This window comes from Rathayibacter sp. AY1C9, assembly GCF_002932315.1.
In the GTDB taxonomy this organism is placed as follows: domain Bacteria; phylum Actinomycetota; class Actinomycetes; order Actinomycetales; family Microbacteriaceae; genus Rathayibacter.
This window is the reverse complement of record NZ_PSVZ01000001.1, coordinates 165,150-222,132: the sequence shown is the minus strand read 5'-3', so window position 1 is coordinate 222,132 and position 56,983 is coordinate 165,150. Positions and strand designations below refer to the sequence as shown.

Sequence of the window (56,983 nt, the reverse complement as noted above, 5' to 3'; positions counted from 1 at the left end):
TCTCCCCCGGGTCGCCCTGGCGCCCCGAGCGTCCGCGGAGCTGGTTGTCGATGCGGCGCGACTCGTGGCGCTCGGTGCCGAGCACGTAGAGGCCGCCGGCGGCCTGGACCTTCTCGGCCTCCTCGCCCACCTTCTCCTTGACGGCGGCGAAGACCTCGTCCCACGCGGCCTCGTACTCCTCCGGAGTCTCGGAGGGGTTCAGGCCCTTGGCCGTCATCTCGGAGACCGCGAGGAACTCGGCGTTGCCGCCGAGCATGATGTCGGTGCCTCGACCGGCCATGTTGGTCGCGACGGTGACGGCGCCGAGGCGGCCGGCCTGGGCGACGATGGCCGCCTCCCGCGCGTGGTTCTTGGCGTTCAGGACCTCGTGGCGCACGCCCTTCTTGGCGAGCAGGCGCGAGAGGTACTCGCTCTTCTCGACGCTGGTCGTGCCGACGAGGACCGGCTGCCCGGCCGCGTGGCGCTCCGCGATGTCCTCGACGACCTGGGCGAACTTGACCTGCTCGTTCTTGTAGACGAGGTCGGCGTTGTCGATGCGCTGCATCTTGCGGTTCGTCGGGATCGGGACGACGCCGAGCTTGTAGGTCGACATGAACTCGGCGGCCTCGGTCTCGGCCGTTCCGGTCATGCCGGAGAGCTTCGCGTAGAGGCGGAAGTAGTTCTGGAGCGTGACGGTGGCCAGGGTCTGGTTCTCGGCCTTGACCTGCACGCCCTCCTTCGCCTCGATGGCCTGGTGGATGCCCTCGTTGTAGCGGCGTCCGGCCAGGATGCGGCCGGTGTGCTCGTCGACGATCAGGACCTCGCCGTTCAGCACGACGTAGTCCTTGTCCTTCTTGAACAGCGCGCGCGCCTTGATGGCGTTGTTGAGGAACGAGATCAGCGGGGTGTTCGCCGACTCGTAGAGGTTGTCGATGCCGAGGTAGTCCTCGACCTTCTCGATGCCGGGCTCGAGGACGCCGACGGTGCGCTTCTTCTCGTCGACCTCGAAGTCCTCGCCCTCGTCGAGGCGCTTGGCGAGGTTGGCGAACTCCGCGAACCAGCGGTTCGCCTCGCCCGAGGCCGGTCCGGAGATGATCAGCGGGGTGCGGGCCTCGTCGATGAGGATCGAGTCGACCTCGTCGACGATGGCGTAGAAGTGGCCGCGCTGGACCATGTCCTGCGCCTGCCACGCCATGTTGTCGCGGAGGTAGTCGAAGCCGAACTCGTTGTTCGTGCCGTAGGTGATGTCGGCCGAGTACTGCTCGCGGCGCTGCTCCGGGGTCTGGCCCGAGAGGATCACTCCGGTCGTCATGCCGAGGGCGCGGAACACGCGCCCCATCAGCTCGGACTGGTACGACGCGAGGAAGTCGTTGACCGTGACGATGTGCACGCCGCGGCTGGCGATCGCGTTGAGGTAGGCCGGAAGGGTCGCGACGAGCGTCTTGCCCTCTCCGGTCTTCATCTCGGCGATGTTGCCCAGGTGCAGGGCGGCGCCGCCCATGAGCTGCACGTCGAAGTGGCGGAGGCCGAGCGTCCGGCGCGAGGCCTCGCGGACGGCGGCGAACGCCTCCGGCAGCAGGTCGTCGAGGGACTCGCCGTTCGAGTAGCGCTCGCGCAGCTCGACGGTCTCGTTCTTCAGCTCCTCGTCGCTGAGGTGCGTGAAGTCCTCTTCGAGGGCGTTGACGGCCTTCGCGTAGTTCTCGAGGCGGCGGATGACCCGCCCCTCCCCGACGCGAAGGACCTTTTCGAGGACAGAGGCCACGGGGTACTCCAAAAAAGTAGAAGACAGGAGTCGCGCGCCGGAGCGCGGACCGCGACCAGCCTAGCCGGGGCGGGCGGCGAGCGGTCGGGGCGACGCGTCCGCCCTGGGCGGACTCCCTGCCTGGGCCCGGGGTCGGATCTCAGCCGGCGGCCTGCTCGGCGAGCTCGTCGGCCTCGTCGCCGAGGCCGATCACGCCGTAGTCCCAGCCCTTGCGGCGGTAGACCACGCTCGGGCGGTTCGTGTCGGAGTCGATGAAGAGGTAGAAGTCGTGTCCGACCAGCTCCATGTAGTCGACGGCGTCGTCGACGGTCATCGAGACGGAGGCGAAGACCTTCTTGCGGATGACGACGGGGCAGTACGGCTCCTCGACCTCGTCCTCCACCGGCTCCGGCGCCTCCTGCACGGGGATGACGCCCGTGCTCAACTGCTCCAGCACCGCCGCGTCGGCCGGCTGGATGGCGACGACGCTGAAGTCGTCGGCGGCCGCGTCGCGGAGCGAGGTCGGCCGATGCTGGCCCCGATGGACCTTCTTCCGGTCCTTCGCGCGTCTCACCCGTTCGAGCAGCCGGCCGATGGCGACGTCGAACGCCGCGTACTTGTCGGCTCCGCTCGCCTCGGCCCGGACCACGGGCCCCTTGCCGATCAGCGTCAGCTCCACGCGGTCGCCGCCGGCCGAGCCCTTGCCCTCGGCGTGCCTGCTCGCCTTGATCTCGAGTGCGAGAGCACGATCGGCGAGGTGCGCCACCTTGTCCGACTTCTCCGTCGCGTACGCGCGGAAGCGATCGGTGATGTCGATGTTGCGTCCTGTGATGTCGATGTCCATGACAACCTCCCAGTCGAGTACGGCGTGCCGCCTTTCTCCGGGGCGGACCGTTCACGCCGTGCCCCCACCGTAGACCCCGGCCACCGGATCGTCACCGGGAGTTCGTCCGGATTCTGCTGCTACGTTCCCTCCTCGTTGCGCGGTGCCGGCCAGGGCCGCCGCGGCCCGGACCGTCCCGCCGGCCGCACGCACGGCGCGCCGGAGCTCGAGCAGGGTCGCGCCGGAGGTGACCACGTCGTCGACGAGGACCACCGGCGGCCACGACGAGAGCGGACGGCGGGCGCGGAACGCCCCGTCGAGGTTGCCGCGCCGCTCGATGCGGCCGAGCCCGACCTGGTCGCGGACCATCCGCGACCGCCGGAGAGGACGCGCCGCCCGCCCTCCCGCCGCGGCGACCAGCTGCGCGACGGGATCGGCGCCCCGCCGCACGCGGCCGAGCCAGGAGCCGGGCGGGACGACCAGGATCGCGGGGCTGCCGGCGAGCGCCGCGCCGAGGGCCGGACGCAACAGCGCGCCGAGCGGGGCGAGGCAGGCCGTGCGGCCCTCCTCCTTCAGCGCGACGACGAGGCGGCGCACCGTGCCCTCGTACGGGCCACCGGTGACGACGAGGAGCGGATCGTCCGGCGGCCCGACGACGCGGGTCAGCAGGCAGGCCGAGGCGGCCGCGTCGGCCGAGCAGTCCGGACAGGGCGCCCGGCTCGTCGGCTCTCCGCAGGCGGGGCACTCCAGCGGGAGGAGGACGGCGAGGGCGTCGAGCAGGTGATCGGAGAGCATGCCTCCACGTTCGCCGTCCGGGCCGCGGCGCGGGGGTGGATCCGTCGGATCGGGACGATCCGCCTGCCCGACGCGCCTGGGGAGGAGCATCCGGAGCGCTCCGTCGTCGACAGGGCTCCTCGCCGCCGACAGGACCGGTCAGGACCCCATGCCGGTCTGCGCCGCGAGCAGCCGGATGTCCGTCGCGGTCGTCTGCCAGGCCGAGCCCCGCTGCTGCCGGAGCTCCCCGCCCTCGGCGAGGATCCGGACCTGGGTCGAGGTGTTGCCCGCGGCGATCTGGACCGTGCCCGTCGTCGTGCCGAGCGCCGTGGCGCCTCCGCCGAGCAGGTTCATCGTGACGGCGTCCTCTCCCGTCGAGCCGCGGACGACCGACACCACGTCGAGCTCGTCCGTCCAGGCCGCGGCGACCGCGGTCCCCAGAGTCGAGCGGAGGACGACCGGCTCGCCGACCGCCACCGGGTCGCCGTCCCGGGAGCGGGTGATGCCGGCCACCAGCACCGTCGCCTGCTGCCCGTCCTGGGCGAGCGCCAGCATCCGGGTGCCGTCGCGCGACACGGCGATCGAGGCGAGCGACTCGACCTCGCTCCAGGCCGTCGCGACCTGCATCGAGCGCGAGCCGTCCGCGGAGTACGCCACCAGCTGCCCGGGCGAGGCCGACGGCACCGACCAGACGTACCCGAGCGGATCGATGGACGGCGCGACGAGGCCCGACCGCGCGTCGAGGAGGACGTCGGCACCGTCGGGCTCCACGAGGCTCACGCCCGCGGCGGTGAGCACGGCGGCCGATGCGTCCGAGTCGGCCCCGCGCTGCTCGCCGAGGACCGCGGCCCGCGGCTGCAGCGCCTCGATCCGATCCGAGATCCCGAGGCCGGCCAGCCCGGAGGAGCCGAGGAATCCGAAAGCGTCGTCGGTCAGCACGAGCGGCCGGGTGTCGACGCGGGGCGAGGTCGGCAGGCCGGTGACCTCGGAGGGGACGTCGATCGGGTTCTGCTCGACCGAGAGCGCGACTCCGGTGACGTTCGAGACGTTCGCGAGGCTCCGGTTCAGCTGCAGGGCCATCAGCCGCCACTGCGCCGGATCGGCCTCGAGAGCGGCCGGGTTCAGGTCGACCACGGCGCGCTGCGACTCGACCGGGACGGTCTCGGCCGCCAGCGTCGTCCCGGTCGGGAAGGCCGACACGACGGCGGCGGAGTCCCGCAGCCACGGCGTGGGGCCGCGCAGCAGCTCGGTGACGATCGTGGTGCTGGTGGAGCTGTCGGCGCGCGAGGCGAACCAGCGCAGGTCCGGCACGAGGTACTGGTATGCGGGGTCGAAGAAGTAGAGCGCGTGCGTCGAGAAGACCTGCTCGAAGGTGGTGCGGTCGATCACCACGCCGCTCGGCGGCGCGCTGATGCGCCACTCGCCGTTCTCCTGGACGAAGCCGTAGTCGAGGGTCAGGCCGGCCGTGGTGGCGACGTCGGTGTAGACGCCGGTCGCGTCGACCTCGGCGACGGGCGTGATCGTCAGCGAGAGCGTGGATCCCGACTGCGGCGAGGCGGAGCGCTGGCCCTCGTCGACCGTCACGTGCTCGCCCGGCGTCCAGTCGGCTCCGGTGGAGAGGAACTCGCGGGCGATCTTGTAGTTGTTCTGCGGGCTAGACGCGGCGTCGATGAAGCCGGTCAGGATGTCGCGCTGCGACGCACCGACGGCGGGTCCCGACGGGAGGAAGTCGTACTGGAGGTCCTGCGGCGCGGTGTCGGGCCGTCCGACTCCGACGTCGCCGTCCCGCGGGATGCCGGCGCACCCGGCCAGCCCGAGCGCGAGCAGCGCGGCGGCCGCGACGGCGCGGAGGACGCCGCGCCTCACGGGAGCACCCCCGCGGCCCCGACCGGAGGAGCCTGCAGCGGCGGGAGGACGATCGGGCCGCTGTAGGCCTGCTCGCCCGCGTCGACCGGGGGCAGCGGGAGCGGCGAGGCCTCGATCCGCTCGCCGCGGTGGCGGGGCACGGTCAGGCGGAAGCAGGCGCCGCGATCGGGCACTGACCAGACCTGCAGCCAGCCGTGGTGCAGGGCGGTGTCCTCCTGCGCGATGGAGAGGCCGAGGCCGGTGCCGCCGAGCGTGCGGCGGCGGGACGGGTCGGCGCGCCAGAAGCGGTCGAAGACGCGCACCACCTCCTCGCTGCTCATGCCGTGCCCGTAGTCGCGCACCGCGAGGGCGACCGCGCTGGCGTTACTGTCGACGGTGACGACGACCTCGCGGCCGTCGCCGTGCTCGATCGCGTTGCCCAGCAGGTTGCGGACGATCCGGCGGATGCGGCGCGGATCGAGGTCGGCGTCGAAGTAGCCGCCCGGGGCGGAGAGAGTGAGCCGGGAGCCGTTCGCCTCCGCGATCCCGCGCATCGCCTCGATCTCGTCGCCGGCCAGCTTCACCAGGTTGACCGGCTCGAGCTCGAGCTCGGCCGATCCCGCGTCGTGGCGGGAGATCTCGAGCAGGTCGGCGAGGAGGCTCTCGAAGCGGTCGATCTGGCTGTGCAGCAGCTCGACCGTGCGCTCGGCGACCGGGGCGAAGTCCTCGCGCTGGTCGTACAGCACGTCCCCGGCCAGCTTCATCGTCGTCAGCGGCGTCCGGAGCTCGTGCGAGACGTCCGAGACGAAGCGCTGCTGGACCTGGCTGAGCGTCGCGAGCTCGCTGATCCGGTCCTGCAGGCTGTCGGCCATGCCGTTGAAGGACCGGGCGAGGGTCGCGATCACGTCCTGGCCCCGCTCGGGGATCCGCACGTCGAAGTCGCCGGCGGCGAGGCGCTGGCTCGTCTCGGCCGCGACCCGGACCGGGGCGACGACGATCCGCACGACGACCCAGCTGACCGCTCCGATCAGCAGGATGAGCAGGATCCCCGCCACGTTGAGCACCTGCTGCACGAACTGGAGCGTGCGCTCCGCGTCCGCGAGGGAGTAGCCGATGTACAGCTCGTAGCGCCCGGCCGAGCTCGGCAGCTCGAGGGTCGAGCCGACGAGGATGCCGGGCTGCTGCTGACCGGAGGCGTCGAGCGTCACCGACTGCCAGTACTGCCCGTCGGAGCCCGCCTGCACCCGCTCGCGCAGCGCGTCGCTGATCACGCCGTTCTGCAGCTCGCGGTTGTAGATGTCCTGAGGCGCCAGCGAGGACGCCTCCTGGTCGGGCGAGCGCACGACGGCGATCAGCGCGGAGGAGGAGGCGTCCCGGACGGCGGTGCGCACCGAGCTCATCACCTCCTCCATGTCCTGGCGGGTGGAGACGGTGGCGGCGTCGAGGTATCCCTGCGCGGCCCGGGTCGCGCGCGACGTGTCGCCCGTGACCTGCGTCAGCCGTGACTGGAACAGGTTGTCGCTGATGCTGTACGAGAGGTAGACGCCGGTCGAGCCGATGGCGATGCCGCTGAGCAGGACCGTGATCGCGACCGCGCGGAACTGCAGCGACGTGCGCCACACCCCGAGCACGCGGCGGGGCCACCGGCGCACGTCGGGAGCGGCGAGGCGGGGCACGGTCAGCCCGGGAGGACGGCGCCGGCGCGGTAGCCGACGCCGCGCACGGTCATCACGATGCGGGGGTCGTCCGGGTCCTTCTCGACCTTGGCGCGCAGGCGCTGGACGTGCACGTTCACGAGGCGGGTGTCGGCCTTGTAATGGTAGCCCCAGACCTGCTCGAGCAGCATCTCGCGGGTGAAGACCTGCTGGGGCTTGGAGGCGAGGGCGAGGAGGAGGTCGAACTCGAGCGGGGTCAGGCCGATGCGCGTCTCGCCGCGGCGGACCTCGTGGCCGGCGACGTCGAGGCTCAGGTCCCCGACCTGCAGCACCGCGTTCGCGGCGGCGGTGGCGGGACGCAGGCGCGTCCTGATCCGCGCGACGAGCTCCTTGGGGTCGAACGGCTTGACCATGTAGTCGTCGGCGCCGGACTCGAGGCCCTGCACGACGTCGGAGGTGTCGGACTTGGCCGTCAGCATGATGACGGGGACTCCGGACTCGGCGCGGATCGCGCGGCACACCTCGATCCCGTCGATCCCGGGCAGCATCAGGTCGAGCAGGACCAGGTCCGGCCGGGCCCGCCGGAAGGCCTCGAGGGCGCCGGAGCCGTCCGCGCAGAAGGAGACGTCGTACCCGTCGGCGCGCAGGACGATGCCGATCATCTCGGCCAGGGCGGCGTCGTCGTCGACCACCAGAATGCGCGCGCTCATCGGTCTGCTCTTCCTCGTCTCGGGTCGCGCCCGCCCACGGCGCGCACGGTGACCCGACCCAGGCTAACCGACGCACCTCTCCGTGGGCGGGGAGCGGGCTCTGCGGGCGAAGGGGGTCCGCTCGGGGGAGGACCCCGCCCGCACGCCTATGACAGCATGGAGGGGATGACCGACGCAGCTCAGTGGCCCCCGCCCGCAGGGCGTCCGGACGACGCGGCCGTCCCGGCGCAGGACGGCGACCGGCGCAGGCCGCTGCCCGCTCCCGTCGCCCCGGCCTGGTCGCCCGCGCCGCCGAGCGCAGGCCCCGTACCACCCGGTCCCGCCGGGGGCTCCTGGTCGCCCGCCGGCGCCGGCCCCTGGTCGCCCGGACGCCCAGCGCCCGGCTGGACTCCCCCGCCCAAGCCCGGTCTCGTGCCGCTGCGCCCGCTCGGCTTCGGCACCCTGCTCGGCGCCCCGTTCCAGGTCCTCCGCCGCAGCCCCCGCACGACCCTGGGCGTCGCCCTGCTGGTGCAGGGCCTCGGGTCGGTGCTCGCCCTGGCGGTCTACGGCCTGATCGCGGTGCTCGCCGTCGGGCGCATCTCGCAGGCGGAGTCCGCCGACCGCGACGCCGTCGGCGCGGGCTCCCTCGCGGTCGTGGTCCTGGCCGCCCTCATCCCCCTCGCCGTCTCGCTCGCCAGCGGCGCCCTCGTGCAGGGCGTGGTCGTGCTCGAGGTCACCCGCGGCGTCCTCGGCGAGCGGGCGACCTTCCGACAGCTGCTCGCCCGGCTGCGGGGCCGCTTCTGGGCGCTGATCGGCTGGACGGTCCTGCAGGGCGTCGGCTACCTCCTCCTGGTGCTCCTCGCCGTGGCGCTCGCCGTGCCGCTGTTCGTCATCGGAGCGATGGACGGGACGTCGAGCGCGATCGTCGGCGGGATCCTGGTGCTCGTCGGCTCCGGCCTGGTCGCCCTCGCGCTGGGGGTCTGGCTGTCGACGAAGCTCGCCCTGGTGCCGAGCCTGATCGTCGTCGAGCGGCTGCCGCTGCGCCGTGCGGTGGCGCGCTCCTGGCGGCTGGTGGCGGGCGGCTTCTGGCGCACCTTCGGCGCGCTCGCGCTGATGACCGTGATCATCCAGGTCGCCGGCCAGATCGTGGCCACGCCGTTCAGCCTGCTCATCCCGATCGCCGGCGCCCTGATCGCCCCGACCGACCCGGACGCGCAGCTCGTCACCTCGCTCGTGGTGACGATCGCCTCCGTCGCCGTGGGCTTCGTGATCGGCGCCGTCGGCACCGTGCTCCAGTCGGCCGTGACGGGCCTGGTCTACCTCGACCGACGGATGCGCCGCGAGGGCTTCGACCTGGTGCTGATGCGCCACGTCGAGGAGCGCGCGGCGGGCCGCCCCTCCCCCGATCCCTTCCCCGTGCCGGAGCGCCCGTGATCCTCGCCGCGGCACCTCTCGAGCCCGACGCGGAGCAGGCGCGCCGACTCCTCCTCGAGGAGCTCGCCGACCCGCGCTACCGGGCGGCCGAGCCGACCCTCTTCGACCGGGTGGTGCAGGCGGTGCGCGACTGGTTCGCCTCCCTCACGCTGCAGGGCGACGGCCCGCCGGTGCCGATCGCCGCCGTGATCGGCGTGCTGGTGCTGGTGGCGCTCGTGGTCGCCGCGCTCGTCATCGCGGGACGGCCCCGCGCCGGTCGCCGCAGCACCGTCACGGGAGCGGTGCTCGCCGACGACGACACCCGCTCGGCCGCGACCCTCCGCTCGCTCGCCGAGGCCGCGGCCGCCCGCGGGGACTGGGACGAGGCGCTCGTCGAGCGCTTCCGCGCCCTGGTGCGCTCCCTCGACGAGCGGACCGTCCTGCGGGTCTCGCCCGGCACGACCGCGCTCGGCCTGGCGTCGCGCGCCTCTGCGGCCTTCCCCTCCTCCGCCGCCGCGCTGCGCCGCACGGCCGACGACTTCGACCGCGTGCGCTACCTCGGGCAGCCCTGCGGCCCGGCCGAGTACGAGCGGGTCGCGGCTCTGGACCGCGAGCTCGCCGCGGCCTCGCCGGTCCTGGACGCCCTGGCGGCGCCCCGGTGAGCGCCGACACGGTCTCCAGCCCGACCCTCGGCGCGCTGCTGCGCCGCGGACGGGTGTGGGTGCTCCTGCTCGTGATCGTCGCGGTCGGCACTCTGCTGCTCACCGTCGCGACCGGGACCCGGGTGGCCGCCCCGGACCTCGACGTCGACAGCGCGACCCCGGACGGCGCCCGCGCGCTCGCCCAGGTGCTGCGCGATCAGGGCGTCGAGGTCGTCCGCGCCGACGACCTGGACTCCGCTCTCGCCGCCTCCTCCCCGGACGCGACACTGCTCGTCGACGACCCGGACGTGGCCCTCGACGAGGCCCAGTACCGCCGGCTCGCCCGCGCCTCGGCCTCGCTCGTCCTGGTGACCCCGGGAGGAGCCGCGCTCGACGCCCTGCTGCCGGACGTCCGCTTCGCCGGCTCCCCGGCCGGCGACGGCCCCTTCCGCGCCGAGTGCCCGCTCCCGGCGGCCGAGCGCGCCGGGACGCTCCCCGCGGGAGGGAGCACGTACCGGATCCTCGACGACGGCGACGCGGTCGGCTGCTTCCCCTCAGGCGACGACGGCTTCCTGCTCGTGAGCACCGGGTTCCCGCAGGGCGCCGACGTCACCGCGATCGGCGACGCCGACCTCCTCCGCAACGGCACCATCGGCCAGGACGGCCGCGCCGCTCTCGCACTCGGACTGCTCGGCGGTGAGGACCGGCTGGTCTGGTACCGCGCCGGAGCCGCCGACTCGGCGAGCACCACCCCTGCACCCGCCGATCTCGCCCCCGGCTGGGTGACTCCGGCTCTCCTGCTGCTGGTGGCCGTGTTCGTCGCCTCCGCCGTCTGGCGCGGCCGCCGGCTCGGCCCGCTCGCGGTCGAGCCGCTGCCGGTCGTCGTGCATGCGAGCGAGACGGCCCGCGGCCGCGCGCGGCTCTACGCGCGCGGAGCCCTCCGGCCCCGCGCCCTCGACGCACTGCGCATCGGCACCCTCCGGCGGACGGCCGCGCTCCTGGGACTCGCTCCGGCGACCGGGGTCGACGAGATCGTCGCCGTCGCCGCCGAGCGCCTCGGCCGCGATCAGGCCGCGCTGCGCCGTCTGCTCGTCGACGACCTGCCGGGCGACGACGCCGCCCTCGTCGCCGCCTCCGACGAGCTCCTCCGCTTCGAGAGCGCGCTCCGCGCCGCCCTCTCCCCGACGACCGCCCGACGACCGGAAGGCCCCTCCCGATGAGCGAAACCACCCCCTCCGCCCGCGACGGAGCGCCGGTCTCCGACGACGACCTGCGCGCCGAGCTCGACCGGGTCCGCTCCGAGGTCGGCCGCGCGGTCGTCGGCCAGGACGGCGCCGTCTCCGGGCTCCTGATCGCCCTCCTCGCGGGCGGCCACGTCCTGCTCGAGGGCGTCCCCGGAGTCGCGAAGACGCTGCTCGTGCGCGCCCTGTCCGTCTCGCTCGGCCTCGACACCCGCCGGGTGCAGTTCACGCCGGACCTGATGCCCGGCGACATCACCGGCTCCCTCGTCTACGACGCCTCCACCTCCGGCTTCGCCTTCCGCGAGGGCCCGGTCTTCACGAACCTCCTGCTGGCGGACGAGATCAACCGCACGCCGCCGAAGACCCAGGCCGCGCTCCTCGAGGCGATGGAGGAGCGCCAGGTCAGCGTCGACGGGCGCACCCTGCCTCTGCCGGACCCGTTCCTCGTCGCCGCCACCCAGAACCCGGTGGAGTACGAGGGGACCTACGTGCTCCCGGAGGCCCAGCTGGACCGGTTCCTGCTCAAGCTCGTGCTCGACATCCCGCCGCGCGACGTCGAGGTGGAGGTGCTCTCGCGCCACGCCGCGGGCTTCGACCCGCGCGATCTCGACGCCGCGGGCGTGCGCCCCGTGCTCGACGCCGCTCGTCTGCGCGCCGCCCAGGCGTCGGCCCGGCGCGTCGGAGCCGGCCCCGACGTCCTCGGCTACATCGTCGACCTCGCCCGAGCCACCCGCGAGAGCCCGAGCGTCAAGCTCGGCACCAGCCCCCGCGGCTCGACCGCCCTGCTCGCGGCGTCCCGCGCCTGGGCCTGGCTCAACGGCTACGGCTCGATCACCCCCGACCACGTGCAGGCGATGGTCCTGCCCGTGCTGCGCCACCGCATCCAGCTGGAGCCGGAGGCGGAGCTCGAGGGCGTCCGCACCGAGGCCGTCCTGGGCGGGATCCTGCAGCAGGTCCGCGTCCCGGTCTGAGCCGTGCACCTCACCGGACGCAGCGTCCTCGTCCTCCTCGTCGGCCTGGTGCCGGTCGTCCTCCTGGGCGGCCGCCCCGAGGTCGCCTTCGCCGTGCTCGGCCTCTGGCTCCTGGCCTGGGCGGTCCTCGTCGGGATCGACGTCGCGGTCGCGGGCTCGCCCCGGGCCGTCGTGCTCGAGCGGCGGGTGCCGGACCGGGTGCGGCTCGGCGAGCGGACCGAGGCGACCCTTCTGGTCACGAGCACCGGCCGCAGGAGGATCACGGGGGTCCTCCGCGACGCCTGGGAGCCCTCGGCCGGCGCCCTCGAGACCCGGTCGTCCCTGCGTCTGCCGCCGGGCGAGCGCCGCGCGGTGACCACGGTCCTGGAGCCGCTCCGCCGCGGCGAGCGCCGGGCACTCCACGTCACCATCCGCTCCCGCGGGCCGCTCGGGATGGCCGGCCGCCAGGCGACGCGGGCCGCGCCGGCCGTCGTCCGGGTGCTGCCCGCCTTCCGCTCCCGCCGCCACCTGCCCTCGCGCCTGGCGCGGCTGCGTGAGCTGGAGGGGCGGACCAGCGTGATGATCCGCGGCCAGGGGACCGAGTTCGACAGCCTGCGCGAGTACGTCCGCGGCGACGACGTCCGCTCGCTCGACTGGCGGGCGACCGCGCGGCGCCGGGAGCCGGTCGTCCGCACCTGGCGCCCGGAGCGCGACCGGCGCGTGATCGTCGTGCTCGACACGGGCCGCACGTCCGCCGCACGGATCGAGGACGAGCCGCGCCTGGACACGGCGATCGAGGCGTCGCTCCTCCTGGCGGCCCTCGCGGCCTCGGCCGGCGACCGGGTCGACGTGCTCGCGTTCGACCGCACCCGGCGAGCCCGCGTGCACGGCGCCACCGGCACGGAGGTGCTGACCCGCGTCGTGGACGCCCTCGCCCCCGTGCAGCCCCAGCTCATCGAGACCGACTGGGCGGCGGTCCCCGCGCAGGTGCGCACCCTGGCCTCCCAGCGCTCGCTGGTGGTGCTCCTCACCGCGCTCGACTCGGTCGGCTCGGCGGAGGGGCTCCTCGCGGTGCTCCCGCAGCTCACCCGCGTGCACACGGTCGTGGTCGCCTGCGCGCTCGACCCCGAGCTGCAGCGGATGGCGGAGGACCGGAGCGACCGGGCCGCGGTCTACTCCGCCGCCGCCGCGGAGCGCTCGCTCGCGGACGTCGACCGGCTCTCGGCCGCCGTCCGCCGTCTCGGCGGGGACGTCGTGCTCGGCAGCCCCTCCGCTCTCCCGCCGGCGCTCGCGGACCGCTACCTCGCCCTCAAGGCGGCCGGACGGCTCTGACCTGCGAGAGGGGCCGTCCTCGGTCCCGGGAGCGCTGATCGACGGCCCCGCTCCGACGGCCGCGCTCGTCCGGCTCGGCTCAGCCGGCCGCGATGCTCCGCGACCCGGCCTCGAACCGGTCGAGGTCGCCCGTCTCCCCCGCCCGCACCGCGCGCCCGCCGACGACGATCATGTAGAAGAGGAACGCGCCGAGGGCGAGCGCCCCGATCCCGATCTTGAGCCACCAGGGCCAGGGTGCCGGAGTGACGAACCCCTCGATCACGCCCGAGACGAGCAGCACGAAGACCAGGCCGATCGCCACCGTGAACAGGCTCCGCGCGTCCTCGGCGAGCGCCTGGCCGCGGGTGCGCGCGCCGGGAGCGATCCAGGCCCAGAAGATCCGCAGGCCCGCGGCCGCGGCGACGAACACGGCCGTCAGCTCGAGCTGTCCGTGCGGCGCGATGTACAGGAAGAACGTGTCGCCCTCCCCCACATGGAACATCACCGCGATCGACGTGCCGAGGTTCTGCGCGTTCTGCAGCAGGATGTACGGCACGTAGACGCCGACGATCCCGAAGGCCACGCACTGCGCCGCGATCCAGGCGTTGTTGGTCCAGACCTGCCCGGCGAACGAGGCGGCGGGGTTCTCGGAGTAGTAGTCGATGAAGTCGCCTCGGGCGAAGCGCCGCAGCTCCTCGTCGTCGCCCAGCGCGGCGAGCAGGCGCGGGTCGCCGAGGATCCAGAGCGCGTAGAGCGTCGCCACCACCGCGGTCGCGAGGGCGACGGCGAGCGTCAGCCAGCGCAGCCGGTGCAGAGCGGCCGGGAGCGAGAGGACGACGAAGCGGGAGACCGCGGCGAGCGGCTCGTCTCGCGTGCCGGTCAGGCGTCCCCGAGCCCGCGAGAGCGAGACGGCGAGCCGAGTGCCGACGGCTGTCGATCCGGCGGTGGAGGAGATCGTGGCGAGGTCCGCGGATGCCGCCTGGTAGCGCTCGATCAGCTCATCCGCCTCGGCTCCGGTCAGGCGGCGCCTGCGCGAGAGCTCGTCGAGGCGGGTCCACTGCGCAGCGCGGGCGGCCGAGAGAGCGTCGATGTCCATCTCCTGACAGGATAGCCAGGCACGCCGCCGAGGCCGAGCATCCGGGAGGAGCACCGTGGAGGAGCAGCGCACCGAGTTCGACGACGCCGACCTGGTCACCGGCGAGGCGATCGCGCTCGAGGTGCCCGTCACCTCGTTCGTGCTCCGCGCGGTCGGCGCGATCATCGACCTGATCGCGGAGCTCCTGCTCGCGCTGGGCCTGTTCCTGCTGGTCTCCTCCCTCTCCGGGGACGGCGGCCTGGACCCCGCCGCCTCGGCCGCCGTGGCGATCGCGGCCCTCGTCATCGCCGTGGTGATCGTGCCGGTCACCGTCGAGACGGCCAGTCGCGGCCGCTCGCTCGGGAAGCTCACCGTCGGCGCTCGCGTCGTCCGCGACGACGGCGGTTCCATCGGCTTCCGGCACGCCCTCGTGCGCGGCCTCACCGGCGTCCTCGAGATCCTGATGACCTTCGGCGGGCTCGCCGCGGTCGTCGGCCTCCTCTCGCGCCGATCGCGCCGTCTCGGCGACGTCCTCGCGGGCACGCACAGCCAGCTCGAGCGCGTTCCCCGCGCGGAGCCGCTGGTCGTCGAGATCCCGGAGCCGCTGCGGGGCTGGGCCGTCACGGCGGACACCGCGCGCCTCCCCGACGCACTGGCGCGCCGACTGGCGCAGTTCCTCCGTCAGCGCCACGGCATGACGGAGCCCTCGCGCTCGCAGCTCGCCGCCGCGCTGGCCGACGAGACCGCGGTCCACGTCTCCCCGCTGCCCGCCGCGCCCGCGGAGGACTTCCTCCTCGCCGTGGCCGCACTCCGCCGGGCGCGGGAGGAGCGCGCCCTGCTCCTGTCCGACCAGCGCCTCGAGCGGCTGGCCCCCGTGCTCTCGAGCACGCCGCGCGGCTTCCCCGAGCGGCCCTGACGCGCGCGGCAGCGGCTTAGGCGTGCCCCGCGCCGTAGCGGACGGTCTCCCAGCCGCGCGGGACGAGGAGCCGCCGGTCGTGCTCGGCGCAGAGGTCGTAGCCGTGCGGATCCGGCGCAGGACTCAGCGGCCCGACCGCCACCAGCGAGTCGCGGTAGTCGTAGGTCAGCGTGACGACGGCCTGCGCGCGGCAGCCCGTCCGCGAGCAGTGCCGTCCGGTCATCGCCGCCCACAGTAGCAATAGGCTGGAGCCATGCCCCGTGCTCGTCGTTCCGCCGCTCGCCCGACGAGCGGGTCGCGCGGAGGCTCCCGCGACCGGCACGGCCGCGGCGCACGAGGGCCGATCACCGGTCCGCACCTCCCCCTGCTGCAGACCCGCTCCGACTTCTTCGAGGCGACGATCGGCTCGGCCTTCGACTACCTCCGCGGCACCTGGCCGGAGGAGCTCGCCGGCATCCGCGTCGACGTCGCGGCGACTCCCGACGTCGACCCCGACCGGCTGCAGGGCACGGGCATCGCGCGGTGGCGCGTCGACCACGCCGCGCGCCGCATCACGCTCTACCGCGTGCCGATCGAGCGCCTGGCGAAGCTGCACCGCCGCGACGAGTGGCACCAGCGCATGCTGATCGAGAGCTACGTGTTCCGCGCCGTCGCGGAGCTGCTCGGCCGCGATCCGTGGGACATCTCCCCGGACCGCTACCGGCACCCCTGATGCGCCGGCAGCTCTGAGGCGCCGGCACCGCCGAGGCGCCGCCGCCCCGCGTCTCAGTGCGAGTAGACCGTGATCGGCGAGGAGAGCGGTCCCGGCGGGACGATCGTGTACGAGGCGATCCGCCCGTCGCGCGCGATCGAGACCGAGGCCTGCACCGGCTGGGTGCTGCTGACGACCGCGCCGTCGCCGTCCAGCGGGGTCGCGAGAGCCGCGAACGGGCCGAGCTCGAGCGTGCGGGTGCCGCCCGGGGCCTCGATCTCGACCGAGGCGGTCGAGTCGCTGCCGTTGACCAGGTGCAGTCGCGCGTCGCCCTCGCCCGTGCCGGCGACGCCGAAGGGCGTCGTGGTCGCGGTGCCGGAGGCGAACCAGGCGAAGTCCGTGCCGGCCGAGCCGGTCGAGGTCGTCCGCCCCGCCGCGACGATCGGCTGATCGGCCCGCAGGACGATGCGGTAGGAGCCGTCCGCCAGGCCCGTGAGCGGGACCTCGCCGACGAGGCCGGCGGGGACGACGACCTGGGTGGAGGCGCCCGACCCGCTCGGGTCCTCGTTGGTGACCTCGACCGAGACCGTGCTGTCGGCGTCGCCGGGGGTGAGGATGCGCAGCACGGGGCTGCCCGCGCCGCCGCTGCCGTCGTCGCTCGCGGTCTCGGCCGGAGGCGACGTGACGGTGAAGCCGGCGATCACGGCGAGCGTGTCCGGGCCGGCGGAGGGGCCGGTGGTCTCGACGCCCTCCGGGGTGAGGCCGGAGATGGCGCTGCTCTGCATGCTCGCGGCGACCTCGCCGCCCCGGGCGGTCACGTGCACGACGGGCTGGACGACCCCGGGGGCGAGCCCCGCGAGCGGGAGCGCGCGGACCGCTCCGGCCGGAACGACGATGCCCGTGGCGCCGGTGGCCTGGACGGTGCCGGTCTCGGAGAAGAGCGTGAGGTCGACGGTGGAGGCGACCTCGCTCGGGTTCGCCAGGATCAGCACGGAGGTGCGCCCGACGTCGGTCGAGCCGGCCACGAGCCAGCTGTCGGCCGAGGGCTCGGCGCAGGCGCGGGCCGACAGTCCGGAGAGGGTGTCCGTGCCGATGCCCTGGACGGTGGCTCCGCCGGGAGCGGGGTCGGAGCCCGCGGGCACGCTCAGACCGGTGATGCCGGTGCCCGGTGCGGCGACGTCGTCCTCGTCGAGGACCGTGGGGTCCGAGGTGGAGCCCTCGGGCCGGACCGCGGTCGCCGCGCCGTCGAGGGCGCGCAGCTGCTCCGGCTCTCCGGCGTCGATCAGATCGCCGCCGCAGACCAGCGAGCTGTCGGCCGCGACGGGCGTCACGACGACGCCCTCCGCGGCGCTCGAGACCAGGGGGGACGGGAGGAGCTGGGGCACGACCACGGCGGCCGCGGCGATCACGACTCCGGCCGCGCCCACCGCACCGCGCAGGGCCGTCCGGCGCCGACGGGCGGCCGAGGGTGCGCGATCGGGCGTCGAGGCCGCGGCGCGATCGGCGCGGCGCTCCGCGCGGGAGCGGCGGGCGGAGGACTCGGGCATCTGCTTCTCCTGGTCGGCGGGGTCAGACATCGTCGTTCCCGTCGTCGAACTGGCCGGTGGCCTCGCCCGGCTCGTCGTCGATCCCGGCGACCGCGCCGCTGGAGCGGCCCCGCTCGAGGGAGAGCCCGGTGGGCACCGCCAGCAGGAGGGCGACGACGAAGACGAGGAGGAGGGCGATCGTGTAGGCGATCCCGAAGGGTCCGACCACGCCGGACGGAGCGGCCTCGGTGCGGGTCCCCTCCGTGTCGACGGCCGTCCAGAGGAGCCCGTAGCGGGTGTCGCCCACGGCCGAGAACGCCGCGTTGCCGTCGAGGGAGACGGCCGCCCGCGCGCGCACGGCGGCGGCCGCGTCGCCGACCTGGGTGCCGGCCGGCTCGGTCAGCACGACGAAGCGCACGCCGAGGCTCTCGAGCGCGGAGGGGACGTCGTAGCCCGTCCGCGAGACGAGGTTGCCCGCCAGCTCGTCGATCGCGTCCGTGCTCTCGGCGCCGGTGTTCGCGAGGGTCGACTGCTGGTCGAGGGTCGCGCCCGCTCCGCGCTCCAGCCGGGCGAGGACGCCGCCGTCCGCCTGCGGGACGAGCACGATCGTGCCCACCCGCGGGTCGTTCCGGGCCTCGGCCGCCACGTAGGCGGGGAGCGAGCGGTCCGACGTGGTCGACACCGACGTGCCGGCGCCGGTCGGGAAGGCCACCGCGAGCGGACCGACCAGTGCTGCCGCCGCGGCCGTGACGACGAGCGCCGGCACCACGCGCACGGAGCGCACGGCGGCGAGCGAGAGCGACGCGCCGATCACCAGGCCGAGCCAGTAGAGGCTGAGACCGGTGCCGCTCCAGACGGAGACCGCCTCGGAGCCGGTGGTCGCGACCTGCACGCCCTGGGCGAGCGAGGCGGTCACGAGACCCGCCGCCGCGACGCCGACGCCGCCGAGGGCCGAGAGGTTGTTCGGGAGGAGGAGGGCGGCCAGCGCCGCGACGATCAGCGGCACGACGAGCACGGCCGTGACCAGCGGGGCGACGGAGGCGCCGATCCCCAGACCGCCGAGGAACGCGAGCCATCCGTCGGGCAGACCGGCCGGGAATCCGGCGAGCAGCGCGACGAGGTCCGACTGAGCGGAGGGCAGCGGGACGCCCGGATCCGCGAGGACGCCGAGCCAGTCGCCCCGCGGTGCGCGGGCGACCACCAGCGGGAAGAGGAGGACGGCCGCGGGGATCGGCAGGCCGAGGAAGCGGCCGATCCGCCGCCCCGAGGTGGCGACGACGACGAGCCAGATCACCAGGAGCGGCACGGCCAGCACCGGCGCGCACGCGACGACGGCCGCAGCCAGGATCGAGGCGCTCGCGGAGGCGGACCAGGAGCGGTACGCGCCGAACCCGGCGAAGAAGAGCCAGGGAAGCAGCACGTGCACCAGCAGCGGGGCGGGGCGCCCGTCGGCCTGCGCGGCGAAGAAGGCGGGAGCGAGGATGTAGACGAGGGCTCCGGCGGCGCGGGCGGTCGCGCGCGGGGTGAGCCGCGCGATCATCAGCCAGGCGCCGAGGGCGGCAGCGGGGAGCGCGACGAGATAGAGCAGCACCATCGAGTAGCTGGGCGACCAGAAGGTCAGCGAGCCGAGCACGGCGAGGACGGCGGCGAACGGGTCCGCCGCGCCGATGAACCCCGAGCCGAGGTCGCGCCAGCCGTAGGCCGCGTTGCGCCACAGCTCGCCGACGGTCGGCGAGAGCGTCAGCAGACCGCCGCCGCTGAGCGCGGGAGCCGCGAGGAGCGGCGTGTAGACCACCAGGCCGGCGAGCGCGGCGATGAGGACGACCCACACTCCCCCGCCCTGGAAGAAGTGCAGCGGATGGCGGTCCCGCCCGGCCTGCACGCGCACGGCGTCGTGGCGCACCGAGCGCAGCTGCCGCACCACGTCCAGCGGGATGCGCAGCGGCGCGACGGCCTTCCAGCCCACGTTCTTCGACGAGCGGAGAACGGTGCGGGCCCGCAGCACCTTCGTCCCCCCGAAGGCGACGACGAGGGCCGCCAGCAGCTCCCCTCCGACCAGCCCGGGCTGCTTGCGCAGCAGGCGCACGACTGCGCGGCCGATAGCCAGGGGGACGAGCGAGAGCCAGTGCAGGAGGAGGAGCGCGACGGGCGCGTAGGCGAGCCGGCGGTGCAGCTGCGCGGTGCGGTGCTGGCGCGCGCGGCGCCGCTCCCCGCTGTCGATGCGGCGGCCGTCGGGGCGCTGCAGCCCGATGCGGGCGGTGGTGACGCGGGCGTCCGGCACGCGGCTGACCCGGTGCCCGGCGAGCCGGGTGCGGATCGAGAAGTCGAGCGCGTCGTCGACGACCGGCAGGCCGGGGTCGAAGCCGCCGAGCTCCTCCCAGAGGGAGTGGCGCACGAGCATGCCGCCGGCGGCGACGGCCAGGACGTCGGGCGTGGAGTCGTGCTGGCCCTGGTCGAGCTCGTCCTCGACGAGGTGGACGGTCGTGCCGTGCTTGGTGATCGACTCGCCGTAGCTGCGAATGTAGCCGGAGCGCGTCCAGTCCATGATCTTGGGACCGGCGACGGCGACGGAGGGGGCGACCTCGACGGCTCCCAGCAGCGCCGCGAGGGCGCCGGGCTCGGGGGCGGAGTCCTGCGCGAGCAGCCACAGCCACTCGTCCTCTCCGGCCGGCGGCTGCATCACGCGGACCGCGCGGGCCACGGCCTGGCCGAAGGGGAGGTGCTCGGCGACCTGCACGAGCTGCGTCGGACCCCAGGACGCGAGGAGCTCGTCGGTCGTGTCCTTCGAGCCTCCGTCGACGAACACCGTCGCGTCGGGCTGACGGGTCTGCGCCCGCAGGGCCGCGAGGGTTCGTTCCAGATAGGCCGCGCCGTTGCGCGCGACGAGGACGGCGGTGACTCGTGGATACATCGCGGACCACCCTAAGCGATGCCGCCGCGCCGCCCGCCTGCGGCTCGCCGCCCCGTCGGTCGGGTCGCGGGGAGGAGGGGACTAGGCCCGGCGGCGCAGCTTCCGGCGCTCGCGCTCGGAGAGGCCGCCCCAGATGCCGAAGCGCTCGTCGTTCTCGAGCGCGTACTCGAGGCACTGGGCCCGGACCTCGCACGAGGTGCAGATCTTCTTGGCGTCGCGGGTCGAGCCGCCCTTCTCGGGGAAGAAGGCCTCGGGGTCGGTCTGCGCGCACAGCGAGTCGACCTGCCAGGAGAGCGCGCCCCCCGGCGCCTCGGTCGCGGTGTCGATACCGGGTCGGACCCCGGGCACGCCCAGACGGACCGGATCGACGAACCAGTCCTCGGGGACTCCGGAGTGCTGTTCCGGAAGCGTCATGCCGTCTCCTACCCCGCCTGCGAACCGATGATCGGCGGCCGCTCCTCCCGGAGCCGCTGCCTAGGTAATTACAGCGGTGTCATTCGCTCAGGTCAAGTCGCGGACCATAAACCCTCAACCCGCCGTGGAGGGTTCACGACACACCGGCGTGTCGCGAACGTGAGATCCGATCAGGCCGTCGCGGCGCTCCGTGCGCGCCATGCGCTCTCCACCATCTCGGCGACGGTGTGCCGCATCTCCCAGCCCAGGTCGCGGGCCGCCGTCTCACCAGAGGCGACGATGCGGGGCGGATCGCCCGGCCGCCGCGGGGCGACCTCGGGCGTGAAGGCGATGCCGGTGCTGTCGGCGATCGCGCGCATTATCTCCCCGACGGAGGCCCCGGATCCGCTGCCCAGGTTGTAGACCGGGTCGATCGGCTCGCCGGCGGCCAGGCGGCGCGCCGCGGCGACGTGCGCGAGCGCCAGGTCCGCGACGTGGATGTAGTCGCGGACGCAGGTGCCGTCCGGTGTCGGGTAGTCGTCGCCGTTGATCCGGGGCGTGCGGCCGTCCAGCAGCGCCTCGAAGACGAGGGGGAAGAGATTGTGGGGGCTGGTGTCGTAGACGTCCGGGTAGCCGGACCCGACGACGTTGAAGTAGCGCAGGGAGGCGTGCCTGACGCCGTGCGCCCGACCCGCGTCCGCGAGCAGCCACTCGCCGATCAGCTTCGACTCGCCGTAGGGCGACTCCGGGCTCTTGGGGGTGTCCTCGGTGACGATCTCGACGTCGACCGCGCCGTAGACGGCAGCGCTCGAGGAGAAGACGATCGAGGAGACCCCGGCGCGCTCCATCGCCGCCAGCACGCGCATGGTGCCGGTGACGTTCTGCTCGTAGGTGTGCAGAGGGCGCTGCACCGAGACTCCGGCGTACTTGAACCCGGCGACGTGGACGACGCCCTCGATGTCGTGCTCGGCGAGCACGCGGTCGAGCAGGGCCTCGTCGAGGATCGAGCCCTGGTGGAACGGGACGCCCTCGGGCACGAACGACGCGTGCCCCGAGGAGAGGTCGTCGAGGACGACGGGGTCGATGCCCTGCTCCGAGAACGCGCGCACCACGTGCGCCCCGATGTACCCGGCTCCCCCGGTGACCAGCCATGCCATGTGGATCCTCCTCGGTGCGGGCCCGCGACTCCGCGCGCCGGAAGACACCCTAGCGGCGGGGATCGACGGCGTGGATAGGCCGGATGACGACGGGACGCGATATCCTGCCGCCGTGCTCCGCTCCGTCGCCCTCCTCGCCCTGCCCGGCCTCGCGCCGTTCGAGTTCGGGGTCGTCTGCGAGGTGTTCGGGATCGACCGCGGCGCCGACGGAGGGCCCGCCCTCGACTTCCGGATCGCCACTCCCGATCCGGGCCGCGTCCGGACGAGCCTCGGATTCGACCTGCTGATCGCCGATGGTCTCGACGCGGCCCGGGACGCGGACCTGATCGCCGTCCCCGCCCACGGCCGCGGGCCCGCCGACGAGCAAGTCCTCGACCTCCTCCGCGAGGCTCACGAGCGCGGCGCGTGGATCCTCAGCGTCTGCAGCGGGGCCTTCACCCTGGCGCAGGCGGGCCTGCTCGACGGCCGGCGCGCGACCACCCACTGGATGCACGCCGCGGAGCTCGCCCGGCGCTTCCCCTCCGTCACGGTGGACCCCGAGGTCCTCTACGTGCAGGAGGGGCGCATCGTGACGAGCGCGGGCACCGCGGCCGGCATCGACGCGGCGCTGCACGTGGTGCGCGAGGAGCTGGGCGCGACGGCGGCGAGCGTCGTCGCCCGGCGGATGGTCGTGCCCCCGCAGCGCCACGGCGGGCAGGCGCAGTACCTGCGGACCCCCGTTCCCGAGGCGCGCGCGGACTCGCTGGCCGAGGTCACCGAGTGGATGCTGGAGCACCTCGACGAGGACCTCTCGATCGAGGCGCTGGCCCGTCGCGCCCTGATGGCCCCCCGCACCTTCGCGCGCCGCTTCCGGGCCGACCTCGGCACGACTCCGCTCGCCTGGCTCACCCGCCAGCGCCTCCTCCGGGCGCAGGTGCTGCTGGAGGAGACGGAGCTGACCCTCGAGGCGGTCGCCGCGCGGGTCGGCTTCGGCACGGCTGCGGTGATGCGCCACCACTTCACGCGCGTCCTGCGGACCACGCCGGCGGCCTACCGCCGCACGTTCGCCGCCTGAGCGGCCGGCACCGGGATCGCTGGAGGGATCAGACCGTCGCGACGAAGAGCGTGCCCCGTCCGGTGACGGCGAGAGTGTCCTCCGACGGGGTCACGAACACGCTGCCGCCGCGCTCGACGCGGACCGAGCCCTCGGCGCCCTCGAGCGAGAACGAGCCCTCGGTCGCGATCGCGATGGCGGGCCCGTGCAGGGCGACGCGGGCCGGCTCCTCCGACGCCGGCTGCACGACGGCGAGCACGAAGTCGGGGACGTCCGGACGGTAGACGCGCACGCCCGGTCCGGCCTGCTCGGCCGGGAGGTAGGGCACGGGCAGCGGCGAGAACTCGAGCACGCTCACCAGCTCGGGCACGTCGATGTGCTTGGGCGTGAGGCCCCCGCGCAGCACGTTGTCGGAGGCGGCCATCAGCTCCACGCCCGTGCCCGCGAGGTAGGCGTGGATGTTGCCTGCGGGCAGGTAGAGCACCTCGCCGCGGGCGAGGCGGACGCGGTTGAGCAGGAGCGAGAGCACGATGCCGGGGTCGCCCGGGTAGCTCTCGGCCAGGTCCCGGACCGTGGTCGTCTCGAGGCGGTCGTCGCCCGCGGACGCCGCGACGACCGCGGACACCAGCGCGGCGACCTCGGCACGGTCGCCGTCGGCGAGCAGCCACGACACGGCGCCGCGGAGGACCTCCGAGCCCTCGAGCGTCCGGGCGAACCGCGCGATCGCGGCCGCCTCCTCCGCCGGGGCGCGCCCGGCCAGCTCGGCGAGCAGCGCCCGGGCGTCCGCCGGCTCGCGGAAGCCGCAGAGCGCGTCGAAGCTCTCGCTGAGCGCGTAGATCAGCTCGGGCTTGTGGAACGGGTCCTTGTAGTTGCGATCGGCGGCGTCCCGCGGGATGCCGGCCTCCTCCTCCTCGACGAACCGGCGCCGGGCCCGCTCGGACGAGGGGTGGGCCTGGAGCGACAGCGGCCCGCCCGCGGCGAGGATCTTGAGCAGGAACGGCAGACGGGGAGCGCCCGAGACCGGATCGACCGACCCCTCCACTCCGGCGAGCGCCGCCTCGGGGTGCTCGGCGATCCACTCGGCGAGCGTGCCGGCGCCGACCGAGGCGGGGTCGAGGATGCGCGCGGGCGAGCCCGGGTGCGCGCCGAGCCAGAGCTCGGCCTCGGGGGCGCCGGAGGGCGCGGTGCCGAGGGCCTCCGAGATGCCGGTGAGCGAGCCCCAGGCGTAGTCGCGGGGGGTGTTGCCGATCGGGATGAACACGGGAGCGCTGGCCTTCCGTCCGAGGGGTGGGTCCGAGCCGCTCAGCCGGACGCGCCGGGGCCGCTCCGCTGCGACGCTAGCAGGATCCACAACGCGGGCCCGGGAGGAGGGCCCGCCTGTTGGTGCTCTCCGCCAGAGGACGCGGCACTCGCAGGCGCGCTTCGTACGCTGGGAGTAGCAGCACTGTCGCCGTCGGAGCGGTCGCCGTGCCGCATCCGACGAGCGAGGGAGCACAGAGCATGGACAGCACGACCTTCGAGACCCTGGGGGCCGACTTCTACGGGTTCGAGGCGGCGCTCACGCCCGCCGAGAAGGAGCTGCTGGTCGGCGTCCGCGCGTTCCTCGAGGAGCAGGTGCGGCCGATCGCCGACGAGTACTGGGAGCGCGCGGAGTTCCCGCGGCAGCTGATCCCCGGGATCCACGCCACCGGCGTCATCGGCCTCTCCTGGCCCGAGACCCGCGCGATCGAGAACTCCGCCGTGTTCCGCGGCTGGGTGGCGCTCGAGCTGGGCCGGGTGGACGCGGGCATCGCGACCTACGTCGGCGTGCAGAACGGCCTGGTGATGGGCACGGTCGGCGTCGCCGGCTCCGAGGAGCAGCGCGCCGAGTGGCTGCCGAAGCTCGCCTCGGGCGAGGTCGTCGGCGCCTTCGGCCTCACCGAGCCGCACTCCGGCTCCGACTCCGCCCAGGGCCTGCGCACCACCGCCCGCCGGGACGGCGACGACTGGATCCTCGACGGCGAGAAGCGCTGGATCGGCAACGCGACCTTCAGCGACGTGACCGTGATCTGGGCGAAGGACGCGGAGGACGGCCAGGTGAAGGGCTTCCTCGTCCCCACCTCGACGCCGGGCTACCGCGCCACCGCCATCGCGCGCAAGCAGAGCCTGCGCACGGTGCAGAACGCCGACATCGTGCTCGAGGGCGTCCGCGTCCCGGAGTCGCTGCGCCTGCAGGGCGCGAACTCGTTCCGCGACACCGCGAAGGTGCTCCGGCTCACCCGTGCCGAAGTCGCCTGGCAGGCCATCGGCGTCGCGATCGGCGCCTACGACGCGGCGCTGCGCTACGCGAAGGAGCGCGTGCAGTTCGGCAAGCCGCTCGTCGGGCACCAGCTGGTGCAGGACCTCCTGGTCAAGAGCATCGGCAACATCACGGCCAGCATCGCCCTGGCGACCCGCGTGTCCGAGATGCTCGACGCAGGCGAGCAGCGCGACGAGCACTCCGCCCTCGCGAAGGCCTACGCGACGGCCCGGATGCGCGAGACCGTCGCCTGGTGCCGCGAGGTGATGGGCGGCAACGGCATCGTCCTCGACTACGGCGTCGCCCGCTTCTTCGCCGACGCGGAGGCCCTCTACTCCTACGAGGGCACCCGCGAGATGAACACGCTGATCGTCGGCCGCTCGATCACCGGCGCCGCTGCGTTCGTCTGAGCCTCCCCGGCCGGGGAGGGTGCGGCGGCGCGCCCGGCACGCCGCCGCGCCGCCCCCGCTCCCTAGACTGGTCGCCATGATCCGACGCGCCGCCCCCGCCGCTCCCCGAGCGCTCGCGGTGGCGGTGCTGGCCGTGCTGCTGGCCGGCCAGTCGCTGCGGAACCTCGCCGGATGGTGGGGCTGGGGCGTCGTCGTCGCGGTGCTCCTGGGCGCCTCGATCGCCGTGCTCGTCCGCGCCCGCCCCCGCCTGCGCTGGGCCCGCACGCCGAAGTCGCTGGTCCTCTTCCTCGGGCTCGCGGTGCTCTCGCTGCTGTGGTCCGCCTATCCGGGAGCGAGCGCGATCGGAGTCACGGCGCAGCTCGCGACGACGCTCGGCGGCGTCGTCCTCGCCGTCACGCTGAGCAGCCGGGAGCTGCTCACGGCTCTCGGACGGGCCCTGCGCCTCTCCGTCGGCCTGTCGCTCCTCTTCGAGCTCGTGGTCGCGGTCGTCGTGCGGCAGCCCGTCCTGCCGTTCGGCGTCGAGCCTCCCGCCGACGGACCGACGCCCGACGCCTTCTACTGGTCGCAGGCCGCCCTCTTCACCGGCGAGCCCGTCCAGGGGATCGTCGGCAACCGCAACCTCCTCGGCTTCCTCGCCCTGCTCGGCCTGATCGTGATCGCGATCGAGCTGGCGGCCCACTCGATCCGGCGCCGGTGGGGAGCGGTCTGGGTCGCCCTGTTCGTCGCGACCCTCCTGCTCACCCGCTCGGCGACCGTCCTGCTCTGCCTCGTCGCCGTCGTCCTCGCGGCCGCGTTCGCGCTCTGGGCTCGCCGGAGGGGCGAGTCCCGCCGGCGTCCCGTCTACCTGACCGCCGCGGGGCTGGCGGTGGCGGCCGTCGCCGGAGGCGCCGCGGGCTGGGGCGCCCTCCTCGGCGTGCTCGGCAAGAGCGAGGACGCCACGGGCCGCCTCGACATCTGGGACTCGGTGATCGCGCTCACGCTGCAGCGTCCGGTCCTCGGCTGGGGCTGGGTCAGCTACTGGGCTCCCTGGGCCGCCCCGTTCGACACTCTCGCCGAGCGCAAGGGCGTGCTCTACCTGCAGGCCCACGACGCCTGGCTCGACGTCGCCCTCCAGCTGGGAGCGGTCGGCCTCGTCCTCTTCGCGGCGCTCGCCGTCTCGACGCTGTGGCGCTCCTGGTTCCGCGCGGTCGACCGCCCGCGGCGCGACGCGACCTCGACCCTCCCCTACACGGCCGTCAGCCTCGCTCCGCTGCTGATCGTGGTCGCCCTCCTGGTGCAGTCGCTGTTCGAGAGCCGGATCCTGATCGAGGGAGGCTGGCTGCTCCTCGTCCTCTTCGCGGTGCAGACCAAGCGACCGGCGACCGAGACGCCCGAGGTCCTCGCCGCGACCCCGCTCCCCCTCGCCGACGCCTCCCCGAGGCGATGAGGCCCCGCCGCCCCTCGCTCCCCGCCTCCGTCGCCGACGCGACGGCGTCCCCGCAGTTCGCGGCGGCCCTCGCGCAGACCACTCTCGTCACCGTCCTCTGCGCTCCGGCGGTCCGCGGACTCCTCGGCTGGCCCGGCTACATCGCCGCCGTCGCCACGCTCACCGCCCTCGCCGCGGTCATGCTCGTCCTGCGGCGCGGGCGGCTCGACTGGGAGGGCCTGCTGCCCACGAGCATCCTGGTGTTCCTCGGCTGGATCGCGCTCAGCGTGCTGTGGAGCGACTACACCTGGGCCACGGTCTCGAGTGTCGTCTACCAGTTCGCCCTGGCGTTCCTGGCGATCGCGATCGGCCTCACGCGCGACATCATCCAGATCATCCGCTCGGTCGGCGACGTGCTGCGGGTCGTGCTGATCGCCTCGCTGGCCGTGGAGGTGCTCTCGGGGGTGCTGATCGACCAGCCGCTGCGCTTCCTCGGCGTGGAGGGCCTGCTCGCGGTCGGCGGGCCGATCCAGGGACTCGTCGGCACGCGCAACCAGCTCGGGCTGGTCTGCCTGCTGGCGATCGTGACGTTCTCGGTGGAGCTGATGACCCGCTCCGTCGCCCGCGGGCCGGCCGTCGCCTCGCTCGCCCTCGCCGCGGTCACCCTCCTCTTCACGCGCTCCGCGGTGAGCGCGGGCGTGCTCGTCGTGGCCGTCGTCGTCGCCCTCGCTCTGCGCTGGGTGCGCCACGGCGACGGCACCCACCGTCGGCGGCGGCAGGTCGCGGTGCTCGGCGTCGCCGCAGCGGCCGCCCTCACCGTGTGGCTCCTGCGCTACCGGGTGATCGAGCTGCTGAACGCGGGCAGCGAGTTCGAGTTCCGGCTGCGGCTCTGGCAGCAGGTCTGGCGCTTCACGGACCTCGCTCCGATCGTCGGCTGGGGCTGGGTGGGCTACTGGCGGCCCGACCTCTACCCCTTCACCGCCATCGACTACCTCTCGGGCCGCCCGCACTCGTCGAGCCTCAACGCGCTCTTCGACGTGGCCCTGCAGGTCGGCGCGGTCGGGGTGGTCCTCTTCGTCGTGCTGATCGGCCTCGCGCTCTGGCGCTCCTGGCTGATCGCCTCCGAGCGCAAGGCGGTCGTGCACGTCTGGCCGGTGCTGGTGCTGACCGTGCTGATGGTCACCGCGCTGGCCGAGAGCTCGATCCTGCTCGACGCCGGCTGGCTGCTCGTGGTGCTCTGCGCGATGCGCGCGGCTCAGGGACTGAGCTGGCGCCGGCTCCTGCACCCGCGGGACTGACCGGACTCCTCAGCGCCCGCGCCGCCGCGCCACCTGGCGGAGCACGGCGAGGTGCTCCTCCCGGCAGCGCTCCCAGCTGAAGGACCGGGCGCGCTCGACGCCGAGCGGGCCGAGCTCGCCTGTCCGCTCGATCGCCTCGAGGATCCCGTCCGCGATCGAGCGCGGCTCGAGCGGATCGACGTAGACCGCGGCGTCCCCGCAGATCTCCGGGAGCGAGCCCGCGTCGGACGCGGCGACCGGGCATCCCGACGCCATCGCCTCGATGGGAGGGAGGCCGAAGCCCTCGTAGAGGCTCGGGAACGCCAGCACCGCGGCTCGGCGGTAGAGGTCGGCGAGCTCCTCCGGAGTGACGTGGCCGCGCCACTCGACGAAGTCCGGCAGCGGGCCGAGGCGGTCCAGATCCCCTCCGGTCAGCACGAGCCGGAGGGCGTGCCCCTGCTCCCGCAGGAGGCGCACCGCCTCGAACAGGCGGACGTGGTTCTTGTGCGGCCAGGCGCGCGCCGGGTAGAAGACGAAGTCCTCGCGTGTGCCCAGATTCGCGACGAAGCGCCGGGTGTCCACGCCGAGATGCGACACGTGGATCCGCTCCTCCGGGATGCCCAGCAGCTCGACGATCCGCCCCTTGGTGAAGGCGCTGATGGTGATGACCGCGTCGGCGCGGCGAGCGGTCGCCTCGTAGGCGAGCCGGCGGAAGACGCGCTCGACGCGGGGGAAGAGGTGCGGGAGGTCGCGGTGCTGCAGGTCGAACAGCATCTGCACGTGCCCCTGCCGCCGCGACGGCCACGGGAGCGGGACCGTGAACGGGAAGTAGAGCACCGCCTCCCGGCCGAGGCGCCGGCGCAGGCGCGGCGTGCGCAGGAGCGCCTGGAGCATCCCCACGGCCCGGCGGCGGTGGCCCGCACCGCTGACGACCCCCTCGGCCACGACCTCGGGCACGCCCTCGCTGAAGCCGCGCGCGTTCTCGGGGACGAGCACCTGCACGGCGGGCCCCTCCTCCCCCGGCCGCGGCGCAAGGAGGCGCGTGAGCGCGCGCGCGTAGGTCTCGCCGCCGCCCATCCCGCCCGGGTCGACGGTGAGCACGGCGAGCGTGACGGGGCGGAGTTCCGGCATGGCGTCCAATCGGTCCGAAGCCCGGCCAGGATACCGGCGGGCCGCATCGCTCCCGGCGCCCGGCCGTGCCCGTGGGTAGTATGTGTCCCGCTGTCATCGACCCCGACGAATTGGACCACCACGTGCCCCGCGCTTTGATCACCGGAATCACCGGCCAGGACGGCCTCTACCTCGCCGAGCTCCTCCTCTCGAAGGGCTACGAGGTCTTCGGGCTCGTCCGCGGGCAGAACAACCCCAAGTACGAGCTGGTCCGCCGCACCGTGCCCGAGGTGACCCTGCTCACCGGCGACCTGACCGACGTGTCGAGCCTCGTGCGCGTGCTCGCCGCCGCCCAGCCCGACGAGGTCTACAACCTTGGTGCGATCTCGTTCGTCGCCTACTCGTGGGAGAATGCGTCGCTCACCACCGATGTGACCGGCAAGGGCGTGCTCAACATCCTCGAGGCGACCCGCCTCTACGCCGGCTCCGACATGTCGCGCGTGAAGTTCTACCAGGCCTCCTCCTCCGAGATGTTCGGCAAGGTCCAGCAGGTCCCGCAGAGCGAGGAGACGCTGCTCTGGCCGCGCTCGCCCTACGGAGTGGCCAAGGTCTTCGGCCACTACATGACCATCAACTACCGCGAGTCGTACGGCATGCACGCCTCCTCCGGCATCCTCTTCAACCACGAGTCGCCCCGCCGCGGCCCGGAGTTCGTCACCCGCAAGATCAGCCTCGCGGTCGCCCGCATCAAGCTCGGCCTCCAGGAGACGCTGGAGCTCGGCAACCTCGACGCGAAGCGCGACTGGGGCTTCGCCGGCGACTACGTCGACGCGATGTGGCGCATGCTGCAGCAGCCCGAGGGCGACGACTACGTGGTCGCGACCGGCGAGACCCACGAGATCCGCGAGTACCTCGACATCGCCTTCAACCACGTCGGCATCGAGGACTGGACCCCGTACGTGACCCAGAACCCCGCGTTCATGCGTCCCGCCGAGGTGGACCTGCTGATCGGCGACCCGGCGAAGGCGCGCGATGTTCTCGGCTGGGAGCCGAAGGTCTCGTTCCCCGAGCTCGTGGCGATGATGGTCGAGAACGACCTCGCCGAGCAGTCCGCGCTGATCAAGTAGTCATGCCTGCCGCTCTCGTCACCGGAGCGAGCGGTCAGGACGGGGGCTACCTCGTCGAGCGCCTGCTCGCCGACGGCTGGGAGGTCTCCGCGCTCGTGCGCGGGACCGACGACGCCGCTCTTCCCGCCGCCGTCCGCGCCTTCGAGGGCGATCTCCGCGACGCCTCCGGCCTCGGCCGTATCGTCGCGGAGGCGCAGCCGGACACGGTCTTCCACCTCGCCGGCCTCTCCTCCGTCGCGCTCTCGTGGAAGGAGCCCGTGCTCACGGCCGAGGTGACCGGCACCGCGGTCGCCGCGCTCCTGGAGGCCTCGCTGGCGCTCCAGGAGTCGGCGGGCCGGGAGGTCCGCTTCGTCCAGGCCTCCTCCTCCGAGATCTTCGGGGCCGCGACCGAGAACCCGCAGACCGAGCGGACCCCGATCCGCCCCGTCTCCCCTTACGGAGCCGCGAAGGCGTTCGCGCACCACCTCGTCGCGGTCTACCGCGGCCGAGGGCTCCACGCCTCGTCCGGCATCCTCTACAACCACGAGTCGCCGCGTCGGCCGCTCGGCTTCGTCACCCGCAAGATCACCGCCGGAGTCGCGGCGATCGCGACGGGCGCCGAGTCGGAGCTCTCGCTCGGCAATCTCGACGCGCGCCGCGACTGGGGCTGGGCTCCCGACTACGTGGACGCCCTCGTGCGCGCTTCGCGCGCCGAGGAGGCGGGCGACTACGTCGTGGCGACCGGAGTCGCGCACTCGGTCCGCGACTTCGTCCGTGCCGCCTTCACCGCGGCCGGCATCGACGACTGGGAGCAGCGGGTCACGATCGACCCGCGGTTCGCGCGCCCCGTGGACGCCCCCGAGATGCGCGGGGACGCCTCCCGGGCCCGCGAAGTGCTCGGCTGGGCGCCGACCGTCGGCTTCGAGGAGATCGTCGCCCGCATGGTCGAGAACGACCTCGAGCTGGCGCGCCGCTCCCGCTGAGCCGCGCGCACCGCGTGCAGAAGGCCCTCGCTGCTGGAGCGGGGGCCTTCTGCACGCGGTGGATCGAGGACGCCTAGGCGGTCGCGTCCGACTGCTCGGCCCGGGCCCGCTCGTCGACGCCGTCTCCCTCGACGAGGTACGACCAGACGCGGGCGGCGTACTCGTCCCAGGTGCCGCCGTCGATCGCGAGCGCCTCCGCCGAGAGCCGCGCGTGCAGCTCGTCGTCGGTCAGCAGCCGCTCGAGGGCCGCGGCGATGTCGTGGTCGTCGTGCGGATCGACGAACAGCGCGCCGCCCGAGGCGGAGACCTCGTGCATGCTGCCGAATCCGGAGGTCACGACCGGGGTGCCGACCGAGATCGACTCCACGATCGGGAGACCGTAGCCCTCGTTGATCGAGGGGAACACGGTGCACCGGGCCAGGCGGTAGGCGCTCCAGAGCAGCGCGTCGGTGATCTTGGAGAGCGAGCGGACCGGACGGCCCTGGCCCTCGAGGACCTCGAGTCGGTACTCGAACTCGGCGCTGCTCCAGGCGTTGCCGCCGATGAAGACCAGGCTGAAGCGAACGCCCCGGCGCCAGAGCAGCTCGGCGGCCTGGAGCACCGCCAGGTGGTTCTTCCGCGGCTCGTGGCTGCCGACGCAGACGACGAGCGGGAGGTCACCGGTCACCAGCGAGCGCGCGGCGGTGGCCAGCTCCTCGTCCGAGACGCTCTCCGGCTGCGAGGGCAGCAGGATCGGCCGGATGTCCGGCCCCTGCATCCCGACGCTGCCGAGCATGTGGCGCCAGCCGGAGTACTCGGTCGCGGCCGCCTCGGAGATGGTCGCGATGCGGTCCATGTGCGACACAGCGACGAGCGTGCGCGAGAAGGCGGCGCTGATGCCGGTGCTCGCCGTCTCGGCGGTGGTGACCGGCACGCAGTCGAAGCCGATGGTGCCCGTGCGGTTGCCGCTGAACTCGGCGAGGGCGGAGACGCGCGACGTCCGCTCGTCCTCCACGGCGAGCTCGGGCAGGAGGTAGGTGCCCTGCCACGGGACGATCACGCGGGAGCGGTCCTCCGCGGCGTCGGGCACGTCGCCCGAGACGGCGTTCCGGCTCTGCTCCGGGGTGAGCATGACGAGCGACTCGTGGGTCGAGTCCCAGCCGGCGAGCAGGATCTCGTGGTCGCGCGTCCAGCGGACGAGGCTCTGGCGCACCACGCGCTGGATGCCCGTGGCCAGTCCCGTGCGCGCGGTGTGGTGAACGTCGACGACGACCGCGCCGACGACCACCTCGACCTCGGGGTGGTGGAAGCGGGCGAAGACCCGGTTCGAGGCGATGGTGGACGCGGCGTGGGTGAGCAGACCGGCGGTGCCGTCCAGCCGGGCCCGGCGGCGGCCGTCGACGACGTCCTCCCGGCGCGGGAGCGTGCCGCGGAGGACGGCGAGCACCAGCCAGACCTCGCGGTCGGTGGGGGCGGGCAGCAGAACGCTCAGCTGTCCCGTGAGGGCGTCGACGCTGCCCAGCGGCTCCACGGTGGGGGCCAGGGTGCGCACCAGGGTGGCGAGACGGTCGACCAGGTACTGCTTAGAGCGCACGGGGCGCCTCCTCGTGCTCGATGAGGGCCGAGGGGCCGATCAGGGCGGCCCACAGCTCCCGGGCGTAGTCGTCCCAGGTGCGCTCGGGCCGCTCGGCCGCCTCGAGGCGGAGCTCGTCGACGAGCTCCGGCGACGTCAGCAGGCGGCGCATGCCGTCGGTGATCTCCTCGTCGGACTCCGGGTCGATCAGGACGCATCCGCCGTGCTCGGCGATCTGCGCCGTGCTGCCGTAGCGCGAGGTCAGCACGGGGAGCCCGATCGACAGCGCCTCGGCGACCGGCAGGCCGTACCCCTCGTGCAGCGACGGGAACGCCAGGAACAGCGCCTCCCGGTAGCTCGCGATCAGGACGTCGTCGTCGGCTCCGCGGAGCACCTCGACCGGGCGTCCGGCGGCGACCAGCTCGCGCACGCGAGGATCGAAGACCTGGTGCGCCCACGGGTTGGCCCCGCCGATGAAGCGGACGCGGAAGCGCAGGCCCTCGCGCCAGAGGACCTCGGCGGCGTGCAGCACCGCGAGGTGGTTCTTGCGGGGCTCCTGGCTGCCGACGCAGAGCACGAGCGGCAGGCCGGACGCGCTCCGGCCCTCGGAGCGCAGGCCGTCCGGGAGCTCCACGGGCAGCGGGACCGGGACGACGGTCGGGCCGGTGAGGCCCTGAGCGGGGAGCGCTCGCACGAAGCCCTCGAACTCCAGCGCGGCCGCGGTGCTCACCGTGGCGACGCGCTCGGCGTGCTTGACCACGGAGAGGAAGTTGACGAAGCGCACCGTCTCCTCCGGCGGCACCGTGTCGGCGCTGACGACGGGGATGGCGTCGTGGCCGAGGACGACGACCTCGTTGCCGGAGTACTCGGCGAGGGCCGCGAGCGGCCCGCACTGGTTGTAGTCCGGCACCGAGGGGATGACGACGACGCTGCGGTAGGGCACGACGAACTCGATGCGCTCCGGATCGCCGTGCTCCCAGTCGCGCCGCCCGGCGGAGGACCAGTCGACGACGCGCTCGTGCTCGATCGCGCTCAGCCGCCGGAAGGACATCGATCCGTGGACCCAGGCGACCGGGACGATCTCGTGCTCGGCGTCCCAGCGGGACACGGTCTGGCGCACGACCCGCTGGACGCCGGTGTTGTGCCCGTGGCGGGCGGGGAAGTCGACGTCGATCAGGACGGCCCCGGTGACGACCTCGACGCGGGCGTCCAGATCGGCGAACCCGGTCGCGGTGCGGGAGCCCGCCTCGAGGAAGATGCGCAGCGCCGCCTCCTCGGAGGCGAGCTCGAGGGCGCGGCGGAACCAGTCGAACAGCTCGCTCGTCGGGTACGCGGCCGTGAACGACACCAGCGCGACCCAGGTCAGCTCGTCGTCCTGGCGCGAGCGGATCTCTCGGGCCACCTCGTCGAGGTACGGGCCGGGCCCGCGGGTGCGCAGCGAGGCGCGGCGCTCCTCGTCGAAGAGGAGCGCGCCGATCTGCTCCAGGCGCTGCAGCATCGCCTCCGTGCGGTGGGCGCGCACGGCGGCCGAGCCGGCGGCCGAGACCTGCGACCGGTCGCTCATCGCGCCCGACCGGACAGGCGGCGCTTCACGAAGCGCGCGCTGTGGCCGACGGCGCCCGACAGCCCGAGCTGCTCGACGCGGATCTGGAAGGTGCGCACCAGGCGGAGCGGCTTCGTCACCCGCCAGGAGAGGGTGCGCTCGAAGCCGGAGGCGGTCACTCCGCCCACCTGGATCCGCTCGACCCACTCGTCGAAGGGGTCGTTGAGGAGGGAGTCGACCTGCGCGCGCAGGCGGGCGAGCTCCTCGTCCGGGGACTCGGGCTCGGCGAGACGGGGCTCGATGGGAGCCCCGGACGTGCGGGCGGGCTCGGCCGGGACGGCGGCGGGAGCGGCGTCGCCGACGGCCGACTCGAGGCTCGGGTCGGGAGCGGGAGGAGCGTCCTCGCCCGTGCCGCCGAGGACGGGGGCGGGGTCCCCAGCGCTCTGCGGCGCCGGGTCCAGGGGGACGTCGGAAGGCTGCGTGGGCATGGCGAACACCTCGTTCGTGTCGTTCAGTCGGCGAGCGGGAGCAAGACTACCCGCCATGCGCCGCGCACCGGCACGCCAGCCAGGGGGCTCCAGGGTGGGCCGCACGTATAATGATGCGGTCCGTCGCCCGGCGGAGGCCGAGAGCTTGGAGTTCCATGCCCAGCAAAGCTGTGGATCGCGCGCGCGCGATCGCCGACGAGCCGTTCCAGATCGCCGGCACCACGTCGGCCGTCGGCGGCGGCTCGGGCGGCTTCGTCGCCTCCCTCGCCGAGATCCTGCGGCACCGCGAGCTGCTCCGCCTGCTCGTGGGGCGCGAGCTGAAGTCGCGCTACAAGGACAGCAGCCTGGGCTTCGTCTGGAGCCTCGTCCGGCCGCTGATCATGCTCCTCATCTACTACGTGGCGATCGGCCAGATCCTCGGGGCCTCTCGCGGCGTCCCGAACTTCGCGATCTTCGTCTTCTCGGGGCTCACCCTCTGGGGCCTGTTCAGCGAGATCGTGACCGCGGGCACCACGTCGATCCTCGGCAACGGCGGACTGATCAAGAAGGTGTACCTGCCGCGGGAGATCTTCCCGGTGGCGGCCATCGGCTCGGCCCTCTTCAACTTCGGTGTGCAGTTCGTCGTCCTGATCGCGGGAGCCGTCCTCACGGGCTCGCTGATCTTCGGCGTCCAGCTCCTCTACATCGTGCCCGCGCTGGCGATCGTGCTCGTGTACGGCCTCGCGCTGGCCCTGGCCCTCTCGGCCCTCAACGTCTACCTCCGCGACGTCCAGTTCCTCGTCGAGGTCGGGCTGCAGATCTTCTTCTGGCTCTCCCCCATCGTCTACGCGTGGAACTTCGTCGTCGCCGCCTCGACCGGAGCGGGCCACGGCTGGGCCGAGCAGCTCTACCTCATCAACCCGATCTCTAACGCGATCCTCGCCTTCCAGCGCGCGATCTGGGGAGACGGCTCGCGCGTCAGCATCATCGACGGCAACGAGATCGCCCCCCAGGTGTGGCCGCCGGACATGGAGCTGCGCCTTCTCATCGTCCTCGTCGTCGGGCTGGTGTTCGTGTGGATCGGCCACCGGATCTTCCGCCGCCTCGAGGGCAACTTCGCCCAGGAGATCTGATCGTGACCCTCACCAGCAAGCAGGAGTCCGTGCCCGCCTCCTCCGGCACCCCGACCGTCGTCCGGGTGCGCAACGCCTCCAAGCGCTTCGTCATCCGCAAGGACAAGTCGTTCAAGGAGCGGATCGTCAACTTCGGCCGCGGGCGCAAGCACCGTGACGAGTTCTGGGCACTCCGCGACGTCGACCTCGAGATCCCACTGGGCTCGACCGTCGGCCTCATCGGCGCGAACGGATCGGGCAAGAGCACGCTCCTCAAGCTCATCGGCGGCATCGTGCAGCCGACGACCGGCACCGTGGAGCGCCGCGGACGCCTCGCCGCGCTCCTCGAGCTCGGAGCGGGCTTCCACCCCGACCTCACCGGGCGCGAGAACGTCTACCTCAACGGCGCGATCCTCGGACTCTCGCGCAGCGAGCTGGACAGCAAGTTCGACTCGATCGTCGACTTCTCCGAGATCGCCGAGTTCATCGACACCCAGGTCAAGTTCTACTCGTCGGGCATGTACGTGCGGCTCGCCTTCGCTATCGCGATCCACACCGATCCCGACCTGCTGCTGGTCGACGAGGTGCTCGCCGTCGGCGACGAGCCGTTCCAGCGCAAGTGCATGGACCGCATCCGCGCCTTCCAGCGCGCGGGGAAGACCATCGTGCTGGTCACCCACTCGCTCGAGCAGGTCGGCGAGCTCTGCGACCGCACCATCGTCCTCGAGAAGGGCACCGTCGTCTTCGACGGCGAGACCTCGGAGGGGCTCCAGGTCCTCCGCGAGAGCTTCGAGGACCGTCGGGCCGCCCGCCAGGAACGCGAGGCCGAGGCCGCCGAGGCTGCGGACGAGCCCGCCCCCCAGCTCATCGAGATCCTGGGCTGCCGACTGCGCGGCGGATCCATCGAGCACGGCGGCACGGTCGTCCGCAGCGGCGAGACCCTCGAGTTCGACGTCACGGTGCGCACCAGCCGCCCGGTCGACGACTGGAACATCGGCATGGGCATCGACACGCCCCTCGGCCAGCGCGTCTTCGGGACGAACACCGAGCGCATCGGCACCCCGCTGAGCGCGGTCGACGGTGAGATGACGGTCACCTTCACCCTCCCCGACCTGCACCTCGGCGCCGGCAACTACGCCGTGCACGCCTCCTCGGCCACCTTCTCGCAGGGCGAGACCATGCGGATCCCGGTCGCCGCGACCTTCACGGTCGAGCGGGCCTCCGTGCACGACGGCGTCGTCGACATCGACTCCACCGTCCGCCTCAGCAGGCCGTGACCGCGCGGCGCCGCCGCCTCCTGGTCGACGCGACCGCCCTCGCGGCGCCGCGCCTGACCGGGGTCGGCCGCGTCCTGCTCGGCCTGCTGCACGCGCTGGACACCGACGCGACCGCCGCAGAGGTCGAGGTGCTCCTCGTCGTCCCGGCGAGCGAGGCGGGCTCGCTCGGGCGCTTCGGCTTCCGTACGCTGCGCGTCCGACCGGTGCCGCTGCCCCGGCCGGTGTGGAGCGCACTGACCCGAGTGCCCGCGCCGGGGATCGACCTCCTGCTCGGCCGCGGCGCCTACTTCTTCCCGAACTTCCGGAGCTGGCCGCTCGCCCGCTCCCGCTCGATCACCTTCGTGCACGACGTCTGCTTCGCTGTGATGCCCGAGCTCGTTCCGCGCGAGCGCCGAGAGCTGCTGTCGCGGTCCGTGCCCCGGTGGATCCGGCGCAGCGATCTGGTCCTGACCGGCACCCCGTCCTCCGCAGCCGAGGTCGAGAGCGCTCTGGGCGTCGATCCGGCGCGCGTCCGCGTGCTGCCGACCACGATCGACGCCGACCTCTTCCATGCCCGCGGCGAGGAGGAGGTGGCGCGGGTCCGCGCGGAGCACGGGCTCGGGTCCTACCTGCTCTTCGTCGGATCGATCGAGCGCCGCAAGAACCTCGTCACCCTGGTGGACGCGTACCGGCAGGCCGAGCGGCCGGAGAACCACACCCTGCTCCTGGTCGGCGGGGACGGCTGGGACAACGAGGACGTCCACTCCGCCGTCGCTCGCGCGGTCGCCGCAGGAGCCGACGTGCGCTTCGCCTCCTCCTACGTCGCCGACGAGGATCTGCCGGCCCTGCTCACGGGCGCCGACGCCGTCGCCATGCCCTCCTGGCACGAGGGCTTCGGCCTGCCCGCCCTCGAGGCCGTCGCCTGCGGCACCCCGGTGCTCGCGGCCGACATCCCCGGCCTCCGCGACGCGCTCGCCGGGCGGGAGTCCGCCGCCGTCTTCATCGACCCGGCGGACCGCACCGGGTGGTCGGCCGCGATCGGAGAGGCGCTGCGCCGTCCCCGGCGACTCGCACCGGAGCCGATCCCGGGGTGGGACCGCACCGCCCGGCGCCTGCTCGAGCTGGCCTTCGACGACCGCTGATCAGCGCCGGGTCGTGAACAGCAGCCAGCGCCCGGAGGCGGAGGCGACCTCGGGCTCGACGTCCCCCGTCGCCGCCTCGACGTAGGGCCGCCAGCCGTCGGGGTCGTCGGTGTAGCCGGCGGTGTCCACGTAGACGGCGCAGGCGCCGCTGCCCGCCACGGCGTCGGCGAACTCCGCGGGGTCGTCGACGTCGCCCCAGACGTCCCAGCCGTAGGTGCCCTCCACAGCCCCGTAGCTCCAGCGGAGGCGTCCCTCCTCGGTCGCGAGGTAGGGCAGCGCCTCGTCGTAGTCGGAGAGCGCTCCGATCCGCCCGCTGTCGGGGAAGCTCTTCAGGGGGAGCTCCACCACACCGCAGCCGTCGTCCAGCTGCGCGTCGGCCTCCGACACGAACGAGCGCATCTCGGAGTCGTCGGTCGGAGCGATCGGCACCGCGGCCGATACTCCGGCCAGCTGATCGATGACGGCGACGGCGGCGAGCAGCGCCGCCACGACGATCCGGACACCGCCACGGGCCGTGATCCGATCGAGCAGGAGCGCGAGCACGCCGAGGACGAGGACCGCGATGACGATCGACATCCGCGCCCACGCACGGATCGTCGGCCCCGCCACCAGCGAGACCACGACGCCCAGGCCCGTCACCGTGTAGAAGAGGAGCGCGGCCAGTGTCGCCACGGCGAGGACGCGCACGCGGGCGTCCGAGAAGAACCGGCCGACCGCGGTCGCACGGAGCGCCCGTCCGCCGCCGAGCGCGGTGATCGGAAGCGCCACGAGCGTGATCAGGAGCGCGACGCTGGCGAGGATCGAGAACCCGGGCGGCTCCGTCGTCGGCGCCACGCCGGACTGGCCCGCGTAGGTGTTCAGCAGGCCGTACCCCTGCGGCAGCCCGGTCCCCGACCAGGGCAGGCCCAGCAGCACGAGCTTGCCGGCGTAGGCCTCCGACTCCCCCACGGTCCGCGACGTGAAGTACGGGCTGTAGCGCTCCCCGAAGTCGAGCGAGAGCAGCAGCAGCGAGAGCCCGACGAACACGCCGAGCGCGAGGATCGGCACCGACGAGACCGCGAGCACGCGCAGCCGCTCGCGGGAGAGGAGCCCGGCGGCCGTGCTCACCGCCCAGGTCGCTCCGAGGACCAGGACCGCGAAGACGTAGTAGTAGCCGCCCGTGCTCGCCACCAGGAGCCCGAGCACGACTCCCGGGACGACGGAGCGCAGTACGCGGCTCCTCCGCGTCGCGCCCCGCTCGGCCCAGGCTCGGAGAGGATCGGTGCGCGGTCCGGCGACCATCAGCACCATCACGCCCAGGAGCGGGATCGCCCAGTAGTTGGCGAGGAACGCGTGGCCGAATCCGATCCGGAGGAAGTGGTACGGCAGCAGCGACAGCAGGACCGCGGAGAACGCCGCGACCCAGGGCCGCGTGCGGAGGGCGCGGAAGAACACGTAGCCGGTGACGGCGACCGTCGCGAACGTGCCCAGGTAGAAGACGTTCAGGAGCGTCGTCCCGTCGCGCACCACGAGGGCCAGGACCGACACGGCGAGGGCGGAGGCGACGTCGAACTGCGCGCTGAAGAAGGCGTTGAACCCGTCGGGGAAGCCGAGCGCCGCGTTGCCGTCGAACGGGAACGCCTGCGTGGCGCTGGTGAAGAGCGTGTAGTGCAGGATCTGGTCGTCGCCGCCCACGGTCCAGCGGGCCGTCAGGTCCTGCGGCCCGATCCCGAGCGCGAGCACGGCGGCGACGACCGAGACGAGGGCGGCGACGAGGGCCCATCCGAGCTCTACGAGCGTCCGGCGCCGCCGACTCGCCGTCCGCGGGCCGCGCACGTCAGTAGCCGCGCTCACGGCGCTGCTCCTCCACGCTGGTCTGGACGATCCGGTTCAGCTCGGTCTCGCCGTCGGTGCCCGCGTAGTCGTAGATGTCGAACCCCCCGCAGGCGACGATATCGGAGGGAGCGCCGAGCGTCCCGCGCGCGAGCCCCGCCCAGTCGGGCGAGCGGTCGGCCAGGACGAAGCTGTACTGCCGGTCGCGGTAGTCGCTCAGGTTGTTCATCCACAGCTGCACCGTGAAGTCGAAGTTGACCTGCTGGACGTGCAGCGAGGCCGGCCCGTAGAGGTCCAGCGGCCGCGTAGACCAGAACGAGCCGACGCCCGCGAGCTCGCGGCCGTCGATCCAGCGCTCCAGGCAGTCGGCGTCCGGGTCCGATCGCGCCTCGGCCGCCGCGGAGGCGACCGCCGTTGTGGTCGGCACGGCGGCGACGACGAGGCCTGCGGCGGCCAGCGGAGCGACGACGCGGACGACCGGCGCCAGCCGCGTGCCCGCAGCACGCCGGTGCGCCGCCGCGGCGCCGATCAGGGCGATCACGACCACGGTCGCGGTCACCGGGATCGGCATCAGGTAGCGGCTGACCGAGCTGCCGGTGAAGACCTGCACCACCAGGAGCACCGCCGTCTGCGCCGGCAGGAACGCGCACACCGCGAAGCGCGCACGGGCCGCCTCGTCGAGGGCGGCTCCCCGCGCCAGTCGGGCGGCACCGGCCACGACGACGGCGAGGGCCGCCAGCAGCAGCAGACCCAGCAGCGCCACCTCGAGCTTGCCGATCAGCGGCGCCTTCAGCACCAGGAACTGCACGATCAGGTCGTCCAGTGCCGTCCCGGCGAGCGGCAGCCGGAGGTACCCGCCGGCGTCGGTCCCGATCAGGAAGCCGAGCGGGACCCGCAGCGCGGCTCCGAGCGCGGCGGCCCCGAGGACCGTGCCCGCGACGATCATCACCGCTCGGGGAGCAGCGAGAGCGAGCACCAGCAGCACGACGAGGACCACCAGCAGGGGGCCGACGAACTGCACCAGGAGGAGCGGATCGGAGAGGGTCGTCGCGGCGACGGCCGCCCCGACCAGGAGCAGCGGACGCGCGGCCGGACGGCGCTCGCGCAGTGCGCCCAGAGCGACGGCGAGCCCGGCGAGGCCTGTGAGCACCGCGCCGTAGTAGTAGGTCGTGAGGAGGAAGGTGGTCGCCAGGGCCCCCTCGTTGTTGAGCGCGCGGCCCTCCGTCAAGCAGAGCACCAGCAGCACGGCGATGCCGGCGAGCGCGGCCGCGGGCCGCAGCCGGCGGTGCCGGTCCGCGACGAGCCGTCGCGCGAGCATCCGGAGCACGCCGTAGAGGAGGACGACGTTGAGCACGGCGTTGACCGCGAGCGCCGCCGCGGGATCGCCACCGGTCAGCAGCCACGCGACGCCGAAGACGGGGAGCTCGGGGAAGAGGAAGAGCTGGCTCGTCATCACCCACGCCGCCGGGCGGCCCTCGGTGAAGGACTGCAGGATCAGCGGCAGCGCCAGCGAGTCGCCGTCGCGGAAGAGCAGCGGCCGCCACGGCGTGCCGACCATGAATCCGAGCACGAGCAGGGTCCCGCTGACGACGACGGCGAGGGCGGCGAGCTCGAGGAGGGCCCTCCGGGTCCGAGGGGATCCCGTCGGACCCGCCGTCACCGGTGCTTCCCGCCGAACCGGATGGCCAGGACGAGCAGGAGGTTCTTCAGGAGGGTGTCGCTCGGGATCTTGGAGTTGCCGACCGTGCGGTCGAGGAAGACGATCGGGATCTCCTTCACTCCGCGGGCCCGGCGCAGCGCCCGGTACTTGAGCACGATCTGGAAGCCGTAGCCGGCTGCGCGGATCGTCTCGAGGTGGAGGGTGCGCAGGAGGTCCGCGCTGAAGAGGTTGAAGCCGCCGGTCCAGTCGGTGATCTTCGAGCCGAGGAAGAGGCGCGTGTAGAGGTTGCCGCCACCGCTCAGCAGCTTGCGGTCGAGCGTCCAGTCGGGAGTGCCCCCGCCCGCGATGTAGCGGGAGGCGACCACGAAGTCGGCGCCCGCGCGCACCTCGCGGAGGAAGGCGTCGATGTAGTCCGGGTCGTGCGAGAGGTCGGCGTCCATCTGCAGCAGGTAGTCGTAGCGGCGCTCGGCCGCGAGGAGGTGCTGGAAGGCCCAGATGTACGCCGCGCCGAGCCCCTCCTTCTTCTCGCGCGACAGCACGAGGACCTCGAAGGTGTCGGATCCGAGCTCGGCCGCGAGCTCGCGCGCGCGGTCCGCGGTGCCGTCGGGGGAGCTGTCGTCGATGACGGCGACGGTCACGTGGAAGTCAGGGTTGCGGGACGCCGCGAGCGCGACCCGCGGCAGCGCCGTCGCGATGTTCGCGACTTCGTTGTAGGTGGGGACGACGACGGCGAGGGAGCGCATGAGGCGGGGAGGATCCGTTCTTCCGGTGCACCGGCTGACCGGTGAGAGCCCTGCGAGTATAACGAGGCGGTGCTCGCGAGCCTCCGAGCGCGCCCCGCGGCCCGCCGCCCCGCCCGCGCACTCTCTCAGGAACATGGCACCGGCCGTTCGACCGCCCGGCAGGGCTCCGCGGTTACGATGGACGACAGTGCACGGCGGTTCACCCCTTGTTCGCCTGCCCCGATGGACGCCCGTCGGAGCCCGACGGTCGGGCATCGACGCCAGAGGGGGACGGGAAAGAGCACCGCAGATGAAGAGACTCCTCGAATCGCAGAAGGTCCGCTTCCTCATCGCGGGCTGCACCAACACGGCGATCGACTTCCTCATCCTCAACACGCTCGTGCTCCTGCTCGGTCTGCCGACCCTCGTCGCCAACGTCTTCTCCGTCCTGGTCGGCATCACGATCTCGTACGCGCTGAACCACTTCTTCGTCTTCCGCCACCCGGGCAGGGTCTCGGTCGCCACGTTCGCGAAGTTCTTCCTCGTCACCGGGTTCAGCTCGCTGGTCCTGCAGTCGGCGATCATCTACGGCTTCGAGGTCTTCTTCGACACCCGCTTCGGCAACTCGCTGCTCTTCCTCCCTAGCTCCGGCGAGAACGCCTTCCTCGCGATCAACATCGCCAAGGCCGTCGCCGTCCTCGTGGGACTGGTGTGGAACTTCTGCATGTACAAGTTCGTCGTCTTCCGCCGTCCGGCGCACGATGCGCTGCCCGCGATCGAGACGGTCTCCCCCGCCGCCGTGGCCGTCAGCACCGAGCCCGTCGACATCGTCCGCTGAGGGCCGCAGGCTCCCGGGCCCCGCTCGAGCCGCGTGCTAGCCTCGTCGAGTTCTTCCGACGGGGCACTCCTCCCGTCGACGCCGCACCACCCGGAGGCTCCCATCGCCCGCTCGACGTTGCCCATCGCGGTCGTCGTCGTCACCCACTTCTCGGGTGAGGTCCTCCGCGCGTGCCTCGAGTCCGTGCCGGAGGCGACGGAGCACGACGTGCGCATCGTGGTGGTCGACAACCTGACCACGGACGACTCCGTCCGCAGCGTCGTCGAGCGCCTGCCGCAGGTCGAGTTCCACGAGACCGGGCAGAACCTCGGCTACGGCCGGGCCGTCAACTACGCGGTCGAGCGCCTCGGGCCCGAAGTGGAGTGGATCCTGGTGACCAACCCGGACACGGTCTTCCTCCCCGGCTCGATCGACGCCCTCTACGCCGCCGCGACGGCGGACGACCGGATCGGCTCGATCGGGCCCCGGATCCTCGACTCCGACGGCACGATCTACCCCTCCGCCCGCGCTCTGCCCTCGCTCGGCACGGGCGTCGGGCACGCCGTCTTCGCCCACGTCTGGCCCGGCAACCCGTGGTCGGCGACCTACCGGCGCTCGCGCGCGGTCGAGACCCTCCGCCACGGCCGGATGGAGGCGGGCTGGCTCTCCGGCGCCTGCGTGATGGTGCGCCGCACGGCCTTCGAGGAGATCGGCGGGTTCGACGACCGCTACTTCATGTACTTCGAGGACGTCCAGCTGGGCGACTCGCTCGGACAGCGCGGGTGGACCAACGTCTACCTCGCCGACGCGGTCGTCTTCCACCTCGGCGGGCACTCCACCCGCCTGGCCTCGGCGCGGATGCTCGCGGTCCACCACCGCAGCGCCTACCTCTACCTCGCGCAGAAGTACGGGGCCTGGTACCAGGCGCCGATCCGTGCGGCGGTGCGCGCCGGGCTGGGCGCCCGGGTCGCGCTGATGCGCCTGCGCTCGAAGAGCTGATCCGGTCCGGTCGGGCGTGCCGCCTGGCCGGCGCCGGGCGGCCCGTCCGCCGGATCGGCGGTCAGGACGCGGAGTCGAGCTCCGTGTAGAAGGCCCGCGCCTCGTCCCAGGTCGGCAGCAGGCCCTGCGCCTCGGCCTCGGCCAGCGTCGGTGCGTCGGTGTCCTTCGGTGAGAGGAGCAGCTCGCCGGCCTCCTCCGGGAAGCGCAGGCCGATCTGCTCGTCGAGCGGGTCGATCCCCTTCTCCCGCACCGGGTCGAAGGTGGCGTTCACGAGGTACGAGACCACGGCGCCCTCGGTCAGCGCCACGAAGGCGTGCGCGACGCCCTCGGCGATGTAGACGGAGCGGCGGTCGACGTCGTCGAGCAGGATCGACTCCCAGCGCCCGAAGGTCGGCGACCCGACGCGCACGTCGATCACGTAGTCGAGGACCGCGCCGGAGAAGCACGAGACGTACTTGGCCTGCGACGGCGGGATCTGCGCGAAGTGGATGCCGCGGACGGTGCCGCGCCGCGAGACGGAGGTGTTGCCCTGCCGCAGCGAGAGCGGGTGCCCGACCTTCTCGGCCAGGCGGTCGAAGCGGTAGAACTCGTAGAAGACCCCGCGATCGTCGGGGAACTGGCGCGGAGTCACTTCGTAGACGTCGGGGATGTCGAGCTCTTGGATCTGCACGGTCGCCAGTTTAACGACGGCGTGTCACGGGCCCGCGACGCCTCTCTGCGCCACCCGGCGGCGTGCCGGAGCGCCGACCGTCGGCCGACGGACCGCTCGGGCATGATGAGGAGGTGACCTTCCTCATCACGGGCGCCTCCGGCATGCTCGGCACCGACCTGCGCGCGGCCCTCGGCTCCCGCCCCAGCACCGCCCTCGGCCGCTCCGACCTCGACGTGACCGACCTCGACGCCGTGCGCGCCGCCGTCGCGGGACACGACGCCGTGGTGAACTGCGCCGCGTACACCTGCGTCGACGACGCCGAGACCGACGAGGAGGAGGCGCACCGCGTCAACGCCGTCGGAGCGCGCAACCTCGCCCTCGCCACCGCCGAGACGGGAGCCGCACTCGTGCAGGTCTCCACCGACTACGTCTTCGACGGCTCCGCGACGACCCCCTACTCCGAGGACCACCCCCGGAACCCGATCTCGGCCTACGGCCGCACGAAGGCCGAGGGCGAGCGCCTGGTGCTCGATGCCAACCCGGACCGCGGGTACGTCGTCCGCACGGCCTGGCTCTACGGCGAGCACGGCGGCAACTTCGCGAAGACGATGGTGCGACTGGCGGGCGCGCACGAGACGCTGACCGTGGTCGACGACCAGCACGGCCAGCCCACCTGGACCGCCGACCTCGCCGCGCGCCTGATCGAGCTGGTCGACGCGGAGGCCCCGGCCGGCGTCTACCACGGCACCAGCTCCGGCGAGACGACCTGGCTCGGCTTCGCCCGTGCCGTCTTCGCCAAGGCGGGCCTGGATCCCGAGCGCCTGCGCCCGACCGACAGCGGCTCGTTCGTCCGCCCCGCTCCGCGTCCGGCCTACTCGGTCCTCGGACACGACGGCTGGAGCCGGGCGGGCCTGCCGCCGCTGCGCTCCTGGCAGGACGCGCTCGCCGCCGCACCCCTCGAGGCGGTGACCCCGTGACCACCACTCTCCGCGTCGTCGTCGACCAGATGCTCGCCCGCGTGCCCGGCGGCATCGGCCGCTACACCGAGGAGCTCACCCGCGAGCTGATCGCGACGGCTCCCCGCGACTGCGAGGTGGAGGCCGTCGTCTCCGCCCACCCGCCCGAGAAGGAGGAGGAGCTGCGCCTGCGCCTGCCCGGCCTCGCGCGCATCCACCGGCTGCCGCTCGGGCGCCGCGAGCTCTCGCGCGCCTGGCAGTACGGGATCGCCATCCCGGCCGGCGGCGGCATGATCCACGCCCCGAGCCTCTTCGCACCGCTGCGCAGCCACGACGGGAGCGAGGGCGAGCAGATCGCCGTCACGATCCACGACACGGTGCCGTGGACGCATCCCGAGACTCTCACCCCCCACGGCGCGAAGTGGCACCGGGCGATGGCCAAGCGCGCCCGCAAGCACGCGGACGCCGTCGTCGTCCCCACTCACGCGGTCGCCCACCAGCTCTCCCAGCTGATGGACTTCGGCGATCGACTGCGCGTGATCGGCGGAGCCGTCGGCTCCGGCCTGGTCGTCCCGGAGGACGCCGACGAGCGCGCCACGGCGCTGGGCCTCCCCCCGGAGTACGTGCTGAGCGTCGGCACGCTGGAGCCGCGCAAGGGCCTGGTCTCGCTGATCGCGGCCTTCGGAGGAGCGTCCGCCCCGGCGATCCCGCTGCTCCTGGTCGGCCCGACCGGCTGGGGCGACCTGGACGTGGCCTCCGTCGCCGACGAGCAGGGCCTCGACGAGACGCGCGTGCGCGCCCTGGGAGTCCTCAGCGACGCCGACCTCTCCGTCGTCCTCTCCCGGGCCACCCTCTTCGTCTACCCGAGCATCGCCGAGGGCTTCGGCCTGCCCGTGCTCGAGGCGATGCACTTCGGAGTGCCGGTGGTGCACTCCGACGACCCCGCGCTGATGGAGGTCGCCGCGGACGCCGGCGTCGCCGTCGAGCGCGGCGACGCGAAGGACTACCCGGACCGCCTCGCCCTCGCCATGAGCAGCGTGCTCGCCGACACCGGTCTGCGCGAGCGGATGTCGGTGGCCGGCCGCGACCGCTCCCGCGCCTTCAGCTGGCGCGACTCCGCGGAGCGCGTCTGGGCGCTGCACGCCGACCTCTGAGGCGTGCGGCACCCGGCCGTCTACGGCGCGGAGTCGCCCGACAGTCCGGCACTCACCAGCGAGTGCACGACGTCGTAGTCCGGGTCCTCCGGGTCGACGGCCGGCGGGACCAGCTCGATCGGATCCACCGGCTGCGACTTCGTCTTGAGCCCCAGCTGCACGAAGTAGCCGAGCATCCCCTGCGGGACGTCCGTCTTGATGACCTGGGACCCGGCGGACGCGACGTCCTGGAACTTGGCGAGGACGTTGCCCGGCTCGAACTGGGCGAGCAGCGCCTCCTGCACCTGCCGCTGGCGCGCCATCCGGTCGTAGTCGCTCGTGGTGTAGCGCGAGCGGGCGTAGGCGAGGGCCTGCTCGCCGTTGAAGTGCCAGTGCCCGGGATCGATCCACTGGTTGACGCCCTGCATCACGCCGTCGGAGTCGGGCAGCCCGCCCAGGGGCAGCGGCTCGTCGGCCACGTAGTCGATGTCGATGCCGCCGAGCGCGTCGATCAGCTGGGCGAAGCCCTCCATGTCGATCAGCGCGTAGTACTGGATCCTCAGGTCGAGGATGCCCTCGACCGCGTCGCGCATCGCCTCGATGCCGGGCTCGCTGCCGTGGTCGACGGCGTCGGGGTAGAGCTCCGGGTGCTTCAGCTCGACCTCGGTGTAGACCGAGTTGAGCTTGCAGACGTCGACGGCGCAGTTGTCGGTGTCGTAGCCGTCGGGGTAGAGCTCGTGCATCGGGCTGGTCTCGGGGAACGGGAAGTCGACGAACTCGCGCGAGACGCCGATGATCGAGGCCTTGCCGCTCGACGCGTCGATGCTGACCACCGAGATGCTGTCGGGGCGCAGACCGTCGCGGTCCTCCCCCGCGTCGCCGCCGAGGAGCATCACGTTGTAGCGGCCGTCGATCGGCTGCTCGATCGCTCCGCCGCCGAAGATCGACGACAGCGTCCCCCGGGTCACGCCGAGCAGGTAGGTGCCGTAGGCGGTGGTGCCGACCGAGACCGCCATCAGCGCGATCGTCGCGAACGCGAGCACGCCGCGCATCCGCGGGCGCACCCGGACGACGCGGATCAGGCGGAGGGTGTCGAGCGTCAGCACGGCCCAGACCACCCCGTAGACGACGAGCGCGGCCTGGAGCGCGAGCATCGAGAGGTCGAAGGTCGCGAGCGTGTAGAGGCCGGTCGGGAAGACGAAGTAGAGGAGCACCGCGACCAGGAGGGCGACCCAGAGCCCGAGGGTGAAGCCGAGCCCCAGGCGCCCGAGCCGGCGGTTGCCCGCCAGGACCTGAGCGGACCCGGGCACCAGCAGGTTGACGATCAGCAGCCACCACGCCCGCCGCGTCATGAAGGCGCGGGAGGCGACGTCCGGGTGCCGCAGCGGCAGGGCGACGGCCGTCACAGGCCCGCCACCAGGGCGTCGTTCTTCGCGGCGACCTGCACCTCGAGGTCGGCGGCGAAGGCGTCGAGCGCTGCGGAGAGGGCGTCGTCCGCGGTCGCGAGGATCTTCACCGCGAGCAGTCCGGCGTTCCGCGCTCCGCCGATGGAGACGGTGGCGACGGGGACGCCCGCGGGCATCTGCACGATCGAGAGGAGGGAGTCGAGCCCGTCGAGGCGGGCGAGCGGGACCGGTACTCCGACGACGGGGAGCGAGGTCACGGCGGCGAGCATGCCGGGGAGGTGGGCGGCTCCGCCCGCCCCGGCGATGACGACCTTCAGGCCGCGGCCGCGGGCCTCGCGTCCGTACGCGATCATCGCCTCCGGGGTGCGGTGCGCGGAGACGACCCGGACCTCGTGCGCCACGCCGAACTCGGCGAGGACGGTGGACGCCGCCTGCATGACGGACCAGTCCGAGTCCGAGCCCATCACGACGCCGACGAGCGGCGCAGGCCCGTTCACGAGCGCGTCCGCGCTCACGAGAGGGCTCCGGCAGGGGTCGGGGAGGTCGGCAGGCTCGTCACGGCGACCATCGTACGGGTCAGTCCGTGAGAACGGCCGCCGCCGCGCGAGCCTCGTAGACCACGAGGTCGAGGTCGTCGCCGCCGGCGTTCACGTGCCCGACCTTGCGGCCCGGTCGCGGCTCCTTGCCGTAGTTGTGCACCTTCACACCCGGGTGATCGGCGAGCACCCGCGGGTAGCGGTCGGTCAGCGACTCCCCCACCGGGCCGCCGAGCACGTTGACCATCACGGTCCACGGGTCGCGGCAGCCCGTCGCGCCGAGCGGCAGGTCGAGGACCGCGCGCAGGTGCTGCTCGAACTGCGACGTGGTCGATCCGTCCATCGTCCAGTGGCCGCTGTTGTGCGGGCGCATGGCCAGCTCGTTGACCAGGATCCGGTCGTCCGTCGTCTCGAACAGCTCGACGGCCAGGACGCCGGTGACCCCGAGGCTGTCGGCGATCGTCTGCGCGATCTCGGCCGCGGCGGCTGCGAGCCGGCCGGCGGACGCGGGGGCCGGAGCGATCACCTCGGCGCAGACGCCGTCGCGCTGCACGGACTCCACCACCGGCCAGAGGATGCTCTCGCCGGAGGGACGCCGGGCGACGAGCTGCGCGAGCTCGCGGCGGAAGCCCACCAGCTCCTCGACCAGGAGCGAGCCGCCCCGGCCGTCCTCGGCGAGGGCGGTGAACCAGTCGTCCGCCTCGTGGGCGCCGCGCACCACGCGAACGCCCTTGCCGTCGTAGCCGCCGCGCGCGGTCTTCACCACGGCGCTGCCGCCGTGCTCGGCCAGGAACTCCCCCAGCTCCTCGGCGGAGGAGACCTCGGCCCACTCGGGCACGGGCACGCCGAGCTCGGTCAGGCGGCGCCGCATCATCAGCTTGTCCTGGGCGAACAGCAGGGCGTCGGGCCCGGGGTGCACGGCGACGCCGCGGGCGACGAGCTCGCGGAGGATCGGCTGGGGAACGTGCTCGTGGTCGAACGTGACCACGTCCACGGTCTCGGCGAAGGCGAGCACGGTCGCCTCGTCGCGGTGGTCGCCGACCCGTGTCGCGGCGAGCCCCGCCGGGGCGCCCTCGCTCTCGGCGAGCACGGCGATCTCGATGCCGAGCTCCACCGCCGCGGGGATCATCATCCGAGCGAGCTGGCCGCCCCCGATCACGCCGACGCGCATGGCGCTCCTCCGTCTCCGCCCGCTGGCGCGGGGCGGCTCCATGCTACCGAGGCCCCGACGCGCTCACGCGGGCGGCGGCCACTCCTGCTCGAGAGCGGGAGCCGCGCCGATCGCCTCCCGCAGCAGGTCGGCCGTGAGCTCCGGATCCGGCAGGTCCCGCAGCACGAACACCTCGGCTCCCGCCTGCAGGATCCGGACGTCGCCGCACCGGGCGAGGCGCTGGCCGAGGGAGCGCTCGACCGCGACCTCCATCCTCCGATCGAAGACCACCTCGGCCCGCCGGATCGACGCCACGCCCCGGCGCGCGCTGAGGCCGGAGGCGGTCACGCGGTAGCGCACGCTCGCCCAGCCCGCGATCCCGGGAGCGCAGAGGAGCAGCACCAGAAGTGCGGTGCCGAGCCCGATGATCCAGCGCTGCAGGGCGAGCTCGAACTGCGCGGCGAAGTAGAAGCCCGTCCACGTGAGCAGGAGGAGGCCGACGACCGGTGCGACCGCCCGGCGGGCGCGCGGGGTCAGCCGCGCCAGCTCGCGGTCGGCGGGGTCGGTCCTGGCCATCAGGAGCGCAGATGCGTGACGTCGCCGGCCGTGAACGAGCGCAGCGCGCCGCCCTGATCGAGCAGGAGCGAGCCGTTTGGGGCGAGTGCGGCGGCGGTCCCCTCCTCCTGCGTGCCGTCAGGCAGCTCGAGCCGGACGCGCGTTCCGAGGGTGCCGCAGGAGGCGCGGACGGCGGCGGCCGCTCCGGAGGCCTCGGCGTCGCCCTGGGCGAGCAGCGGAGCCAGCAGACCCTGGAACCCGGTCAGGAACGCGGCGAGCACCTCGTCGGCGCTCGTCGTCCGCGCTCCGGCGAGGGCGAGCGAGGTGGCGGACGGGACCGGCAGCTCCGCCTCCGTCAGCAGCAGGTTCACGCCCGTGCCGACGACGACCCGCCCGTCCGGCAGGCGCTCGGCGAGGATCCCCGCGACCTTCAGGCCGTCGATCAGGACGTCGTTGGGCCACTTGACGGCGACGTCCCCGTCGACGAGGGGTGCGAGGGCCCGGGCGAGAGCGGCGCCGGCCACGAGCGGCAGCCAGCCGGAGGCCTCGGCGCCGAGGGCGGAGGCGTCGACCAGCGTCGAGGCCGCGAGCGTGCGGCCCGCGGGCGCCTGCCAGACGCGCCCCAGCCGGCCGCGCCCGGCGCGCTGGTCGCCGGTGGCGACGACGGAGAGGTGCGGCCACGCGGCGGGGTCGGCGGCCGCCCGCTCGCGGAGCTCGTCGTTCGTCGACCCCGCCGACTCGAGCGCGAGGACGCGGGGAGAGACGGCGGAGGCGAGCGGGAGGAGCATGCCGCCACGGTAGCGGCGGCTCCCGCGAGGCCGCTCCGAGCGCCGCGCGCGACGGCCCGCCCTTGTCCGGATCCTCCCGTTCGGAGCGGCCCTCCCTGTGCGAGTGCGACAAGAGGAGGCGTCCGCCCCGCCGGTAGGGTGAGCGGGTGACCGCGAACACCGAACGTCCCGCGCCCGATCTGTACACGACCGCGGGGAAGATCGCGGACCTCAGGAACCGCTACCACGAGGCCGTCACGGCCAGTGGCGAGGCGGCGATCGAGAAGCAGCACGCCAAGGGCAAGATGACCGCACGGGAGCGGATCGACACTCTCCTCGACCCGGGCTCGTTCGTCGAGCTGGACGAGTTCGTGCGCCACCGCACCCACGCCTTCGGCATGGAGAAGAAGCGCCCCTACGGCGACGCCGTCGTCACCGGGACCGGCACCATCCACGGCCGCCAGGTCGCCGTGTACTCGCAGGACTTCACGATCTTCGGCGGCTCGCTCGGCGAGGTGGCCGGCGAGAAGATCATCAAGGTGATGGACCTCGCCCTGAAGACCGGCGTCCCGATCATCGGCATCCTCGACTCCGGCGGAGCACGGATCCAGGAGGGCGTGGTCGCCCTCGGCAAGTACGGCGAGATCTTCCGCCGCAACACCGCGGCGAGCGGCGTGATCCCCCAGATCTCGATCATCTGCGGCCCGGCCGCGGGAGGCGCGGTCTACTCCCCCGCCCTGACCGACTTCGTGATCATGGTCGACAAGACCAGCCAGATGTTCGTCACCGGGCCCGACGTGATCAAGACCGTCACCGGCGAGGACGTCGGCATGGAGGAGCTCGGCGGTGCGCTGACCCACAACAAGATCTCGGGCGTCTCGCACTACCTCGCGAGCGACGAGAACGACGCGCTCGACTACGCGCGGACGCTCCTCTCCTTCCTCCCGGACAACAACCTGTCGCCGGTCCCCGTCTTCGAGACCGAGGTCGACCTCGAGACGACCGACGCGGACCGCTTCCTCGACACGGTCATCCCGGACAGCCCGAACCAGCCGTACGACATGCGCGCCGTCATCGAGCACATCGTCGACGAGGGCGACTTCCTCGAGGTGCAGCCGCTGTTCGCGCCGAACATCGTGATCGGCTTCGGCCGCGTCGAGGGCCGCTCCGTCGGCATCATCGCGAACCAGCCGAGCGCCATGGCGGGCACGCTGAACATCGAGGCGGGCGAGAAGGCGTCCCGCTTCGTCCGCTTCTGCGACGCGTTCTCGCTGCCGATCCTGACCCTGGTCGACGTCCCGGGCTACCTGCCCGGCACCGACCAGGAGTGGACCGGCGTCATCCGCCGCGGCGCGAAGCTGCTCTACGCCTACGCCGAGGCGACCGTGCCGCTGGTCACGGTCATCCTGCGCAAGGCCTACGGCGGCGCGTACATCGTGATGGGGTCCAAGCAGCTGGGAGCCGACATCAACCTCGCGTGGCCGACCGCCGAGATCGCCGTCATGGGAGGCCAGGGCGCGGTGAACATCCTCTACCGCAACGAGATCCGCAAGGCGGAGGAGGCCGGCGAGGACGTCGCAGCCGTCCGGACGCGCCTGGCGAACGAGTACACCTACAACGTCGCGAGCCCGTTCCTCGCGGCCGAGCGCGGCGAGCTCGACGGCGTGATCGAGCCCTCGGCGACGCGTGTCTCCGTCATCAAGGCGCTGCGGGCGCTGCGCACCAAGCGCGCCAACCTGCCCGCGAAGAAGCACGGCAACATCCCGCTCTGACCCGGCTCGCTCGGACGCCGCGGCAGGAGACGGGAGACCGTCCGTGCCGCGGCGTTCCGCTGCGACCGCCTCCTCACGGGGCGGAGGGGCGGAACGATCAGTCGGAGGAGCCGGGCCCGGTCCGTCGGGCAGCGGACTCCGCGGGAGCATCGGGCCGCACGACGGGAGCGTCCGGCTCCGCGGCCGGAGCATCCGGCTTCCCTGTCGCGGAATCGGGCTTCGCTTCCCGGGCATCCGCCTTCGTCGCCGGAGCACCCGCCTTCACCGCAGGACCGTCCGGCTCGGCTGCCGGAGCACCCGCCTTCACCGCCGGAGCGCCTGCCTTCGCGGCCGGAGCATCCGGCTTCGCCGCGGGTGCCTCGGACGGCTTCTCCTCCGGCTTCGCCCCGACCACCCGCGCGAACGCCAGCGCCTGCGCGGCGGAGAGGTCGGGCAGATAGGCGCGACCCAGCGCGGCTCCGATCCGGGGCAGCTGCAGCGCGTCGGGGTAGGTCATCCAGAGGCCCGCGTAGCGCGGGTGGAACTTGGCCTTGAAGCGGAACAGCGACGTGAAGCCGTAGGCCGGCTCGAGCGTCCGCGAGAGGAACTCGAGCAGGCGCGAGAGGACCGTCGGCTCCGGAGGCTCCTCCCCCTCCTCGACCGGTGCGGTGGCGAGCGGTGCGCCCGAGAGCGAGAGGAACTCGGCACCCTCCTCCTTGACGCGCAGCGCCGCGGAGGCGATGAGGAACTCCATGATGCCGGGCATCGAGTCGTCGGAGCGGCGCATGAAGTCGAGGGTCCAGCCGACCACGCGACCCTCCCTGTGCACGGGCAGCCAGCTCGTCACTCCCTGCAGCACGCCGTCCGGTCCGACCGCGAGCAGGAGGGCGACGTCGGGATCGCGGACCTCGTCGATGCCGCCGAGGGTGAAGCCCATCTCGGGCAGCGCCTTCTCGGCGACCCAGCGCTCCGACAGGTCGACGATCTGGTTGGCCATGCCGAGGGAGAGCTCGGGCCAGCTGGTCCACTGCGCCTCGATGCCCAGCTTGATGCCGCGCGTGAGCGGGTAGCGCACCTTCTGCCACCGCTTGCCGGTGAGCTCGAAGGAGGAGAGCTCGATGATCGTCTCCTCGCCGACCGAGAGGCGCGACCAGCCGAGCCGGTCGAAGACGGGGAGCAGCTCGTCGTGGATGCTGTAGAAGACGGGCGTCCAGCTGCGCTCGTCGCAGAAACGCACGAACTCGGCCACGACGTCCTCCCGCCGCTCGGGAGCGCAGGCCGGGTCGGAGAGGGTGATCGCCACGCCGCCGATCACCCGGTAGGCGACTCCGCCGGTCCCGTCGGCCGAGATCCAGTGCGCGTTGCCCTCCCAGGTCCCCTGATGGCCGAGGCTGCCGGCGCCGTGCAGGGACAGGAGCGCGCGGTACCGCGCCTCGTCGCCGCGGTTCCGCTGCACGTCGGTGGCCCGGAGCAGGGCGACCACCGCGACGACGACCACGAGCCAGAACACCGGGCCGACCCACTCGAAGACGATCCGCGCGACGGGCTCCCGCGGCACGGCGAGCAGTCCGGCGCCGCCGAGGAAGCTCACCGGGACGAAGCGCAGCAGCCCGTCCAGGAGGAGTCTCCCGAGGCCCAGGAGCGGCTCGAAGCTCGTGCGCACGCCGGCCGAGAGCGCCAGGTAGCCGCCGAGGGACACGACGAAGGCGATGGCGACGACCCGCGTCCAGAGCCTCGCGGCGGCACGGGGCGCGCGGATGCGGAAGTGCCTCCTCCCGATCACGAGCATCGCCACGACGGCCAGCGGCACCAGCACCGTCGTCGCCACCCAGAGCAGGTACTCGGCGTAGTACAGGAACTCGGGGTGACGGGCGGCGCGCTGGAGGGAGAAGACCTCCAGGATCGCGATCGCGATGTTCACCCCGACCGCCAGCAGCAGGCCCAGGCGGCGCCCGGAGCGCAGGCCGTAGGCGGCGACGAGCAGGAGGACGAGCGGGACGAACGTCAGCAGGATCGGCCCGGGGGCGACCAGGCTCAGCTTCACGTGGTGCGCGCAGTGCCGGAGGGCGCGGCTGCACGGGTCCTCGAGGTCCGTCGTCCCCGTGAAGGCGCTCTGCAGCAGTCGGCCGAGGAACGAGAACGGACCGTAGCCCGAGTCGGAGAGGACGGCGACGAGCGGACCGATCGCGGTGACGACGACGACCGCCGCCAGCAGCCCCCGGGACTCGCGGTGCGAGCTCGGCGCCGGACGCTGCGGACGCAGCCCCGACGCTCCCCGCGCGAGCACCGCGCCGAGCACGAGCCCCGCGCCGCCCGCGAGGAGCCGGTACGCGTCGGCGGAGTCGCCCGCGTAGAGCACGAACATCAGCACGACGGCGAAGACGGTCACCCGGAGCCTGCGACGCCACAGAGCGCCCATGAAGGCGGTCGAGGCGATGAGGGCGCCGACCGCGCCGATCAGCGGGTCGAAGGTGTGGTCGCCGACGGTGTCGCCCGCCCACCACTCCCCGACGAGAGCGCCGATCGACTGCACGGAGGACCCGACGACGATCCCGACGGCGCCGGTCACGAGGAAGGCGAGGAGGGTGCGGGCCGAGCCGAGGCGGCGCTCCGCGGCGAGGAGCATCGGGAGCACCAGCACGACGTCCAGGAGCAGCTGCAGCGGGTCCGCCGCGATCAGGAGGGCGGTCACCGCCGTCCACGGACGGCCGTCGAGGGTCGTCATCGGGCCCGCCGCCCACCAGGCCGTCGTCTCGGCTCCCGCGGGGGCGACGAGCGTCCCCGTGATCGCGCTCGCGGCCAGGAGGACCAGGACGACCGAGACGGCCGCCGGCGACCTCCGGACCAGCAGACGCAGGGGGCGCAGCGCCGCGGCACCGCTCCTCGGGAACCACGTCGGCATGCGGGGACGCTCCTGTTCGCAACGGACGGACGACGCTCCGGCGGCATCCGGCGTCAGCATAGCCATGCCCCGCCGACCGGCGCCGTGAACGGCATGCGATAGCGTCGCGGGATGACCGCCTCCGACTCCGCACCCGCCGTCGTCATCTCCACCCCCGGCCTCGACGCCGCCGAGATCGCCGCCGTCACGGCCGTCGTCACCGCACTGACCTCTCGCACCGAGGCCGAGCCGGAGACCCCGCAGGAGCTCAGCGGGGGCTGGAACGACCGCGCCGCGGCGGTCCGCGGGCCGCTGCGGCCGGCACCGGGAGCGTGGCGCTCCTTCTCCGGCTGAGCGGACTCGCAGACGCAGCCCGTCGGGGAACGAGCGATCCGCGACGCGGAACGTGAAATTTGTCCCCCGATTAGTCCCCTAAAGTGCTGACTATGCGCCTCCTGGCGGAGCGAGCACACTAGTGGACGTACGGTGCTCCTCCTTCGGAAGGGGCACCGCCAATCACTCGCCGACCAGGGTAAGCAGGCGGGTGTGTTGGGGGCGAGTGAGGGTAATATTCGGGTTGTTACCCTCACTCGGGGTTTGACGGCGGGCCGGGCCCCCTCTTCGGAGGAGTGGACGGCCCGCCGCACTCCGTTAACGGGCTTTCGTCCTGACGCGCTCTGCGCTCAACGGGCTCTGCCCATGACGGCTCTGCTCACGCTCGTGCCGCGCCGTGCCGCGCCGCGCCGACGATCGGTCCGCTCCGAGAGACCGGGCGCGCCGA

49 protein-coding genes (1 of these 49 running past the window's edge) are annotated in these 56,983 nt (G+C 73.4%); 22 read left to right on the top strand and 27 right to left on the bottom strand.

Annotation, left to right across the window (positions count from 1 at the left end; all coding sequences use genetic code 11):
* The 6 genes from secA to mtrA form a co-directional block, all read right to left on the bottom strand.
* On the bottom strand, positions 1-1,741 hold the 5' portion of the coding sequence (gene secA / locus C5D09_RS01100; RefSeq protein WP_104268421.1) for a preprotein translocase subunit SecA. Its footprint begins 1,055 nt before the window's first position; the window shows 1,741 of its 2,796 coding nt (coding positions 1-1,741); its start codon is at positions 1,739-1,741; its stop codon lies off the left edge, out of view.
* A gap of 139 nt (positions 1,742-1,880) precedes the next feature.
* On the bottom strand, positions 1,881-2,564 hold the full coding sequence (gene hpf, locus C5D09_RS01095; protein ID WP_104224131.1) for a ribosome hibernation-promoting factor, HPF/YfiA family: 684 nt from the start codon (positions 2,562-2,564) through the stop codon (positions 1,881-1,883).
* Between the two features lie 51 nt (positions 2,565-2,615).
* Positions 2,616-3,338, bottom strand: coding sequence for a ComF family protein (locus tag C5D09_RS01090; RefSeq protein WP_104246661.1), 723 nt, complete (start codon positions 3,336-3,338; stop codon positions 2,616-2,618).
* 138 nt (positions 3,339-3,476) lie between these two features.
* A complete protein-coding gene (locus C5D09_RS01085; RefSeq protein WP_104268420.1) occupies positions 3,477-5,183 on the bottom strand; it encodes an LpqB family beta-propeller domain-containing protein in 1,707 nt (568 codons plus the stop codon).
* Complete coding sequence (gene mtrB, locus C5D09_RS01080; RefSeq protein ID WP_244229464.1) at positions 5,180-6,838, bottom strand: MtrAB system histidine kinase MtrB; 1,659 nt, start codon at positions 6,836-6,838, stop codon at positions 5,180-5,182. Before mtrB ends, C5D09_RS01085 begins: the two co-directional genes overlap by 4 nt.
* Positions 6,839-6,840: 2 nt before the next feature.
* The gene (gene mtrA / locus C5D09_RS01075; protein WP_104224133.1) at positions 6,841-7,527 is read right to left on the bottom strand and encodes an MtrAB system response regulator MtrA; all 687 of its coding nucleotides are present in this window, start codon (positions 7,525-7,527) and stop codon (positions 6,841-6,843) included.
* A 165-nt stretch (positions 7,528-7,692) separates the two neighbouring features.
* Between mtrA and C5D09_RS01070 the strand changes: the two genes are divergently transcribed.
* From C5D09_RS01070 to C5D09_RS01050, 5 genes are read left to right on the top strand one after another with little or no spacing between them, the layout of a single operon-like run.
* Positions 7,693-8,940: a hypothetical protein gene (locus tag C5D09_RS01070; protein WP_146082923.1), complete on the top strand. Its 1,248-nt coding sequence runs from the start codon at positions 7,693-7,695 to the stop codon at positions 8,938-8,940.
* Positions 8,937-9,581, top strand: coding sequence for a DUF4129 domain-containing protein (locus C5D09_RS01065; protein ID WP_104255252.1), 645 nt, complete (start codon positions 8,937-8,939; stop codon positions 9,579-9,581). Before C5D09_RS01070 ends, C5D09_RS01065 begins: the two co-directional genes overlap by 4 nt.
* Positions 9,578-10,780, top strand: a complete 1,203-nt coding sequence (locus tag C5D09_RS01060) for a DUF4350 domain-containing protein (protein ID WP_104225485.1) — start codon at positions 9,578-9,580, stop codon at positions 10,778-10,780. Before C5D09_RS01065 ends, C5D09_RS01060 begins: the two co-directional genes overlap by 4 nt.
* Complete coding sequence (locus tag C5D09_RS01055; protein ID WP_104268419.1) at positions 10,777-11,772, top strand: MoxR family ATPase; 996 nt, start codon at positions 10,777-10,779, stop codon at positions 11,770-11,772. The genes C5D09_RS01060 and C5D09_RS01055 overlap by 4 nt, the downstream gene beginning before the upstream one ends.
* 3 nt (positions 11,773-11,775) lie before the next feature.
* Positions 11,776-13,083, top strand: a complete 1,308-nt coding sequence (locus C5D09_RS01050) for a DUF58 domain-containing protein (RefSeq protein ID WP_104268418.1) — start codon at positions 11,776-11,778, stop codon at positions 13,081-13,083.
* A gap of 79 nt (positions 13,084-13,162) precedes the next feature.
* On the opposite strand, the gene C5D09_RS01045 is transcribed toward C5D09_RS01050, so the two are convergent.
* Complete coding sequence (locus tag C5D09_RS01045; protein WP_104232803.1) at positions 13,163-14,158, bottom strand: stage II sporulation protein M; 996 nt, start codon at positions 14,156-14,158, stop codon at positions 13,163-13,165.
* Positions 14,159-14,213: 55 nt separating this feature from the next.
* Here C5D09_RS01045 and C5D09_RS01040 point away from each other — a divergent pair, with 55 nt between their 5' ends.
* Positions 14,214-15,053 carry an RDD family protein gene (locus C5D09_RS01040; RefSeq protein ID WP_104224140.1) on the top strand — a complete coding sequence of 280 codons (840 nt, stop codon included), beginning with the start codon at positions 14,214-14,216 and terminating at the stop codon, positions 15,051-15,053.
* A 16-nt stretch (positions 15,054-15,069) separates the two neighbouring features.
* Here C5D09_RS01040 and C5D09_RS01035 read toward each other — a convergent pair whose 3' ends face one another.
* Positions 15,070-15,276 carry a DUF3499 family protein gene (locus C5D09_RS01035; RefSeq protein WP_104268417.1) on the bottom strand — a complete coding sequence of 69 codons (207 nt, stop codon included), beginning with the start codon at positions 15,274-15,276 and terminating at the stop codon, positions 15,070-15,072.
* A gap of 30 nt (positions 15,277-15,306) precedes the next feature.
* On the opposite strand from C5D09_RS01035, the gene C5D09_RS01030 reads away from it, so the two are divergent.
* Positions 15,307-15,765 (top strand): metallopeptidase family protein, encoded by a 459-nt coding sequence (locus tag C5D09_RS01030; protein WP_104224142.1) that lies wholly within the window; start codon positions 15,307-15,309, stop codon positions 15,763-15,765.
* Between the two features lie 53 nt (positions 15,766-15,818).
* Here C5D09_RS01030 and C5D09_RS01025 read toward each other — a convergent pair whose 3' ends face one another.
* From C5D09_RS01025 to galE, 4 genes are all read right to left on the bottom strand, one after another.
* The gene (locus C5D09_RS01025) at positions 15,819-17,321 is read right to left on the bottom strand and encodes a DUF5719 family protein (protein WP_146078918.1); all 1,503 of its coding nucleotides are present in this window, start codon (positions 17,319-17,321) and stop codon (positions 15,819-15,821) included.
* Positions 17,314-20,181 (bottom strand): glycosyltransferase family 2 protein, encoded by a 2,868-nt coding sequence (locus C5D09_RS01020; RefSeq protein WP_104268416.1) that lies wholly within the window; start codon positions 20,179-20,181, stop codon positions 17,314-17,316. The genes C5D09_RS01025 and C5D09_RS01020 overlap by 8 nt, the downstream gene beginning before the upstream one ends.
* An 81-nt stretch (positions 20,182-20,262) precedes the next feature.
* Entirely contained in the window at positions 20,263-20,595 is a 333-nt protein-coding gene (locus C5D09_RS01015) for a WhiB family transcriptional regulator (RefSeq protein WP_104224145.1), read from the bottom strand.
* 170 nt (positions 20,596-20,765) lie between these two features.
* Positions 20,766-21,731, bottom strand: coding sequence for a UDP-glucose 4-epimerase GalE (gene galE, locus C5D09_RS01010; RefSeq protein ID WP_104255247.1), 966 nt, complete (start codon positions 21,729-21,731; stop codon positions 20,766-20,768).
* Between the two features lie 112 nt (positions 21,732-21,843).
* Between galE and C5D09_RS01005 the strand changes: the two genes are divergently transcribed.
* Positions 21,844-22,785: a GlxA family transcriptional regulator gene (locus C5D09_RS01005; RefSeq protein ID WP_104268415.1), complete on the top strand. Its 942-nt coding sequence runs from the start codon at positions 21,844-21,846 to the stop codon at positions 22,783-22,785.
* A 28-nt stretch (positions 22,786-22,813) separates the two neighbouring features.
* On the opposite strand, the gene manA is transcribed toward C5D09_RS01005, so the two are convergent.
* Entirely contained in the window at positions 22,814-24,025 is a 1,212-nt protein-coding gene (gene manA, locus C5D09_RS01000) for a mannose-6-phosphate isomerase, class I (protein WP_104268414.1), read from the bottom strand.
* A 239-nt stretch (positions 24,026-24,264) separates the two neighbouring features.
* Here manA and C5D09_RS00995 point away from each other — a divergent pair, with 239 nt between their 5' ends.
* The 3 genes from C5D09_RS00995 (at position 24,265) to C5D09_RS00985 (ending at position 28,155) form a co-directional block, all read left to right on the top strand.
* Positions 24,265-25,452, top strand: a complete 1,188-nt coding sequence (locus C5D09_RS00995) for an acyl-CoA dehydrogenase family protein (RefSeq protein ID WP_104262434.1) — start codon at positions 24,265-24,267, stop codon at positions 25,450-25,452.
* A 76-nt stretch (positions 25,453-25,528) separates the two neighbouring features.
* The gene (locus C5D09_RS00990; protein ID WP_104268413.1) at positions 25,529-26,878 is read left to right on the top strand and encodes an O-antigen ligase; all 1,350 of its coding nucleotides are present in this window, start codon (positions 25,529-25,531) and stop codon (positions 26,876-26,878) included.
* Positions 26,875-28,155, top strand: coding sequence for an O-antigen ligase (locus C5D09_RS00985; RefSeq protein WP_104268412.1), 1,281 nt, complete (start codon positions 26,875-26,877; stop codon positions 28,153-28,155). The genes C5D09_RS00990 and C5D09_RS00985 overlap by 4 nt, the downstream gene beginning before the upstream one ends.
* A 9-nt stretch (positions 28,156-28,164) precedes the next feature.
* On the opposite strand, the gene C5D09_RS00980 is transcribed toward C5D09_RS00985, so the two are convergent.
* Positions 28,165-29,265, bottom strand: a complete 1,101-nt coding sequence (locus tag C5D09_RS00980; RefSeq protein ID WP_104268411.1) for a glycosyltransferase family 1 protein — start codon at positions 29,263-29,265, stop codon at positions 28,165-28,167.
* Between the two features lie 122 nt (positions 29,266-29,387).
* Between C5D09_RS00980 and C5D09_RS00975 the strand changes: the two genes are divergently transcribed.
* Complete coding sequence (locus tag C5D09_RS00975; RefSeq protein ID WP_104275317.1) at positions 29,388-30,371, top strand: GDP-mannose 4,6-dehydratase; 984 nt, start codon at positions 29,388-29,390, stop codon at positions 30,369-30,371.
* 2 nt (positions 30,372-30,373) lie between these two features.
* Complete coding sequence (locus tag C5D09_RS00970) at positions 30,374-31,333, top strand: GDP-mannose 4,6-dehydratase (RefSeq protein ID WP_104223149.1); 960 nt, start codon at positions 30,374-30,376, stop codon at positions 31,331-31,333.
* 73 nt (positions 31,334-31,406) lie between these two features.
* Here C5D09_RS00970 and C5D09_RS00965 read toward each other — a convergent pair whose 3' ends face one another.
* From C5D09_RS00965 to C5D09_RS00955, 3 genes are read right to left on the bottom strand one after another with little or no spacing between them, the layout of a single operon-like run.
* A complete protein-coding gene (locus tag C5D09_RS00965; RefSeq protein ID WP_104232815.1) occupies positions 31,407-32,906 on the bottom strand; it encodes a glycosyltransferase family 1 protein in 1,500 nt (499 codons plus the stop codon).
* On the bottom strand, positions 32,896-34,449 hold the full coding sequence (locus C5D09_RS00960; protein WP_104268410.1) for a glycosyltransferase: 1,554 nt from the start codon (positions 34,447-34,449) through the stop codon (positions 32,896-32,898). Before C5D09_RS00960 ends, C5D09_RS00965 begins: the two co-directional genes overlap by 11 nt.
* Complete coding sequence (locus C5D09_RS00955) at positions 34,446-34,916, bottom strand: hypothetical protein (RefSeq protein WP_104223152.1); 471 nt, start codon at positions 34,914-34,916, stop codon at positions 34,446-34,448. The genes C5D09_RS00960 and C5D09_RS00955 overlap by 4 nt, the downstream gene beginning before the upstream one ends.
* A 155-nt stretch (positions 34,917-35,071) precedes the next feature.
* Between C5D09_RS00955 and C5D09_RS00950 the strand changes: the two genes are divergently transcribed.
* The 3 genes from C5D09_RS00950 to C5D09_RS00940 are packed head-to-tail and all read left to right on the top strand — an operon-like array spanning position 35,072 to position 38,405.
* Positions 35,072-36,028 carry an ABC transporter permease gene (locus tag C5D09_RS00950; RefSeq protein ID WP_104223153.1) on the top strand — a complete coding sequence of 319 codons (957 nt, stop codon included), beginning with the start codon at positions 35,072-35,074 and terminating at the stop codon, positions 36,026-36,028.
* A 2-nt stretch (positions 36,029-36,030) separates the two neighbouring features.
* Positions 36,031-37,284: an ABC transporter ATP-binding protein gene (locus C5D09_RS00945; RefSeq protein WP_244229465.1), complete on the top strand. Its 1,254-nt coding sequence runs from the start codon at positions 36,031-36,033 to the stop codon at positions 37,282-37,284.
* On the top strand, positions 37,281-38,405 hold the full coding sequence (locus tag C5D09_RS00940; RefSeq protein WP_104268409.1) for a glycosyltransferase family 1 protein: 1,125 nt from the start codon (positions 37,281-37,283) through the stop codon (positions 38,403-38,405). Before C5D09_RS00945 ends, C5D09_RS00940 begins: the two co-directional genes overlap by 4 nt.
* Here C5D09_RS00940 and C5D09_RS00935 read toward each other — a convergent pair whose 3' ends face one another.
* Genes C5D09_RS00935 through C5D09_RS00925 form a run of 3 tightly spaced genes read right to left on the bottom strand, consistent with a single transcriptional unit; the run spans position 38,406 to position 42,620 of the window.
* Positions 38,406-40,238 (bottom strand): hypothetical protein, encoded by a 1,833-nt coding sequence (locus C5D09_RS00935; protein WP_146085592.1) that lies wholly within the window; start codon positions 40,236-40,238, stop codon positions 38,406-38,408. It abuts the gene before it with no gap.
* Positions 40,222-41,877 carry a hypothetical protein gene (locus tag C5D09_RS00930; RefSeq protein WP_104268407.1) on the bottom strand — a complete coding sequence of 552 codons (1,656 nt, stop codon included), beginning with the start codon at positions 41,875-41,877 and terminating at the stop codon, positions 40,222-40,224. Before C5D09_RS00930 ends, C5D09_RS00935 begins: the two co-directional genes overlap by 17 nt.
* Positions 41,874-42,620, bottom strand: coding sequence for a polyprenol monophosphomannose synthase (locus C5D09_RS00925; RefSeq protein ID WP_104223157.1), 747 nt, complete (start codon positions 42,618-42,620; stop codon positions 41,874-41,876). The genes C5D09_RS00930 and C5D09_RS00925 overlap by 4 nt, the downstream gene beginning before the upstream one ends.
* 289 nt (positions 42,621-42,909) lie before the next feature.
* Between C5D09_RS00925 and C5D09_RS00920 the strand changes: the two genes are divergently transcribed.
* Complete coding sequence (locus tag C5D09_RS00920) at positions 42,910-43,437, top strand: GtrA family protein (protein WP_104223158.1); 528 nt, start codon at positions 42,910-42,912, stop codon at positions 43,435-43,437.
* A gap of 117 nt (positions 43,438-43,554) precedes the next feature.
* Positions 43,555-44,415, top strand: coding sequence for a glycosyltransferase family 2 protein (locus C5D09_RS00915; RefSeq protein WP_258066871.1), 861 nt, complete (start codon positions 43,555-43,557; stop codon positions 44,413-44,415).
* Positions 44,416-44,476: 61 nt separating this feature from the next.
* On the opposite strand, the gene C5D09_RS00910 is transcribed toward C5D09_RS00915, so the two are convergent.
* Positions 44,477-45,085 (bottom strand): dTDP-4-dehydrorhamnose 3,5-epimerase family protein, encoded by a 609-nt coding sequence (locus tag C5D09_RS00910; RefSeq protein ID WP_104268406.1) that lies wholly within the window; start codon positions 45,083-45,085, stop codon positions 44,477-44,479.
* 113 nt (positions 45,086-45,198) lie between these two features.
* On the opposite strand from C5D09_RS00910, the gene rfbD reads away from it, so the two are divergent.
* Both rfbD and C5D09_RS00900 read left to right on the top strand, forming a co-directional pair.
* Entirely contained in the window at positions 45,199-46,044 is an 846-nt protein-coding gene (gene rfbD, locus C5D09_RS00905; protein ID WP_104268405.1) for a dTDP-4-dehydrorhamnose reductase, read from the top strand.
* A complete protein-coding gene (locus C5D09_RS00900) occupies positions 46,041-47,177 on the top strand; it encodes a glycosyltransferase family 1 protein (RefSeq protein ID WP_258066869.1) in 1,137 nt (378 codons plus the stop codon). Before rfbD ends, C5D09_RS00900 begins: the two co-directional genes overlap by 4 nt.
* 20 nt (positions 47,178-47,197) lie before the next feature.
* On the opposite strand, the gene C5D09_RS00895 is transcribed toward C5D09_RS00900, so the two are convergent.
* The 5 genes from C5D09_RS00895 to C5D09_RS00875 form a co-directional block, all read right to left on the bottom strand.
* The gene (locus C5D09_RS00895) at positions 47,198-48,562 is read right to left on the bottom strand and encodes an LCP family protein (RefSeq protein WP_258062765.1); all 1,365 of its coding nucleotides are present in this window, start codon (positions 48,560-48,562) and stop codon (positions 47,198-47,200) included.
* Positions 48,559-49,026, bottom strand: coding sequence for a 5-(carboxyamino)imidazole ribonucleotide mutase (purE, locus tag C5D09_RS00890; RefSeq protein ID WP_104225651.1), 468 nt, complete (start codon positions 49,024-49,026; stop codon positions 48,559-48,561). The genes C5D09_RS00895 and purE overlap by 4 nt, the downstream gene beginning before the upstream one ends.
* Positions 49,027-49,138: 112 nt before the next feature.
* Positions 49,139-50,269 carry a 5-(carboxyamino)imidazole ribonucleotide synthase gene (locus tag C5D09_RS00885; protein WP_104268404.1) on the bottom strand — a complete coding sequence of 377 codons (1,131 nt, stop codon included), beginning with the start codon at positions 50,267-50,269 and terminating at the stop codon, positions 49,139-49,141.
* 63 nt (positions 50,270-50,332) lie between these two features.
* Complete coding sequence (locus C5D09_RS00880) at positions 50,333-50,824, bottom strand: PH domain-containing protein (RefSeq protein ID WP_104232824.1); 492 nt, start codon at positions 50,822-50,824, stop codon at positions 50,333-50,335.
* Positions 50,824-51,591 carry a biotin--[acetyl-CoA-carboxylase] ligase gene (locus C5D09_RS00875; RefSeq protein WP_104268403.1) on the bottom strand — a complete coding sequence of 256 codons (768 nt, stop codon included), beginning with the start codon at positions 51,589-51,591 and terminating at the stop codon, positions 50,824-50,826. The genes C5D09_RS00880 and C5D09_RS00875 overlap by 1 nt, the downstream gene beginning before the upstream one ends.
* A gap of 146 nt (positions 51,592-51,737) precedes the next feature.
* On the opposite strand from C5D09_RS00875, the gene C5D09_RS00870 reads away from it, so the two are divergent.
* On the top strand, positions 51,738-53,342 hold the full coding sequence (locus tag C5D09_RS00870) for an acyl-CoA carboxylase subunit beta (protein WP_104223164.1): 1,605 nt from the start codon (positions 51,738-51,740) through the stop codon (positions 53,340-53,342).
* A gap of 97 nt (positions 53,343-53,439) precedes the next feature.
* Here the strand turns inward: C5D09_RS00870 and C5D09_RS00865 are convergent, their stop codons facing one another.
* On the bottom strand, positions 53,440-56,223 hold the full coding sequence (locus tag C5D09_RS00865) for a DUF2156 domain-containing protein (protein ID WP_181134992.1): 2,784 nt from the start codon (positions 56,221-56,223) through the stop codon (positions 53,440-53,442).
* Between the two features lie 111 nt (positions 56,224-56,334).
* Here C5D09_RS00865 and C5D09_RS00860 point away from each other — a divergent pair, with 111 nt between their 5' ends.
* Entirely contained in the window at positions 56,335-56,556 is a 222-nt protein-coding gene (locus C5D09_RS00860) for an acyl-CoA carboxylase subunit epsilon (RefSeq protein WP_104223166.1), read from the top strand.
* Positions 56,557-56,983: the final 427 nt, after the last annotated feature.

Excerpts from the sequence above, each read along its gene's own strand:
- C5D09_RS01045 (WP_104232803.1), bottom strand. The coding sequence starts at position 14,158 with ATGGACATCGACGCTCTCTCGGCCGCCCGCGCTGCGCAGTGGACCCGC.
- C5D09_RS00860 (WP_104223166.1), top strand. The coding sequence starts at position 56,335 with ATGACCGCCTCCGACTCCGCACCCGCCGTCGTCATCTCCACCCCCGGC.
- C5D09_RS01015 (WP_104224145.1), bottom strand. The coding sequence starts at position 20,595 with ATGACGCTTCCGGAACAGCACTCCGGAGTCCCCGAGGACTGGTTCGTC.
- C5D09_RS01035 (WP_104268417.1), bottom strand. The coding sequence starts at position 15,276 with ATGACCGGACGGCACTGCTCGCGGACGGGCTGCCGCGCGCAGGCCGTC.
- C5D09_RS01030 (WP_104224142.1), top strand. The coding sequence starts at position 15,307 with ATGCCCCGTGCTCGTCGTTCCGCCGCTCGCCCGACGAGCGGGTCGCGC.
- C5D09_RS01020 (WP_104268416.1), bottom strand. The coding sequence starts at position 20,181 with ATGTATCCACGAGTCACCGCCGTCCTCGTCGCGCGCAACGGCGCGGCC.
- C5D09_RS00990 (WP_104268413.1), top strand. The coding sequence starts at position 25,529 with ATGATCCGACGCGCCGCCCCCGCCGCTCCCCGAGCGCTCGCGGTGGCG.
- C5D09_RS00950 (WP_104223153.1), top strand. The coding sequence starts at position 35,072 with ATGCCCAGCAAAGCTGTGGATCGCGCGCGCGCGATCGCCGACGAGCCG.
- C5D09_RS01025 (WP_146078918.1), bottom strand. The coding sequence starts at position 17,321 with ATGTCTGACCCCGCCGACCAGGAGAAGCAGATGCCCGAGTCCTCCGCC.
- mtrA (WP_104224133.1), bottom strand. The coding sequence starts at position 7,527 with ATGAGCGCGCGCATTCTGGTGGTCGACGACGACGCCGCCCTGGCCGAG.
- C5D09_RS01055 (WP_104268419.1), top strand. The coding sequence starts at position 10,777 with ATGAGCGAAACCACCCCCTCCGCCCGCGACGGAGCGCCGGTCTCCGAC.
- C5D09_RS00960 (WP_104268410.1), bottom strand. The coding sequence starts at position 34,449 with ATGAGCGACCGGTCGCAGGTCTCGGCCGCCGGCTCGGCCGCCGTGCGC.
- C5D09_RS00995 (WP_104262434.1), top strand. The coding sequence starts at position 24,265 with ATGGACAGCACGACCTTCGAGACCCTGGGGGCCGACTTCTACGGGTTC.
- C5D09_RS00920 (WP_104223158.1), top strand. The coding sequence starts at position 42,910 with ATGAAGAGACTCCTCGAATCGCAGAAGGTCCGCTTCCTCATCGCGGGC.
- C5D09_RS01070 (WP_146082923.1), top strand. The coding sequence starts at position 7,693 with ATGACCGACGCAGCTCAGTGGCCCCCGCCCGCAGGGCGTCCGGACGAC.
- C5D09_RS00865 (WP_181134992.1), bottom strand. The coding sequence starts at position 56,223 with ATGCCGACGTGGTTCCCGAGGAGCGGTGCCGCGGCGCTGCGCCCCCTG.
- C5D09_RS00925 (WP_104223157.1), bottom strand. The coding sequence starts at position 42,620 with ATGCGCTCCCTCGCCGTCGTCGTCCCCACCTACAACGAAGTCGCGAAC.
- C5D09_RS00970 (WP_104223149.1), top strand. The coding sequence starts at position 30,374 with ATGCCTGCCGCTCTCGTCACCGGAGCGAGCGGTCAGGACGGGGGCTAC.
- hpf (WP_104224131.1), bottom strand. The coding sequence starts at position 2,564 with ATGGACATCGACATCACAGGACGCAACATCGACATCACCGATCGCTTC.
- C5D09_RS00885 (WP_104268404.1), bottom strand. The coding sequence starts at position 50,269 with ATGCGCGTCGGCGTGATCGGGGGCGGCCAGCTCGCTCGGATGATGATC.
- C5D09_RS00875 (WP_104268403.1), bottom strand. The coding sequence starts at position 51,591 with ATGCTCCTCCCGCTCGCCTCCGCCGTCTCTCCCCGCGTCCTCGCGCTC.
- C5D09_RS00985 (WP_104268412.1), top strand. The coding sequence starts at position 26,875 with ATGAGGCCCCGCCGCCCCTCGCTCCCCGCCTCCGTCGCCGACGCGACG.
- purE (WP_104225651.1), bottom strand. The coding sequence starts at position 49,026 with ATGGGCTCGGACTCGGACTGGTCCGTCATGCAGGCGGCGTCCACCGTC.
- C5D09_RS00955 (WP_104223152.1), bottom strand. The coding sequence starts at position 34,916 with ATGCCCACGCAGCCTTCCGACGTCCCCCTGGACCCGGCGCCGCAGAGC.
- galE (WP_104255247.1), bottom strand. The coding sequence starts at position 21,731 with ATGGCATGGCTGGTCACCGGGGGAGCCGGGTACATCGGGGCGCACGTG.
- C5D09_RS01090 (WP_104246661.1), bottom strand. The coding sequence starts at position 3,338 with ATGCTCTCCGATCACCTGCTCGACGCCCTCGCCGTCCTCCTCCCGCTG.
- C5D09_RS00980 (WP_104268411.1), bottom strand. The coding sequence starts at position 29,265 with ATGCCGGAACTCCGCCCCGTCACGCTCGCCGTGCTCACCGTCGACCCG.
- C5D09_RS00880 (WP_104232824.1), bottom strand. The coding sequence starts at position 50,824 with ATGGCCAGGACCGACCCCGCCGACCGCGAGCTGGCGCGGCTGACCCCG.